Source organism: Pseudanabaena sp. lw0831, from assembly GCF_016584665.1.
Lineage (GTDB): Bacteria > Cyanobacteriota > Cyanobacteriia > Pseudanabaenales > Pseudanabaenaceae > Pseudanabaena.
The window spans coordinates 1-55233 of record NZ_BBJB01000093.1; the positions used below are offsets into that span (position 1 = coordinate 1).

A 55233-nucleotide genomic window follows, 5' to 3' on the forward strand; every position below is an offset into this window, starting at 1 on the left:
AGTCCTTATTTAGCGAGCTTTTGTACTTTTTCAGGAAGCCCTAAGTAATCTTTCTTTATAATATTGAGCCAACTGCTGACCAATCAACATTGCCAGAATTGCTTAGCGCGTTAGTAGCAACTATGCACACCCTAGAGTATTGCCCTTAAGCGACTTCAGTAACGCTGAGAATTTTACCGCCAGTCTTCTGGATGTTCTGGATTTTCTGAGACAGTTGGCTATAACCAATCTCAAAAGTTGTTGCACTCTGGGTTACACGGCTACCAAATTTAGCTTTGGTGATGGAAATGCGGAAGCGCTTGCCATGGCTGCTCGCAGAACCAGAACCACTTGCAGGAGCAACGATCTTAGTGGACAAGTTACCTGCGAGATCGCTAATCAGCTTGGCGGATTTGCCAGTGTCGTTTGCGGCATAGCCACGCATCAAAGCAAAGGTGCGATTGAAGTTAACATTCTTGCTGCCAGCTTGAGTACGATTGCCACGAGCAGAAGGTACAACATTTTCGCCAAAGCTGCTGACATACTCATCGCTATCGATGTATGAGTTGATTTCAGCTTCATAGCCTTGAGTGTTGTAGGTCAAAACATGGGCTGCAATTTCAGCTTGATCTTGAGGTGCGCGACCGAGCAAATGCTTAAAGTTGAGTTCAACAAAGCGATAGGGAGAAGAATTCTCGAAAAATAGAGATTGATATAGCTCTGACTGTGCGATCGCTCTAACAAAACCAGCAATAGAGATGTCACCATTGCGAAGTTGGGACTCAGCAGTGGTTGGCACTGGTTGCTAAAGAAGTGATAAATGGTTGTAAGGCTTATCAAGTAAGGATTTATGGAGATTGATAGCAAAACCGTGAAAAGCTTGACCAGAAATACTTTGAGCGACTCATCCCTCTTTAACAGTCCAGTGCCTGTGCCTCTAAATGGCTAAGGGGACTAGCGTATTAATTTATACGCTTTGTTATAATCGATTTTCGTATAAGTCCGTTACCTTAATTATCAAGATTTGTGAATTTTGATAAGTTTTGCACAAGATTTACACAATCAAATTTATTGCAATCAAAAATTGAGGGTCGGCGCAAAGCGCCGACCCTCAATTTTTGATTGCAAACTCGAACCAAGAAATCATTTAAAAGTGTTGCAAAGCAACACTTTTAAATGATTTCTTGGTTCGAGTTTGAGCGAAAAGCCCTGTAACTATTTGGGTAAGCCTGCTTCTAGGGCAGCCGCGACTACATAGTGGTTTTCGTCTTTTTGGAGCTTGGCGAGTAGGGGCTTTGCTCTGGGATTAGAAGAAATGCTGAGGGTAGTAGCAGCTCGACACCGATCACGCCAAAATTCCGAGTCAGTTAGTTCGGTCAGTAAATCTAAGGCTTCGGATTCATATTTGCTTTTTAGCAGACTGCCTAAAGCTAAAATCGCGGTTTCTTTGACAGTTTGAGTCGGATCAAGCAGAGCTAGATTAATGATGTTTAGCAAAATATCTGGGAGATCGCTCTCCATCAAGATCGCCAGAATCGTTTGACGGGTGAGCCAGTTTTGATTACGTTCAAATAAATTTTGGAGAAATGGTATGGAGCGATCTCCAAATTCAAACAACGTATTTGCAATCTCGGATATCACATTGTCATCCTGCTCTTGCTCTAACATGCTTGTCAAAACTTGAAATGACTGATCGGTGAGATGATTGCCTAAACCCATTACTGCGAAGCGACGACATAAAAAATCGGTGCTAGTGGTTAGTCTTTGTAAAAATGGGACAACTTGGTCAGATGGGGCTTGTGACAACTCGTCAAGCGCTAACTTGCGATCGTAAATCGACTCACTATGAAATAAAAGCTCTAATTGGGCTAGGCGATCGCTATCTATTGTATTCATGAGTTGAAATCCTTTAGTTCCACCTTAAAAATTTCATCAACAGGTTTCGATGAGATCGTCACATCCCAAGAAATGCCTTGCAAAAAGTTAGCCCCCACTAATGGCTCAATAACATCCACACCCCAATCCCCAGTCTGTAAAGCATCTGGTGAGTCACTACTGGGTGGTGTGTTTTTGACACCACCTAAGACTAAAATTTCTGGTAAAGATTTACGATCTATCCCTTGGCTGATGCGTTGATCGGCAAGAGCCTGAGCGCAAAATTCGCCAATTTGCTTGGGCGAAAACTGGTTGAGTTCAAACAAGATTTCGACAGTCCAATGGGGATGATTGATTAGTCGGGTTTGGCAAGATCTGCGATCGCCTAAACCTAACCGAAATACTTCGGCAAACTCTTCACGGCTGAGGGCTGGTGCTACATCAGGCGAAACATCAAAGTTGTGGGAGAGCAGCATTCGCCCCTTAGCTGAATTACTCAAGATATTCCTCAGGATTTCTAGTATAGCTATTGCCTATTTTAGGACACAACCAAAATAGATTTGCGGCGCATCACGCCGCAAATCTATTTTGGTTTTTTTGAGCGCAAAGCGATGTAAATAAGTCAAGGCTTAAGTGTTTTCCATTGGGTTACAGGTCTCATTGGCTTCCAGCCCAAAAAAGAACCGATTGCTTCAGCACGGCTAATCGAAATTTGGATGAGCGTTCCGCCATATTTTTGCTGCCACTGAAATAATTTTTGTTCGCCCTCAAGGGTGACTACGTTGGCAACTAAGCGCCCCTGCGATCGCAAGCTCTCCCAGCAAGTCTCAAATAAATCTGGTATATTCACGCCGCCGCCAATAAAAATCGCGTCAGGAGTGGGTAAACCTTGCAAAACTTCAGGTGCTTTGCCTTCGATAATTTTGAGATTGGGAGTGCCGAGGGAAATTGCATTTTCAGCAATGAAATGAGTACGCGATTTTTCGATCGCGATCGCTTGACAACGAGGATGACTTCGCATCCATTCAATACCAATAGAACCGCAACCAGCGCCAACATCCCAGAGTAATTCTCCCGCATTAGGAGCTAGTGCTGATAGCGTAATGGCTCTTACTTCTCGTTTGGTTAATTGTCCATCGTGATGATAGGCATCATCGGGAAGTCCTGTCATTCGCGATAAAATCTTCGCGTCAGAATTGGGAATACATTCCACTGCGATCGCATTGAGATCGGCAAATTCGGGAAAGTTCTGAGATCGATTGACAACAGTGGAAACAATACGTTCTTTTGTTCCGTTTAAATGTTCTAAGATAGTAATCTTACTGTTGCTGAAATTGCGATCGCATAGCATCTCGGCAACAATCTTAGGAGTTTCTTTGCCAGAACTAAGAATCAGAAGTTTTGCCTTGGGATAGATATAAGTTTGCAATAGTGAAGCAGGACGACCACATAAGCTCAGAGTTTCCACCTCATTCAATGACCATCCTAATCGCGCACAAATCAAGCTAAAAGTGGAAGGTGATGGGATAATCGAAATTTCTTCTATGGGAATTTTTTTTAAGAGAGTAGTACCAATTCCAAACCAGAGCGGATCGCCACTGGCTAGGACACATACTGATTTGCCGCGATAACTAGTAATCTTTTGAATGGTTTCATCAATAGGAGATGTCCAAACTAATCGAGATCGCATATCATCAGGAAGCATAGCTAAATGGCGATCGCCGCCTACTAAAATTTCGGCATTATCAATTAGCGATCGGGCAGCCGAGCTTAGTCCTGATAGACCATCTTCCCCAATACCAATTACTGTAAGCCAATTTTTATTGCAAGTCATGTGAGCCGAGTCAAATCAAACCTGATTATCGCAGCATTAGTCAGGTTTGGTGGTGGAAAGAATTAGGCGATCGCTTTTTGAATTTTTTACTGGGGCATGAACACCTCGTAAAGTAATGTTAAAGTATTGGTGAAAATACTCAAGAAATCCATGACGTTAACTTTTAACCTACCGTCAGAAGTTGAGCAATATCTTTTGCAGGAAACCAATCAAAAGGGAATTTCCATTGAGTCCGTGACATTGGATTTATTAACAAACTTTATTCTGTTAAGGCAAAATCAAGCTAAAGCGGTTAACTTAATTCAGTCTTGGATAGATGATGAAGATATTGAGGAACAGCAAGAAACTCGTGAATATTTGATTCGTGTGTTGGATGAGGATCGCCTTTCTGAGCGTAAATTGTTTCCAGTTAAGATGAAGGGTGTAACTTGGGGCACTGGTTCCGCACTATAAGAAAAAGCTCTGAAACCCTTTTTGTGTCTAGGCTTCGACGATTTGACCTTAAAATGGCTAAAACCCTTGTCAAGCAAGGATTTTAGCCGAACAATCTCATAGTGCGGAACCAGTGCCCAAGTTTGCGGTAGTTTGAAAGTAACTGGATGTTTATACCGCATTTGCTTATGAATTATTAAGTTATGCAGCTTAGTCCTTAGTGGGGGCACAGTCTAAATTTTATCTGTACTTGCCCCAACCTTTTGTGCAATTGCTTTGATTGCGTCGCGTAACCAACGATTGGCTTCATCTTGATCGCTCAAAGTGCTCCACAGCATGGAAACCATCCATGGGTTTGTTTTGATTGGCAGTTCAAACATTGTTAAATTGCAGACAGTTGCTAAACGGATGGCAATGCGTCGGGGAACTGCTGCGACTAGATCACTAGATGCGAGCGCAAACGGCAAAATCATCATATGCGGAGTTGTGAATGCAATCCTTCGCTCTAAATTCTGCTCATTCAACGCTTTGTCAATAGCACCTGTAGTATCTCGACGTAGAGTTGCGAGGGCGTGGGGAAGCTGGGCAAAGGTTTCTAAAATCATGGTTCCTTGCTGAAGAGCCGGATGTTCTTGACGGGCAATCCCCACAAATCGTTCTTCAAATATGGGTTCCCTTTGCGTTTGTCGGGGTGGATTAGGAAAAACACCCAATGCCACATCAATTTCCCCCTTTTCTAGCAGATCTCCAATACTGTCTTTCTCAAATCCCATTATCCGAAAGTTGATGGATGGAGCCGTTTGATGACTCAATTCCAGTAGCGGCGGCACGAGGACAAAACTGGTGTAATCTGAACTGCCGATGGCAAAGGTGCGATCGCTAGAAGTTGGCTCAAATGTTTGACTGACAGTAATGGCTTGGCGAATCTGTTGCAATGCTGCCAGAATGCCTGGGGCGATCGCTTGGGCTTTGAGCGTCGGCTGCATCTGTCTCCCCAACCGTACAAACAATTCATCTTCAAAGAGAATACGCAAACGGCTGAGTGCTGCACTCATTGCAGGCTGCCCAATCTGAAGTTGCTCCGAAGCTTTCGTAACGCTGTGCTGTTCTAGAAGGGCTTCAAAGGCAACCAACAGGTTTAAGTCGATTGCCGCCAAGTTTATCGATTTCATTGATACTATTTATCTAAAATATCGACTTGTTTAATATCTTAGAGGTTGTTAAGTTAACTGTACATACATTTTATTGAGGGAAGTTTGACGATCATGACGCAGAAAGTTGCTGTAATCACGGGCAGTCACAAGGGGCTAGGCTATGCGATCGCTCGCCAGTTAGCACAGCAGGAAAATATTCAAGTTGTGTTGACGAGTCGGCAAGAGCAAGATGGTCTTGCTGCTCAACAGCGCCTATCCAGCGAAAATATTCAAGTGGATTTTCATTCTCTGGATGTCACAAGTGATGCCAGTGTGCAACAGTTTACAACTTGGTTGCAGCAGACTTATGGCAGAGCCGATATCTTGGTCAATAATGCGGGTGTCAACCCCACGATGCAACCAGAAGAATCCAGTCTGCTCACGGTTCAAATGGAAACGATGCTAGCAACCTTGACAACAAATGTTCTAGCCGTTGCCCGAATCACCCAAGCCCTAATGCCCTTGATGAAAGCGCAAAACTACGGACGGATCGTCAATGTGTCTACTGAGATGGCTTCCCTCACGTCTATGGGGAGTGATTACTATCCACTAGCTCCGTCATATCGCCTTTCCAAAGTTGGGCTGAATGCTCTGACAGCACTCTGGGCAAAGGAACTCCAAGGCACCAATATTTTGGTGAATGCCTACTCTCCTGGCTGGATGCAAACCGACATGGGTGGTTCTAATGCACCGTTCACAGCCGATGAGGGTGCCGAAACCGCCGTCTATCTGGCGACGCTTCCAGAGGGTGGCGCACAGGGCAAGTTTTTTGCAGAAATGCGGAAGTTTGGGGGTGCAGTGACACTGGCTTGGTAATTAATTGAACCGAAGAGACAAAACAACTCCAACGAGGAATAACAATGATGACTCCAACTGAACAACAAAAATGTCAATCTCAGTAAAACTGGAAAACCTGGCTATGTGATTTTTAGTCGCCTATTACCCAACGGACAATTCAATTGCTTTTCAGGGATGTATGCAGTATTTAATGAAGGTAGCGATCGCGCACTCCTTAAATGCTACAAAGTGATGAAAAGACGCATCAAGTCAGATCGTGAATCGGTACAACGGTTTGTAGCCTGTTTTAAGATAAACCGAGTCTTAGGGATAGCGTTCATATCTCGGTGAACAGCCAAAAGACCAAATGCTAGACTCAAACCCTCTAGTGCAACAGCAGGATGACACTGTGTTGGATCGGCAGGGCTAGTCTTCGACTAGAAATAGCTGCACATCGCGGTATATTAAGCTAAATATACGTTAGTCCTATGCTAGAACCTTTGCATTATTGGATTGTCAATGTTCGGATTCCTAATTGTTTTATCGATAGTGAAATTATTGGGCAAAATATAGAAGCTCACCTCACGCCGACATTGCAGCGCGATCGCCTATTTCCTTGCCATCTCGAAATCCGTAATGGTCAAATAGCGGAAATTTTACCGAGTTATCGGATTTCAGAAATTCCTACAGAAAGTTTACCAATCATCGATGGCAAACAGGGGATCATGATTCCTTGCTTTGCTGACTTACATACCCATCTTGACAAAGGTCATATTTGGGAACGCAATCCGAATTTAGATGGCACATTTCAAGGTGCACTCACAGGCATTTATCGCGATTGCACAGAGCAAGGCAATTGGAACTATGACGACCTCTATCGCCGCATGGAATTTGGATTGAAGTGCAGTTATGCCCACGGTACAAAAGCAATAAGGACTCATTTAGATTGCCCACCGCATCAAGTGGAGACTACATTTAAAGTATTTAAAGAATTACGGGAAAAATGGAAGGAGAAAATCACCCTTCAAGCTGTGTCACTAGTGCAGCTACCTTATTTCTCAACTCACGAAGGAGAACTATTTGCTGATGCGATCGCTGATTTAGGTGGCATTATTGGCGGCATTGCCCATATGGTCACAGGACTAGATCAATACTTAGATCGGATTTTTATCTTAGCTGCTGAACGCGATCTCAGTGCCGATTTCCATGCAGATGAGAATAATGATCCGCAATCGCGCACATTGCATTATATTGCCGAAGCTAGTTTACGCAATAATTTTAGTTCGCAAGTAGTCTGCGGTCATTGCTGTAGTTTGGCTGTGCAAGATGAAGATATCGCCAATACGACGATCGCTCTCGTTAAAGAGGCAAATATTGGCATCGTTAGTTTACCCATGTGCAATTTATATTTACAAGATCGGGTTGCGGAGCGAACTCCTCGCTGGCGTGGGGTTACCTTAGTTCGTGAGCTGGATGCGGTGGGTGTGAGCGTGGCGCTATCTAGTGACAATTGCCGCGATCCTTTCTATGGATTTGGTGACCATGATTTATTAGAAGTTTTCAGTATGGGGACAAAGATTTCGCATTTAGATACTCCCTATGACAACTGGATCGAGGCTGTGACTTCTCGCCCTGCGAAACTGATGGGCTTACCTAATGTTGGTAAAATTGGGATTGGGCAAGCTGCTGATTTAGTTCTATTTAAGGCGCGTAGCTATAATGAGTTGCTATCAAGACCTCAAAGCGATCGTACCGTGTTTAGAAATGGTATTGCGATCGATACGACTTTGCCCGATTATGCAGAACTTGATGATTTGATATAGTCGGCTCGAAGTACTGACTATGCTAACGATAAATTAAAAAACATGAAAGATCCTACTAGCAGCCAATTTAACTACCGTCTATCGATTCCTGAGCCAGAAAATCATTTGTTGGAGGTCGAACTAGCGATCTCCAACTGGCAAGAGGAATTTATCGACCTGAAGATGCCAGTCTGGACACCTGGCTCCTATTTGGTGCGCGAATATGCCAAACATCTGCAAGACTTTGAGGCAGCAAATGAAACTGGTAAACCTCTGTCATGGCAAAAAATCAGTAAAAATCACTGGCAGATAAAATGTGGAAATAATAGTAGCGATCGCCTCAATAATTCGATCATTAAAATTCGTTATCACATCTTCTGTAATGAATTAACAGTTCGCACTAATCATATCGATCGCACCCATGCTTTTTTGACAGGTGCAGCAGTATTTATGTATGTTCCTGAATATCAGCAGCAGCCTTATACTGTCGAGATTGGCGAAATCAAAGAGAATTGGCAAATAGCTACCGCTTTACCAGCAGTTGCGAATGCTACTAATACTTTCTATGCCAAGGATTTTGATACTTTAGTTGATAGTCCCTTCGAGATTGGAATTCATAATCGCTATGAATTTACCGTTCAGGACAAACCCCATAGCTTTGTAGTGTGGGGTGAACACAATGCGGATATGCAGCGTATTGTCAAGGATACGGCGGAGATCGTCGCCGTGGAAGCGGAAATGTTTGGTGGGTTGCCTTACGATCGCTATGACTTTATTCTCCATGCTAGTAATGGATTTGGAGGATTAGAGCATAAAAACAGCACAGTCCTTCTCTACAACCGTTTAGGGTTTCGCAAAGAAGAGAGCTATCTCCAATTTATGAATCTAGTTGCCCATGAGTTTTTCCATACTTGGAATGTGAAACGAATTCGCCCCAAAGCGCTTGAAAAATTTGATTATGACCAAGAAAATTACACTAGTTCTCTTTGGTTTAGTGAAGGAACCACTAGTTACTATGACCAGATCTTTCCGCTTCGGGCTGGACTCTATGATGCAAAGCACTATCTCAAACTAGTCAGCAAGGCGATCACCCGTCTGCAAAATACTTTTGGTCGCAATGTCCAATCTCTCTATGAGTCTAGTTTTGATACATGGATCAAGCTCTATCGACCCGATCCAAATACCCATAACAACCAGATTTCCTACTATCTCAAAGGGGAAATGGTATCGATGCTGCTAGATTTACTAATTCGTTTTAAAACTAATAACCTGCGATCGCTCGATCGGGTCATGCAGATTATGTGGGAACGTTTTGGTAAAGATGAAATTGGCTTTAGCGAAGCTGAACTGCATGAAGTAATCGAGACTGTGGCAGGTGTTGACCTATCAACATTCTGGAATGATTATCTCTATGGCAATAAAGAACTAGACTATAATTACTATCTCGAACCCTTTGGAATCGAATTACGGACTTCAAGGCAAGATATCCCATTTATCGGAATGACGCTCAAATCTAAAAATGGAATTCCTGAAGTTGAGAAAGTCGAGTTTGGCTCACCTGCTCAAAAAGCTGGCATCAGTACAGGTGACATCGTAATCGCGATCGCAGGAATTCGCGTCACTGCCGAAAACTTTAATGAACGCCTGCGAGATTTTGCGGCTGGCGATGCGATCGCGGTGACCATTTTCCAGCAAGATTTATTACGCACTGCGGAAGTGACTTTACAAGAGCCAATCTGTAATCAATTTGAACTAGTCCAAATTGATAATGCCTCACCAAACCAAGAGCTAAACCTAAGATTGTGGCTCAGCATCTAGCTGAAAGCCCAATAAGTCTTCTAGAACCAGTTTTTTGTGTCGCGGCTTAGCCGCGACACAAAAAAACTGGTTGCTGTGAACCAGCCTAATAAGTGGCGGCGCGGAGCGCCGCCACTTATTAGGCTGGTTCAATTCTATTTGGTCTAGTTATTCCTTGCGCCCTTAATAAAGTCTCAATTTCATCGGCGGGTAGGGCTTTGTAGAAAAAATAACCTTGGATCTGATCGCAGCCCAGCGATCGCAACACATCAACTTGCTCTTGGGTTTCGACACCTTCAGCAATTACATTCAGATCTAGACTGTGAGACAAACTGATAATCGAAGCCACAATTGCGCGATCGTGGGCATTGTGAGCAATATATTCAATAAAAATACGGTCTATTTTGAGCGTATCAATTGGCAAATTCTTTAGATAGCTCAGAGCCGAGTAACCAGTGCCAAAATCATCGATTGACAACTGAATCCCCATCTGACGGAATTCATTTAACAAGACAATCTTCTCTTCAACATTATCCATCATGATTCCTTCAGTAATTTCTAACTCTAGAAAATGAGGATCGAGATTTGTTTCTTCGAGAATTTGCTGTAAACAAGATAGAAAGTCTTTTTGTTGAAGTTGCTTAATCGATAAATTTACACCAATCTGAATCGGTGGCAATCCCATATTTAGCCATGCGATCGCTTGTAAACAGGTTTGCCGTAGTACCCAAGTCCCAATCGCCGTAATTAGTCCTGTTTCTTCGGCGAGGGGAATAAATTGGCTCGGTGGAATTGAACCTAAAGAGACATGCTTCCAGCGTAGTAAAACTTCTAATCCAACAATTTTACCTGTGATTAAATCGATTTGAGGTTGGTAGTATGTCAGCAGTTCGTTGTTCTCTAGCGCTCTTCGCAGATTATTTTCCATAGATAATCGCTGAAAACTCTGCTCCTGCATATTCGGAACATAAAACTGAAAGCTATTTTGTCCTTCAGCTTTAGCCCGATACATTGCCATATCTGCATTCCGAATTAGCCCCTCGACTTCAGTACTATGAGATGGATAAATACTTGCACCAATACAGGTCGTGATGTGTAGTTCATGTCCATCACAATTAAAAGGTAAAGTCAAAGCTTGAATCATGGCTTCAGCAATTTGGACAACGGCATCAGTAGAATTGATCTCCTTGGCTACGATCGCAAACTCATCTGCACCCCAACGCACCATCACATCACCCTGTTTGAGCAAATTCTTCAAGCGATCGCTCACTGCTTTCAGCAATAGATCGCCAATACTATGCCCTAAAGAATCATTAATTAACTTAAATCGATCAATATCCAGAAATAGAACTGCAAATAACTGTTGTTTATGTTCTAGTTTTTCGATTGTCTCAACTAGATGTTCATGTAAATATTTTCGGTTTGGCAGCCCTGTCAGTGCATCGTGATGAATTTGATAGGAGATTATCGCTTCTGCTTGCTTTTGATTTGTAACATCAGATATATGAATCCGAATTATTTCATTCCAAGTCATAAAATGGATGATTTCTTCAAACACCTTGTCATTAATTATTACCTCTCGCATAAAAAATTTGCGAACAGGATTGACTAATGGTAGCAATTGAACTAATAGTTCTTGAAGTAGCGGATGATTGATTCTCATCTCTTCGAGATTAGGAAATTGAGATAGCGCCGCAGGATTAAGGTATAAGATTTTGCCAACGAGATTTAGCTCGATAATTGGTTGTGGATTTAGCTCTGGTGATGCAATGAATTGGTTAACAGTTTTATGGACATGTGTGGATAAATCTTGTTCGGGAATAGCCTGTAAAGGAGAAAATCGAAAAGGCTTAGTCTCATCAAAGGACTGATTATTGAACTGAGGATAGCTGCTTTCAGAAATCTGATTTTGAGAACTATTAGTTTTAGGTATATTGGTAATCGCACTGATCACCTGATATACCGCTTTAGTATCCTTACTAAAGAGGATTTCATCACCGTGGGAAAGTATATGCGAAAATCGCTTTTTGCCGTTAATTAAAATTCCATTTGTACTGCGTTTACCTTCTGCACTTCCATCAATTATTCGGAAAAAGCATGAAGATTTCTTGGAAGCTACTGCTAACAAAGTTGCATGTTGACGAGATACGAGATTAGAACGCAGAATTATCGAATTCTCCAAGCTACGCCCTAGAGAATAAGTCATATTATTCAAGAGAAAATTCCGAAAACCTTGTGCATCTTCAACCGTAAGTACGTGATGAAGCATTTCTTTGATCTCAAGAGTGGATGACTCTTCTGGTCTCACCTGAATAATGTCCCTTTAAAACGAGCTTTAGAAAGATTTTACGACTATATAAACTATTAGATCCTTGTTAAAAGTAGCACTAAGCGATAGCTTTAACAAAAGTTCGTGCTTCCCTTGATCGAAAACCGATGTAAGCATCTAATTTATAATCTAAGGATTTCTTTTGCTTTCGATAATTATTAGCTTTAACTATATAGCAATCGTAATTCATCTGTGAGATTAAACGGGTTGTAAGAGACTGTCCCTTCTGGAGTAGTTTCTCACAGATGCATTGGGATCGCTATATAAATTTAATTATATAAATTTATTAGTGGAAAACAGTCATCTAACCTACGGTTATGCAACTATATCCAGCGTTTGCTCAATAAATACTAGTAAATTATAGATTTTCTGGCATTTATTTTGAGATTTTGGATAAATTATTAGATTTCCGTTAAAAGCCTTGTAAAACAAGGCTTTTAACGGAAATCTAATAATTTGTTTTGATCTTCTAGCTGTCGCCAACCTTACCCAAAAGAGAGTTGTAACTCTCTTTTGGGTTTTACAGCAGTGTTCGATCAAACCCGCCACAAGAAGGGGCGCTGGGCAAAGCCCCACAATGGGTTTTATATTCTTATTTGTGGCGGGTTTGAAAGCAAATTGATGTAAGTCTTTACTAAAGTGGCGATCTCTATACTTCATCGAAAAGTTATAAGCACCTTGGCATAATTAAAAGCCTAGAGCCAAAATCTTTAACGCCCGCTAAGGGGCGTTAAAGATTTTGGGTTTTTACATTTAATTGTGCGTAGCTACTTAATCAATGCCTAAAATGATTGTATTAATGACTCATTAATACAACAAATGTCAGAAACATGTAGAGAATGGACGGCAGTTCAGCAAACATTTCAGAAAATTTGGGGATATGCAGATCTACGTCCTTCTCAGCGAGAGGTAGTTACGAGCTTGTTGCGGGGGCAAGATAGCTTAGCGATTATGGCTACAGGTGGTGGTAAGTCTATTTGCTTTCAGTTGCCAGCAATCCTCAATGAAGGCTTGACATTGGTGGTTTCTCCTTTACTGGCGCTGATGGAAGATCAAGTGCGAGACTGTAAATCTCGGAATCTCCCCGCAGCTTGTTTGCATAGTAATTTATCGCAAATAGAACGCCGTGAAGTCTTACAAAATCTCGGAGGCACAAGATTGCTTTACGTTTCTCCAGAAACCCTCTTGAGTCAACCTATCTGGGAAAAGCTATGCGATCGCCAATTAAAAATTACAGGTTTAATGCTTGATGAAGCCCATTGTCTAGTGCAGTGGGGCGACTCATTCCGTCCCAGCTATCGCCGTTTGGGTGCAGTGCGCTCAGCTTTGATGGCACAAAAGCCCAATCATCATCCACGTATTGCGATCGCTGCATTTACAGCTACTGCCGATCGCGATACAACGGCTGAGCTACAAGCTTGTTTACATTTAGAAAATCCCAGTATTATCAGAACCAGTCCTTATCGTCCACATCTGAGCTTGCAGGTCGCGATCGCATGGACACCCGCAGGACGAAAATCACGCACACTCAAATTTATCCGCGATCGCAAGGGACAATCGGGCTTAATATATGTCCGCAGTCGTCATGATGCGGAGATGCTGGCTACTTGGTTACAAGAAAATTCTTTTAAAACAGCCGCTTATCATGCGGGTTTACCACCTCAAGAGCGTCGGCAGATCGAGCAGCAATGGCTGACTAACCAATATCCCTTTGTGATCTGCACATCTGCGTTTGGTCTCGGTATTAATAAACCCGACACCCGTTGGGTCTTGCATTTTCATCCACCTTTGACGCTCTCAGAATATATCCAAGAAATTGGCAGGGCGGGGCGCGATGACAAACCTGCGGAGGCATTGATGTTAGTCAGTGAACCAACTGGGCTACTTGATGATAGCGATCGCCAAAGAGTAGATTTTTTCTTGCAGCAACAACAAAAAACACAACGGCAAGCATTAGCCCTTTTGCCAAAACTACCACGCCAAGGTAATTTCGCCGAAGTTGCCAAATTACATCCCGATGCGGCGATCGCTTTGGGTTTACTGCATCGTTCAGGCAATCTCACATGGCATACGCCATTTACTTATGAGATTCATCGTTTACCTCACCAAAAACAACTAAAACAACAATTTGGGGATCAGCGTGCGATCGCTCAAATGAAAGCTTTCATCCATACGCGAGGAGATCGCTGGAAATTTTTACTCAATACCTTTGGTTTTGAAGAATAAGCTAAGTCCCTGCTAAGATTTAAGTATTAACTTAATTTTTCTTAACAACAGGGAAATAATACGTGTCGTCTACGACTATTCATCGGATCAATCTAGACAATCCGCTTACCGATACATCTTCGACATCTCAAACCGAGCTTCCGTTTACTTTTCAAGATGTAAAAGCTGCTATTCCTACCAAATGTTTTGCTCCTAACGTATGGCGATCTCTCGCCTATTTTTTTGCCGATGCTGCGATTATCGTGGGTTTATATGCCACTGCTGTCTATTTGGATGCATGGTGGTTTTATCCGATTTTCTGGTTTGCAACGGGGACAATGTTTTGGGCTTTCTTCGTAGTTGGTCATGACTGCGGACATGGGTCTTTTTCGCGGATTAAATGGCTAAATAACTTAATCGGACACCTAACCCATATTCCGATCCTTGTGCCATATCACGGCTGGCGCATCAGTCATCGCACCCATCATCAAAACACAGGTAATATCGATACCGATGAAAGTTGGTTTCCAGTTACCGAGAGTCAATACAGATCAATGGATTGGTTGGGGAAATTCATTCGCTTTGATGCTCTCTTGTTTGCTTATCCGCTTTATCTATTTAAGCGATCGCCTGCACGTCCTACGGCTTCCCATTTCGTTCCCAATAACGATCTATTTCGCGAATCGGAAACTACTGATATTCTCACCAGCAGCATCCTTTTTACCATGATGGTTGGCTTTTTAGGATGGTTGGGTTTTACCTATGGTTTCCTATTTCTATTTAAGTTTTATATCGTTCCTTATCTTATCTTTGTAGTATGGCTTGATCTGGTCACCTATCTACACCATACCGAAGCTGATATTCCTTGGTATCGTGGTAAAGATTGGTATTTCTTGAAGGGAGCGCTCTCCACAATTGATCGTGATTATGGAATCTTCAACGATATCCATCACAATATCGGTACTCACGTTGCGCACCATATCTTTATTGGTATTCCTCACTATCATCTCAAGACTGCTACTGAAGCAATCAAACCAGTTTTAGGCTCATATTACCGAGTCTCAAACGTTCCGATCTGGAAATCCTTTTTCACTTCTCAAAAAGCCTGTCAATTTGTCCCTGACTCAGGCAGTGAAGTCTATTATTGCGATTAGCCTACTTGGTTAAAAAATGATCAAAGAAAGGGGCGCATTGCGCCCCTTTCTTTTTTATGAAAAAGTAGCAATTCTAATTATAAAACCGATTTTTAAGTTTTCTACGCCGCAGACGCAGAAAACTTAAAAATCGGTTTTGATGAAAATCTTCTGTCGATGAACCTGCATCAAAACTGATTTTTATAATGAGAATTGCTAATGGAAAAGCTATCCACTTCACATTTTTTGGGTTCGTACTTATAATGTAAGTTAGCCTTGAGTATTATTACTGGCATATCTATAGCGCAGATCTGTAAGCAATTTGATTTTGCTCAATGCACCAAACTCATACCGCAATTATCTAGCGTCATAAAACTTTTCCTTTATCGCAAACCCTTATTGGAGGCAACTTAATCTATGTCTACCGAAACTATTAAACGTCCTGAAACCATACGCAAAATCGCACCAAGATATCGAGTTTTATTACATAACGACGATTACAACTCAATGGAATATGTCGTGCAAACCTTAATGCAAGTCGTAAATGGTCTTACTCAGCCGCAAGCAGTGGATATTATGATGGCGGCTCATGCTAGTGGCTGTGCGCTCGTAATTACTTGCGTACAAGAACATGCCGAATTTTATTGTGAGGGCTTGCAAAGTAAGGGTTTAACTAGCACGATGGAGCCAGAGTCATAAGTAAAAAGCGATCGCTTTTTACGATCGCATTACTAAGGGCTTGATATAGAGAACAGGTAGGATTGTTATTAGCAAAATCCTACCTGTTTTTTATTGTGAATCTCAATCGCTTAAATTCTTATCCAGCACCAGTACGCATCATTCTTTTTTTAATAACTTTATTGATGCTGTGGCTACCGATCGCTGCACCAATGTATCTAATTTGGGGTGAGGCGGTTGGAGTTGCCCTGACAATTTTGCTGTATTGCGGATTTTTGGGATTAATTTGGTTTTGGGGGCGCAAAATTGCGAAATATTCATATCCCTACCGCTATTACGGGCTGTTATTTACCCGCAAAAATGGACGCGATTTTTTATTAGGTTTGGCGCTTGGCTGTGTAACACTGCTCATCTTTTTTAGCTCACAGGTGAGTCTTGGTTGGCTAGCGGTGCAAACTGTCACTTGGCAGCAACCCTTGCCAGATAACCTACTCCCAGCGATCGGTGTATATTTTGTCGATTGGCAAGGCGCGATATTCCCAGGGCTGCTGACTTCCGTTGGCGTAGGATTTGCGGAGGAAATGTTGTTTCGCGGTTGGATACTCTCAGAGCTAGAGCGCGATTATTCAAAAAACACAGCTTTACTTGGTTGTAGTTTAGTATTTGCAATTTTGCATTTCATCAAGCCCTTAAACGTCATTTTGGCTACATGGAGCCAATTTCTCGGTTTGGTGATGCTCAGCGTTGCCCTAGTACTGGCAAGACGCAGATGTGATGGCAGATTGGGCATATCAATTGGCTTACATGGAGGTTTGGTTTGGTGCTATTACATCGTGAATACAACCCACTGGCTTAAACCAACAGGCGCTGTGCCTGAATGGGTGACAGGTATTAATGGCAATCCGATCGCAGGTGTGATGGGAATTGTTTTTTTAAGTGCGATCGCGATCGGATTTCGTAATTCCAAAAAAATCAAAAGTGCTTAGCACTTTTGATTTTTTTGGAATTACCTATTGCCAGTGGCGCAATAAGTGTATATGATTAGATTCGCTTGGAAAACAGCCAAGTAAAGGGTCGATGCCCGAGTGGTTAATGGGGGCGGACTGTAAATCCGCTGCGTAAGCTACGTTGGTTCAAATCCATCTCGGCCCATCTAAATAAAAAACGGCTGGTATGCTGGTTAATGTTGGTCAATGACCATCAATAATCATGTTTACCGCCGTTTTTTTTTACTGAATTTTAATCGCCAAGATGGATAAAATACATTCAACAGATGGCTAGTCAACTAAGGAGAATAACCTGATGACAATGACTTTTGAACAGATGCAAGAACTGATCGCACAGACCTTAGAAATTACCAATCGCAACTCAACTGCGATCGCTGAAACTAGAGAAATCTCGGCTCAGAATACCAAAGACATCAGAGAAACTAAGGCGATCTCAAACTCAAATGCCCGTGCAGTCGAAGCCATGCTGCAACAGATGTCAATGGATCGGGAAGAACGCAACGCAGTTTTAGAGATGATTGCTAAGCAACAAAAGCAACTAGACCGACATCAACGCATTCTTAAAGGATTGCAAACCGAAAACCGTCGCATTTTGGACTTACTCATAAACAATCAACCTGAACCCGACGACGACGAATAAAAAAGGAGAAGCGGCGCATCGCGCCGCTTCTCCTTTTTTATGGAAAGTTTCTTAAGCAAAAATTTGCCTTAGCGCTGTATCAATATCAGGGTAATTGAACGTAAATTTATTAATCTCGGCTTTGTGTGGCACAACGCGCTGACCGTTTAGCAATACCGTGGCACTTTCACCAAATACCAAAATCAAAGCTGCCGCAGGCACAGGCAAAAAGGCAGGACGTTTAATTGCCTTGGCAAGAGCCGCTGTGAAATCTGCGTTAGTAACTGCTTTAGGAGCCGTAGCATTAAGCGCACCAGTGATCTGATCGTTCTTCAGTGCATAGATGATTAGCTCCACGAGATCATCGCGATGAATCCATGAAAACCATTGCTTTCCATTACCAATTTTGCCGCCGCCACCAACTTGAAAAATTGGTAGCATTTTGGCGATCGCACCACCCATACCTAACACAATTCCCGTTCTCAGTTTGACTAGGCGCACACCTAAGCTCGTAACTGCATCGGCTGCTGCTTCCCAATCTTTGCAGACATTAGCTAAGAAGTCATCGCCAGCATAACTGTACTCGTCAAAGGATTTATCAAGACTCGTGCCGTAATAACCGATCGCGGAGCCGCTAATTAAGATTTGTGGTTTCATATCGGCCTTAGCGATCGCTTCAACCAACACTTTTGTGGTTAAAATACGACTATCGCGGATCTCTTGCTTGCGTTTATCAGTCCAGCGCACACCAGCAAGGGGTTCACCAGCCAGATTAATTACCGCATCACTACCAAATATCGCCTTAGTCCAATCGCCCAATTCAAAAGGTGTATAACTAATTACTTCAACATTGGGAAAAGTATCTTGGGGGAATTGACGGGTTGCTTTTTGGGAATTACGCGCTAAGACGATAATGCGATCGCCCAAAGCATGTAATCTCTCAACTAATTTCTCACCAACAAACCCAGTAGCACCTGTCACTACAATTTTCATAATATATATTTGCTTAAATTACTAGAGACATCAGCACAAGGCTTAAATTGCTTGGCACAATTAAATGCAAAAGCCCAAAACATGTAATGCCCACTGTGCGGACGTTACATGTTTTGGCTCTGGTTTTTAAATTATGCCAAGGTACTTAGTCGCCTATTTTAATGCGAAAACACCTTTGTAACCACATCCATGCATAGCTCACCAGAAAATAAACTCACAAGCAAACCCAAAAGCAAATTATTGATCGTTGATGATGAAGAAGATAACTTAGATCTACTTCAGCGTATTTTCTATCGAAGTTATCTCATTTTGCGAGCTAAAAATGGATTTGAGGCGTTGGCGCTTTTAGCTAAGGAGTCAGATGTTGCGGTGATTGTCTCCGATCAGCGAATGCCCATGATGTCTGGTACAGAGTTTTTGAGCCAAGTGGCTGAAAGTTATCCTGACACGTTGCGAATTATTTTGACCGCCCATACCGATGTGCGCGATTTGGTGGAAGCGATTAATCAATCACAAGTTTTTAAATACATTACGAAGCCCTACAAGGTGGAAGATTTAGTCGAAGTCGTACAACAGGCGACTGAAATTCATAAATTATTGCAATTAAGAACTTCTAAACTTCGCAACGATCTCGAAAGTGCAGAGGCTAAATATAAAGATATTTTTGAGAATGCGATCGAAGGAATTTTTCAAACGACGATTGATGGACGTTATCTAATCGCCAATTCGATGCTAGCCCAGATTTATGGATATCCTTCTGCCGAATCTCTGATTAGTAATGTTACCAATATTGCCAATCAGATTTATGTAAATCCATTACGTCGCCAAGAATTTATTAATGTTTTACTTACCCATGACACGGTTTCTAATTTTGAGTCTCAGGTCTATCGCCGTGATGGCACGAAAATCTGGATTTCGGAAAATGTGCGCGCAGTGCGCGATTTTGACGGAACTCTAATTGGTTTTGAAGGTACTGTACAGGATATTTCCCAACGCAAAAGAGCTGAGGCAGAATCACAATTATTGCAATGTTTGACCTTAGAAATTAGTGCCGCCAATGATTTTCAAACAGCTTTAGAAATAACTCTCACTAAGATTTGTCAATTTACAGGATGGGACTATGGAGAAGCATGGATTCCATCGGGGGACGGACAGATTTTGATATGTAGCCCCGCTTGGTACAGCAGCGTTGAGGGATTAGAAGGGTTTCGTCAATGTAGCGAGAGAATCTCTTTCCCCGCAGGAATTGGTTTCCCCGGGAGAGTTTGGGAAAATCAGCGACCAGAATGGATTTGGGATATTTCTCTCGAAGAAGAATCACATTTCTTACGCAAATATCCTGCCTTAGAATGTGGTTTGCAATCGGGGTTGGCGATTCCTGTCAGTGCCGATACCAATGTGGTCGCGATCATGGCTTTCTTCACCAAATCTCCCAACGATCGCGATCAGCAATTGGTGGGTTTAATCAGCGCGATCGCCATGCAGCTAGGTATATTGATGCGCCGCAAACGAGATGAAGAAACTCTTCGCTTGATGAATGAAGAACTAGCCCTAGCACGCGATCGCGCCTTAGAAGCAAATCGGACTAAAAGTACCTTTGTTGCGAATATGAGTCATGAATTGCGAACACCTCTTAATGCGATTATCGGCTATAGCGAGATGTTGCAGGAAGATGCAGCTTTGCTGGGGTTGGATGATTTTGTAGATGATCTCAAAAAAATTTATCGCTCTGGCAAACATCTACTAGATTTGATTAATGACATTTTAGATATGACCAAAATTGAAGCGGGTAAACTAGAAATTTATTACGATAATTTTGATGTGCCAATGCTGATATGGGAGACAGGTCAAACAATTCAACCATTGTTACTCAAAAACAATAATCATCTGGAAATAGAATGCGATCTGCAACTTGGGGAAATTCGGGCAGATATGACGCGCGTAAGACAAGTTCTCTTAAATGTTTTAAGCAATGCCTGTAAATTCACAAAATCAGGTGTAATTAAAATCCAAGTAAACCGCCAAAATTCGGCTCTAGGAGAAATTTTTTGCTTCACGATTAGCGATACGGGGATAGGGATTAGTCCAGAAAATCTACAAAAACTGTTTCAGCCATTTAACCAAGCCGATAGTTCCACGACGAGACAATATGGTGGAACAGGTTTAGGCTTAGCCATTAGTCATCGTCTTTGCCAAATGATGAGTGGTGATATTACGGTAATCAGCGAATTGGGAATAGGCTCAACTTTTACAATTTGTTTGCCAATTGACTGCGAAAGCATCTCTAAAAAAACGCTAAAAAAAGGACAAAATTCTTCCTCTAATTTATCGACATCGCCTGAACCTTTATCACTGGAAACTGGCAATCCGCAGCAAAACCATCCTTCCGTCTTAGTGATTGCTGGCGATTCGATGCTCCATCAATCTACTCATTCCTATCTCCATCATCTCGGAGTTTCACTCTACTCATCCTCAAATGGAGAAGATGGAATGCAATTAGTCTATCAAATTTTACCCGATGCCATTATCTTAGATATGCAAACACCTGCAATGAGTGGATGGGAAGTACTTAAGGAGTTAAAGTCGCAACCTTTAACTTCTGGAATTCCGATTATTTTGCTGACTATTAACGACGAAAAGCATGAAAGCTATGAGATTGGGGCAAATGACTATTTGTTTAAGCCGATTGATCGCGATCGCTTAATTCCGATCGTTGAAAAATATCGCGTTGAGCAACAGTCAGAGCTTTCAGTGTTAGTGATCGAAGATGATTCCAATATTAGAGCAATGTTGAAACGGATGCTGGAAAAAGAGCATTGTATTGTCTCTGAGGCACAGGACGGACATGAAGCTTTGGAGGTGATGACGCAGAAAATTCCGCAATTAATTTTGCTCGATTTGATGATGCCCAATGTCGATGGCTTTGAATTTATGCATTTGCTGAGGCTGCGACAAGACACCCCATCAATTCCGATTATCATCATTACGGCAAAGGATTTGACGAATGAAGACTGCACCCGTCTCAGTGGCTCGGTACAAAAAATTCTACAAAAGCCTAATTACAGTTACCCGCAACTACTAGAAGAAATTGTGCGGCGACTCTATAAATTAGGTGTCTTGGTAACCAATTTATAGAGTCGCCATGCTTTGTATTGGGAATCGCAGCGTTATAGCTTTTTTAGTTTTTAAATGGGCATATGCTCATTTAAAAACTAAAAAAGCCAACTCAGCAAAGTTTTCAAGTTTTCAGTTTGCCGTAGTCAAACTGAAAACTTGAAAACTTTGCTGATGATTGCGATAAACTATTGGTTGTTTTCTAGCGCCCAGAGACTATAGACCGCTATTTCCATGCCAAATACCAATCCAGATACTAATATCACGATTCATCCCCGCGCCATCGTACATCCCAAGGCAAAGATTGGCGAAGGCACATCTATTGAAGCCGATGCCATTGTTGACGAGTTTGTGGAGATCGGCGATCGCTGCGAGATTCGCGCTAGGGCCATCATCACAGGGCATACCAAGATTGGCAATGATAACCAAATTGGCTATGGGGCAATTGTTGGCTCTGAGCCTCAGGATACTTCCTACAAAGGCGCAATTAGTTTTGTGGAAATCGGCGATCGCAATGTACTGCGAGAGTACGTGACGGTCAATCGCGGCACTAAGGAAGGCTCGGCAACTAAAATCGGTAATGATAATTTGTTTTTTACAGGTGCTCATGTAGCCCATAACTGCACGATCGGCGATCGCGTGATTTTAGTAAATAATGTGTTGCTGGCGGGTTATGTGGAAGTGCATGACCATGCCTTTATGGGTGGGGACGCTGTCGTACATCAATTCACGCGCATTGGTTCCTATGCGATGATTCGCGGACAAACTCGCCTTGGGATGGATGTGCCGCCCTATTGCATGGCTGTTGACACAAATATGGTGTGTGGGCTAAATCGCCTTGGGTTACGTCGCAATGGCTTCGGTCACGAGCGCCGACGGACAATTCTCTCGGCATATGAAGTAGTCTACAATTCCGATCGTAATCGTACTCAGGCGATCAAATTTCTAGAGTCAGATCCCGAATTTGCTAACAATCCCGATATTCAATTGTTCTGCAATTTTATTAAGAACAGTCGTCGCGGTATTTGTAAACTCTATGAAAAAGGTGCAAGTCGCATCGAAGAGGAGCGAGAGTATTAGATTTGCAATCTTCCCAATGCAAAGGTTCTAAGAATTGCCATCAATAATTTCGATCTTAATTTGTGTCATAGGGTTAGACGGTGAAATACATTATTTGGGCAATGTTTAAGCTTTCTAACTCCTCAATTAAGTTTTCCACATCTAGATTTTGAAAATCACCAGCTTTTAACTTTGCGATCGCATTCTCTAACCACAAATTAAGATCGCGATCGCACAGCGTTGTTTTTTGTCCGATAGTCTGTGTCATTCGATTACCTCTAAGCGATCGCCATTCTGCATTTGCTTGATTGCTTCTAAAACTTGAGATTTAATCATAGTTTTATAACTGATTATCTACTGTGTAAAAGGGTGTGCCCATTAAGATTTACTCTATTGGAAAGCTAGGAATGATGAGATCTATTTCTTGCATAATCTCTATTATTTCTTTAAGAGCAACTACTAATCAGTCTTCCATTCACTTTCTGGGATATCAGCACCCTTCATAATGTTGCGTAATGTTCCAATTGGTAAATCACGCTTTTTATGATATGGCACAATTACTTGAAGCTGAAGATCTAGATTTCGCCATTTACGATGACTTCCTTTTTGAGAAGTCAACTCAAACCCATATTTTTCTAAAATACGTTCAACTTCATCCGCATTCATACATCGATTACGAGTCATCCGACCAAGACCTCTCGTAAAACTGTGCCTGATTTTAATTCAATGTGATCAGGCTCTAAATAAAGAGCGATCGCTTCACGAATATTTTCTAAAGCCTCTTCTTCGGTTTCCCCTGCGGAGACACAACCTGATAACTCTGGACACCAAACCGCCCAATCTCGTGTTTCAGGATCAAATTCAAGGATAACACGCCATTTCATACTCATTTTTCCCTAGAACATTTAACCATAATAGCAATAGCCACACCTTGCTGAATATCAAACACATTTTTATCTGGCGAAGCATCGCTGCCTTTTTCAGAGCCTCATCCAAAGTATTTGTGAGATAAATTCCCAAACGCTGCTTCCCTTTAAATTTATAACCAAGTTCCTGAAGTTGTAGACCAAGTTTAAAATGGTTGATCGCCTAAATCCTCAACTAACTTTTTAATCAAAGCGATCGCTATTTGGCATTTGTTTGATTGCTTCTAAAACTTGAGATTTAATCATTATTTTTTGAATAAGCTTATGTTAAAGAGATCGCCTCTTCTAACCACAAATTAAGATCGCGATCGCACAGCGTTGTTTTTTGTCCGATAGTCTGTGTGATTCGATTACCTCCAATAATCGCTATTCGGCATTTGTTGGATCGCTTCTAAAATTTGAGTTTTAATCATAGTTTTTATCTACTTATCTTTTTTAACTGCAATAAAAAAATCTACAATTCTTACTTTATCTATTATCTAGATATCTCTAAAGAAAAGGAGATTTGTTTAATTAGTCCGTCTTGCTCTCGGAGGAATCTTCACTTTAACTGAATTACTCTGTACTTCAAAAATGTAGAACTGTAATAAGCTTTCTACTACGTCTATTACATGATTTAGATCCTCTGGCGAGGGATTATATCCACGATGGGCTGCCGCACTACCTGCATCAAGAACAACCTTCAAAATATCACGTTGCTTGCTTCCTAAGTAGCCACCATCGACTAATTTCTTCAATTTTTCCTCAAATGTGCCAATATCTCCAATTTTATCCAGAATGAACATATCAATCACAGTTCGTGCTCCCATCAAAGCTAATCGACGGCTATTGGAGTGCAATGCTATGTATACTTCAGCTAATAAATCCTGCATCTCAACAGGTAATTTATCTTGCCATTGAGGTAGTCTCCGAGATACTTGTGGTGGATAAAATTCAATCTCTTGTTGATTGCTCTCCCACTCCGAACAAGTATATTGACGGCGCAGAGTTACAGATTCACAACCACAACAAATGAAAAGAGTGTATTTGGTGTTCCACCATATAACAAAATCAAGATATTTATCTTTATCTTCACAGTTATGTTCTTTAAGTATTTCATGCTTTGTTAAATGTAAGCATTTATTACAATGAACCCACTCAATATTTGAAGACACGTTACTAGCTCCAGAAATTAATTAATACCCTTAAAAATAAAAATGTGATTCAACTTGAAATTATTAGAGCATTCGATATTGCGTGATTATATCAACTAAACATTCTTAAATAAATTGATCTTAATTCATTTCCCAGAAGTAAGAATTTAGTATAGCGTCAATATCTCGGCTAAACTGCCATGTTTTAGGAAAATTCACAGATTTATAATCTGGATGAGCCTTTACAACCTTTAAAGCATCATCAAAAGCTTTTTGGAATAACTCAGGACTATTGATATAGCCTTTTAAACTTGGAGACTGTTCGAGAATATCTTGGATATTGTTACGAGTCCTGACAATTGTGACAACCCACCCCGCATAATCATATTCACTCTTGACATAGCAACACTTGAGAATATGCTCAATGAGTGTAGTCAATCTTCGCTTGAGTTCACGCCTATCTCTACCCGCCAAACCTTCTAACTCCTCAATTAAGTTTCCTACATCTAGATTGTGAAAATCGCCTGCTTTTAATTTCGCGATCGCCTCTTCTAACCACAAATTAAGATCGCGATCATACAGGGTTGTTTTTTGTTCGATAGTCTGGGTCATAGGTTTAGGCGATGCGATACAGCATTCATCAAGTATATCCCAAAGAACAAGGGGCTTAAGCCCCTTGTTTTACTTTTCAATTATTCAATCAATTCCATCAAGAGACGAGAAACCTTGACACGTTGATTCAAATCAGAGCATTTACCCATAACCTACTCCTCAATTAAAGCTTCCAACTGCCACCATCGCACATCATAGGAATAGTAAAAGTAGTGAGCATTCCAGAATTAGGATCAAACTTTAGAACGATTTTGGATTCACCGCCACGAATAGCAACTTTATATAAACGTTGTTTAAGAAATTCTTTCTCAAGTAGTGCTACAAGAAGACCAGGAGATAAGGCAGACAAAGATAGGTATCTGTCCTCACCTAGCTTTGCTACGAAAGGTCTAAACTGGCTGTAATCATCAGTTTGATTAGCTTCTTGACTGAGCTTAATGTGTGAATTTAGAATAGAGAAAAACTTATCTTCGCCCATTTCTGAAACAAACTTGTTTAAATCTTGTAGCTTTTGACCGTGGAGATAGCGCCGCATCTGATCTAGATTGTTCTGCTTGGCGGATTCAATGTAATCAAGATAAGCCTTTATCGGTGAAGTGGAAAGTGCTGCTTGACCTGTGAAAACATTAGTTAAAAATGAACGTTGTTGAATAGGAACTTTAAACGAGACTTTGTACTTAAAATTTTGGTTTAAGGTGGCTGAGCCACTTATTTCTCCAGTGATCTGTTGACCCTTGATTTGCAAAGAATTGCCAGACTCTAAACTATCAGTTAATGAGGATAAGCCGAAACCTGAAACGGGAGGATAGAGAAAAATCACACTATACGCGTCATTTCTTGGTGATTCGATGGTAAACCGCATTCCTCTAAGACTATTATCCAAGAGGCTATTTGGAAGAATCACTCTATTCTCAAGAAGATTATGCAAAAGAGTGTCAGGAATCTCCCGTTCTGTAAGGAGCAGAGTAAATCCTTCTCGAAATGTTTTATCACTGGGAAGATATAAGTTGTCTTGCCACTTTTTGTCTGTTGCGATCGCATAGGCATGATTTAAAGGAACTATTTTGTTATCTACTATTAGCTCCCCCTTAGCTGTGCCTTTAGCGAACTGGGTTGATTTGGCTTCCGCTTTGGGCAAGCCACAGGCAAATTGATTGGCTTGCACTTGAGAACAGTTGATCATTGCTAAAGATAAACTGATAGTCAAAGCAGTTGATAATTTGGAGACTATAGTCATAAATAACAAACCCAGATCAAAAAATAGAGTTTTTTTAGAGTTACAGCTGTTCAAAATTGATTGCTAAGTCAACTTAACTTTCTATTCGTAGTCTACGAATAGAAAGACTTGGGATACTTGCTATAAAAGTGGGGGCAAAGCCCCCACTTCTGAGTTTACTCAATTCCATCAAGAGGTGCAAAACCTTGACGTTGAGTATTTTCAGTAATAGACCTTGGCTCTAAGAACTGCAATAGATAATCTCGTCCGCCAGCTTTGGAGCCGATACCGCTTAGTTTAAAACCACCGAAGGGATGGCGATCTACTAATGCGCCCGTGATACCGCGATTGATGTAGAGATTACCCACTTCAAACTCACGATAGGCGCGTTCAATATGGGAAGGTGTGCGCGAATATAAGCCACCCGTGAGCGCGAAGTTTGTACCATTGGCGATCGCTAAAGCCTCATCAAAACTATTTGCCTTGATTACCGCCAGTACGGGGCCAAAAATTTCCTCTTGAGCGATCGCACTTTCAGCATCAACATCACCAAAAATAGTAGGACTGACATAGAAGCCATGATTGGGAACTTCACCTTCATAGGCGAGTGTCGCGGTTTCCTTACCTTTGGCAATGTAGTTTTGGATGTTCTTTTGGGCGGCTCCATCGATGACAGCGCTGAGTTTGGTGTCAGGGAGATGTGCTTCACCGACCTTGAGAGAACGAGTGGCTTCCACTAGACGCTCCATGAAGTTGTCATAGACGGGAGCAAGGACGATCGCTCTCGAACAAGCGGAACATTTTTGACCAGCAAAGCCAAAACTGGAGTTCATTACACCAACAACGGCTTGATCGAGGTCGGCGCTTTCATCGACGATGATGCCATTTTTGCCACCCATTTCCGCGATAACGCGCTTCATGTGTTTTTGTTTAGGACGCAAAATGGAGGCTTCGGTGACGATTTGACAGCCGACTTGTTGGGAACCAGTGAAGGCAATTAGATGCACATCGGGATGTTTGACTAAGTGAGCGCCGACAGTGGAACCCTTAGCAGGAAGATAGGTGAATACGCCTGTGGGTAAGCCTGCGGCTTGAAGAACTTCCGCAATTTTTGCACCGATTACAGAGGACTGTTCGGCGGGTTTGAGAATCACGGTATTACCTGCGGCGATCGCAGCCACACTCATACCTAAGGCGATCGCAAAGGGAAAGTTCCAAGGCGAAATCACGACCACTACACCACGAGGTTGATAGATATAAGTATTATCTTCCCCAGGGATATTGCGTTGTTCGCCGCTTTCGAGACGTTCCATTTCTTTGGCATAGTAGCGACAGAAATCGATCGCTTCTGAAACTTCGCCATCACCTTCGCGGATGGGTTTAGCAACTTCCCAACAAATCCACGCAATTAGTTCTTCGCGTTTCTCTTCCATAATGTCCGCAGCCTTACGCAGAAAATCTCCACGCTGTTTGGCGCTGAGTTTCTTCCATGACGCAAAGGCGGACTTTGCCGACTGCACGGCTTCATCGGCTTGCTCGATGCTGGCTAGCCCGATTTTGCCGACCACTTGTGAGGAGTTGGCAGGATTGACCGATTCTACATAATTATCGGTTTGGACAGCTTGACCATTGATAATTGGTAAATAGGTCTTACCGAGTTGATTGTGAATATGCTGTAAGGCAGTTTGAGCAGCTTGCCGATCTCTATCGATGGCATAGTCGCGATCGCTAGAATTCACAAATCCATCAAAGATATTTTGAGCAGGTGCGCCATTATAATCCAAATCGCGATCGGTTTTAATCGGATTAGCAATCAACTTCTCAACAGAACTACCTTCCCCACTAATTCTTAAGAAAGAACTATTGGCGGTATTTTCTAACAAGCGACGAATCAAATAGGACATCCCAGGGATGAGGTCGCCAAATGGACAATAAACCCGCACTCGGTAGCCCATATCGGCGATCGCTTTAGCAAACTTGTCACCCATGCCATAGAGACATTGGGCTTCAAAGGCGCGACTGGGGATATTTAGGGTCTGGACGATCGCGATCGCTTTTGCCAAAGATCTGGCATTATGACTACCGATCGCCGCATAGAGATATTGATGATTTTCCAGTAAAATCTGAATCAAGCGCTCGTAGTTGGCATCGGTGGAAACCTTGTCCGAGAATACGGGCAAAGCCCAACCCTGTTGATAGGAACGAATGGTTTCACGATCCCAATATGCTCCTTTGACTAAGCGCACGGTGACGGGCTTACCACGTTGCTTTGCCCATTCGACTAGCTCTAATAAATCCTGTTCGCTATCGCGGAGATAGCCTTGGATGGTGATACCAACATCTGTGCGATCGCGAAATTCTGGTTCCGTTAAAACTTGCTTGAGAATTTGCAATGTCAGCGATTTGAACTCATACTGCTCCATGTCAAAATGGATGCCGCAACCTAAAGCTTGCGCCTTACGCAATAGGACTCTAGCAGGTTCGCTGACTTTCTCAGTAGTTTTAATGGGATCGAGGGGATCGAATTGGGAATAGAAAGCACTAAGCTTTACAGAAACCTGAACGCGCTTCAGTTCTTCACTATCAGCTTTGTCAATCTGATCTATCAAGCCCCAGTTCTTCGCCTTATTAGACAAATCCTCCATCATGCCGATGTAGCGATTGAGATAGCCCTCAGCTTCTACTTCACTAATCACGGCTTCGCCGAGTAAATCCATCGTAAAGCCAAAGCGATCGCGCCTTAGTTTCTCAATCGATTTGGTTGCGTCGCCCAAATTTTCACCGCAAATATAGCGTTTTGCCAGAGTTCCCACGGCAGTCGAGAGGGTGGTTGCGGCAGCGATCGCCGTAATCGAGTTGGGATTGTCGGTACTGAAATTTAGCAAAGTGCGTAGGGCGGGAACTTCTACGGCATCACTGGCGAGATATTCTTGCATATGCCTTGCAATCTCGGCTTTGCTCTGCAATGCTGGCAAGCAGTCAATCAATCTAAATAATTGCACCCGCAAGCCTTCATTTTCCATCGTCCAAGCCATGAGCTTGTCATCGAGGCGCAATTCATCTTTTAGTTGCGATAGTTTTGACCAAAGTGAACTTTTTTCAGTTCCACTCAAAATCTTCTTGGCTATCTCCTGCGTTTTCGCTTCATATTTAGAGATATCTAGAGAACTTTCAAACTTGCTATTTGCTTGCTGCGTTTGGCTAACCACGACTTTAACTCATAATCCTTTCCATCATTTAGTATAGCTAGTAACCATCCTCTACTTATTTGCAGCTTTTTGAATTGTATACAAGTCATGACAAAAAATGCCCTGCACTCAAGTGCGGGCTAAAAGCTCAAACCCGTTGAAACGGGTTACGGAGAAGTATTCTTTAGTCTGCTTTAGCAGACTTTAGCTTTTAGCCAAGAACTTGAGTTCTTGTTTTATTTTGCGTAAGCCCTGAAATAATTACGATCGCTTCAAATTAGTGGCTCTAATTAATTTTACTGACGAGGCGATCGCTACCAAATTGTTTCTACATGCGGATAATTCAAAATCTTGGCATCACAGGTCACGAGTGGAATTTGATATCGTCTAGAGATCGCTACCAAGATTCTATCGGCTGGGTCTTTGTGAAATGGTTCTGGCAAAAGACTGCTGGCTATCGCATCGAGCGGATCTAAAGGCTCAATGATGATACCTGAATGGCTTTTGGCTAATTGATACCATTCATCGATAGGGAGGGGAATGTCTAATTTTCCAAGACTAGCTTTAACGGAAACTTCCCATACAGAAATAGCTGAAACTAATAAGCCATCACGATCTTCTTCGGTAGAAATTGCTACTCGTGCTTTTTCTGATAGTTGGCTGGGATTGTGCAGTAACCATAGCCAAACATGCGTATCGAGTAAAATCATTCGCTTAGTGCTTCCCAGAGGTCGGACATTGGTTCGTCAAAGTCAGCAGAAATTGTAATTGGCATTCCTCGAAGCGGGTAATGTTTAATCCGAGGGGTAGCATAGGGAACGATTCTGGCTAGGGGGATTCCATTGCGAGTGATCACAATTTCAGATTGGTTGATTGAAACTTCGTTAACAATTGCAGCAAGGGAAGGGTTAACTTCTTGGACGTTCAGATATTTCATACCTGTTTTGGGGTGAACCCGATTGGGTAGATTTGCTAGGTTGAGGTTTAGTTTAATTTTAGCTTGTCTCTAGTGTTTGATGTTGATGTGATCGCAGGTAATTTCAACCCAGTTATTAAGTAGCTAGGCATAAGAAAACTTAAAACGCACAGGTTAAGATCCCCTACTTTTTTTGTGAATTTGCAAATGGACTTTGCTTGCTTAGAAAAAGTTGGGGATCTGTGCATTTACAGGTTTCTCTTGCTGACCTACTAAACTACTAGCAAATTCTGAAAGTATCACCCTTTATGTGATTTCAGTTTATAGTTGTTTTTAGAAATTATTCTTGGAGTCTGAACGGTGAGCGAGTCCTTGGTCGAAATTACTTTTGCGTTAGACAATCCTGATGACTATGAAAGGCAGGAGTTTGCGAAGAAATTGCTGAAACAGCTAAGGGAGCAGGGTGATGCTGAGTCTGTGGAGCGCACTGAAGATCTAAGCTCTGAGGCGGGTAGCAAGGGTGGACTAGATAAGTTAGTTGGGGTGTTGACGGCTGAGGTGAAGCTAGACAAAGTTGTTAGCTTTTTGGGCTTTGTCGGTAGCAAGTTTGCGGAAAAGCCGATGAAGATCTATGTGAAGGATGGCGATCGCGAAGTAACCATCGACAAAGCCCAAAAAGCTACCTTGATTGGTGAGCAAATTGCGAAGGGGCTATTGGACACGATGAAAAAGGCTGTAGTCAATGGCTAAGAAGGCTCTACTGATTGGGGTAAGTCAGTACGAGGCAGGTTTGCCATCACTTGCGGCTGCGCCGAAGGATGTGGCGGCGATGCAGGGCGTGTTGAAAAGTCCTGAGCTTGGGGCTTTTGATGAGGTCGAGACGCTGATCGATCCTGATTTAGAAAAAATGCAAACAGCGATCGATCTCTTATTTCAAAGCTGTCAAAAGGGTGATTTGGGTTTGCTTTATTTTTCGGGGCATGGGATTACCGATGATAGCGATCGCCTATATCTAGCAACGCGCCGCACGAGCAAGGACACGTTTCGGTCTACGGCGGTATCGGCGAGTTTTATTCAGGGGATCATGCGCGATCATCGCTATGAGAGGCAGCATGTTTTGATTTTGGACTGTTGCTATAGTGGGGCGTTTGCAGAGGGTTGGCAAGCAAAAGGTGCGGATGTGAAGCTAAAAAAACAGCTTGAGGTGGAGGGGAGTGTGGTGTTGACTTCTTCAACTGCGACGCAAAAGTCCTATGAGGATAAGGAGGGGGAACTGTCGCTCTATACGAATTACATCGTGCAGGGGATCGAGTCGGGGGCGGCGGAATCTGATGGGGATGGGATGATCTCGGCGGATGAGTTGCATGAGTATGCTAAGCGTCATGTGCAGTCGGCTAAGCCTGCGATGAAGCCAGAGATTTATGGGATTAGGCAGGGGATTAAGATTCGTCTTGCTAAGGCAAGGGTTGACACAAAGTTAGAGTATCGCCGTTTGGTGGAGAGATATGCTGAGAATGGCGAGATTTCTTTTGTGGGTCAAGATATTTTGGAGGTTAAGCGTGAGAGGTGGGGATTGTCAGATGAGGTGGCTATTGCGATCGAGAATGAGGTTTTAGAACCAGTTCGTAAGCGCTTGAAAAATTTAGAACGGTATGAAAAATCTTTGGAGAGAGCTTGTAAACAGATGTTTCCTCTGACGGAGAAGATCCTCGGTCAGTTTAAAGATTTGCAGGAAGTTTTGGGTTTAAGAGATGAAGATGTTCTGGCTATTCAAGATCGAGTGCTTACGCCTTACGAACAGCAAGAACTCGAAGCAGACAATCTGAGACAGAGGCAACAAAGACAAGCAGAGATACGAAAACAGCAAGAGCTAGATTTAGAACGACAAAGACAAGCAGAATTAGAGCAACAAAGACTTCGGGATGCTGAGCAAGAAAAGCTCAAGGCTGAAGCTAAACGTCAATCTGCGCGTGAAGCAGAGCAACAAAGACAAGAACGACAAATGCTTGTGGATTTCGAGGAACAAAGACTTCGGGATGCTGAGCAAGAAAGGCTAAAAGCTGAAGTCAAACGTCAATTGGAACATGAAGCAGAGCAACGAAGACAAGAACAACAAAATTTACAATCAAAGATAGAAAATCCCAATTCGCTTGAACAGCCTAAATTACCTTTTCGTTTATCCAGACGTAACTTTATGCTGGTTGCAGGCTTTTCTGGAGTGAGTGTAGTGACTTTTGCTGCTATTCGGGGTAGTCAAACACCTACAAATAATTCCACAAATAATTCTACACCAATAACAGTTAATACAAGTCAACCTAAGCCTTTTACAGTTGAGACTGGGAAGCCATTTAAAATTGAATTTGAAAACGGAGTAAATCTGGATATGGTTTATATCCCTAGTGGCAAATTTACGATGGGTTCACCCCCTGAAGAGAAAGGATTTGAAGATGAGCGTCCGCAGATTAAAGATGTCAATATTTCGGATTTTTACATGGGGAAGTACGAAGTCACACAAGCCCAGTGGCAAGCAATTATGGGGAATAATCCTGCTAAATTCAAAAACAACTTACAAAATCCTGTGGAATCAGTATCTTGGGATGATGCTCAAGAGTTTTGTAAAAAGCTATCGCAGAAAACGGGAAAGGAGTTTAGATTGCCTAGCGAAGCAGAATGGGAATATGCCTGTCGCGCAGGAACTACTACCGCTTATTCCTTTGGTGATAATGCTTCATTGTTAGGCGAGTATGCTTGGTATGGTGAAAATTCGGGATCGAAGACTCATCCTGTCGGACAGAAGAAACCTAATCCTTGGGGCTTGTATGATATGTACGGCAATGTCTGGGAATGGTGTCAGGACAGTTACGAAAAATATGGCGGTGAAAGCGACCTGATTCGGAAAACTGGTAAAGCTATCACAAAAGAGAATGATAATCGTTCTCGCCTGCTGCGTGGTGGTTCGTGGTACAACGATGCTGGGAATTGTCGTTCTGCGTATCGTGTCTACAACAATGCGCGTGCTCGGTACTTCCTCAACGGTTTTCGGGTTGTGTGCGTTTTGCGGTGAGGCCTCCCTTCTCTGTTCTTTTGCCTCAGCCCTTTGCCCTTCTTCTCTTTCTTAGCCCTTCTTTATCCCCCCATTCGCCGTCAGGCGATCAATTTTTTTGGGATGCTTGAAGAAGCAATATTGGCAAGAAAAAATTTAGGGGTTTTGCATTTGCGTCACAATCTCCAAACTCCCCACCTCAATCTCAATTCGCAAATACAAAACCCTCTTCGCTTTCACCGATAAATTGTCCCTGCGTTGTGAGATTGAGGGTAAAGCATTCCCTAATCGAGAGGATCTGAGAACTTATAAATTTCTGCGGAAATGCTTGACCCCTAAATTTTGGAATCATGAAAATCCAGCATGATATAACAACTCTCGCGATAGAATTGAACAACTAGGAAGCTAAGAAAAAAGAAAAAGTTTAAAATAGTGATTAACCTAAAAAATTAGGAGATTAACTCATGAATACGACACAACAAGAACTATTCAAAGCCTTCGAGTCATTACCCACCGAAGCCCAGCGCCAAGCCCTAAACTTCATCGCCTTCTTGCAGCAAACATACGCCCCAGTTACAGTCTCTCCCAATATCGCGGTCAAAAGCTCAGATATTAACGCACAGCATCAAAAACTAACCCTTAACGACTTAATATCCACAATTCCTAATAACTTTACATATCCTGACGATGTAATGGAATTTACTGAAAGCGAACCATTAGGGCGCGAACTTCTATGAATATCCAAAGAGGTGAAATTATCAGGATTAATCTTAACCCAACACAAGGCAGAGAACAGTCAGGAAACGCTCGTCCCTGTTTGGTCATCAGTCATACGCAATATAACCAAAAACGTCAAGGAATAGTCATTGTTCATCCCATTACCAGCACGATTAAACCTGAAATCAAAATGATGATTCCTATCCCCGCAGGTTTTAAAGTACAGGGTTCAGTCATAGCAGAGCAAATAAGAACCCTCGATCTAAACCAGCGCTGGTGGAAAACAACAGGAGAAATTTTACCTGAATATTTTGTTAATCTAGTTGTCCAAACTTTTAGCGTTATCATCAGCTAAACAGAAAAAGAGGAGATAGAACAATGGATCGATTAGAAAGTTATCGCCAAATCGTGCGTACCTTTCTCAAAGAATATGCCCAAGAAAGCGTCTCACCTAATGAAAGCGTCACTGCTGAACTGGTATTTGATGAAAAACGCGATCGCTATTTATTAGTTCACTTTGGCTGGCAATTTAAGATTCAGATTTTCTGTTTTATCGAATTAGCCTCTATCCATCACAAAAAAAGTCGGGGATCTAAATCTCTACATTAATTATGAGCAGAATGAGAAACTACTTCTTCTTGCTAAACCAAATCTCCAAATCAGCAAGACTCTGAAAATCCAAAATCGCCTCAGCAAGACTCTCTAAACGAGGGCTGTGTAGTCGTGTAATTCTTGTATGTAGCTTTGGCGGTAAAGTCCCAAACTTGTGGGTAAGCTGCCTCGAAACGATCTCAACCAAACCTTCCTTGCGACCTTCTTGGCGACCTTCTTGGCGACCTTCTTGGCGACCTTCTTGGCGACCTTCTTGGCGACCTTCTTGGCGACCTTCTTGGCGACCTTCTTGGCGACCTTCTTGGCGACCTTCTTGGCGACCTTCTTGGCGACCCTGCTGAAGTCCCAATTGCCGACCCTGCTGAAGTCCCAGTTGGCGACCTTCTTGAAGCCCTTCTTGCAAAATTTCTTGATATGTCACAGACTCACGCATGAGATCTCTCCTCAAAATTTGCTTAATAATATTTTTCTCTAAAACCAGACCAGCCAGCACATAGGTTGCAGCTCCTATAGTTTTACGAGTATTTAGCTCAGGGATTTCATCAATTTTTTGAGCAATATCTCGCAGCAAGCTTTCCTTATTACCATCACCCACAAGTATAGCAAAAGGTAACATTCCCGTAAATTCTAAAAATTTAGCGAGGGGTTGTTCCCATAGCCTGATCACTTCAAATTCGTGGTGAGTTGTCCCATCTTCAAATTTGTGCTGAAAAACTGAATTTGAACTTGTTTCTCTGAGGTAAATAACGACCTGACGGATCTTTTTGTCGGGAAAACGTCTTTTGCCACGTACCCAATAGTCCAACATCCGAAACGGAATTTGCAGGTCGGCTTTGGTTTGAAATTCTAAGTGTAGTAGTAGTCCTTCAGCTTCCAGCAAGATTAAACTATCAGCACGAATCGGCTCTACCGCCAACTCTTGCGGCTGTACTTGAGTAAGAAGAATAGGCTCGCCAAATAGCCACGAGGCAATATCAGTAGAATAGGTTTCGGCAAGAAATTTGCAAATATTGTCAAACATTATCCGATTTTATCGTTTATAGCGCTTTGCGCTCAAACCCGAACCCAAAATAATTGAAAGTGTCGCGAAGCGACACTTTCAATTATTTTGGGTTCGGGTGATCGGAAATTGTTTTAAATGGATGTGCTGATCGCAGACTAGACAAAATTGGCAGATTTAGGAGCAAAGAGATAGAATAGGATATATGTTTACCATGTCTTAACCTAAATGTCAGACACACTCACAGTGGAAGCATTGCCGATTTTAGCGATCGCACCAGCACATCTCTTAAGGGGAAACGGGATTTTATCGAAACTCCCACAATACTTATTGCACTATGGGAATAAAGCTCTCGTAATTTCTGGGAAGACAGCAAAGCAAGTCACAGCCAGTTATTTGCGCAATCCTGACCTAGAAATTATTAACACGCCTGCGATCGCCGATTGCAGTGATGAAAATCTGGCGATGTTGCACCAAATTGTTCAACAAGAAAAGCCGAACGTCATCGTTGGGATTGGTGGCGGCAAGGTTTTAGATACTGCCAAACTCATCGCGCATCAGAGCAAGTTAGCGATTGTCACCGTTCCCACGACGGGAGCAACCTGTGCGGCATGGACAGCCCTAACCAATGTCTATGATGGGGATGGCGCATTTAGCTATGACGTGACTCTCGATCGCTGTCCTGAGATGATGGTCGTCGATTATGACGTAATCGCCAGCGCTCCAAAACGTACGCTTGTTTCAGGAATTGGGGATGCGATCGCTAAGTGGTACGAATCCTCCGTTAGCAGTGGCAGTAGCAATAAAACGATGGTGATTGCCGCCGTCCAAGAAGCTAGAATCTTGCGCGATATTTTGTTTCAAAAATCGGCTGAGGCGATCGCAAATCCCAATAGCCCCGTATGGCGTGAAGTAGTGGATGCCACTGTATGTCTAGCGGGTGCAATCGGTGGTATCGGCGGCGCAAGTTGTCGCACGGTCGCAGCTCATGCAGTTCACAATGCTCTGACGCATTTACATCAGACTCACGACACGCTTCATGGAGAGAAAGTTGCTTATGGAATTCTGGTACAACTGCGTTTAGAAGAATTTCAAGGCAATCAGCTAGCTGCCTCATCACGCCATCAATTACTCAAGTTTTATCAAGAAATTGGTTTGCCGACCTCTCTTGCTGCCCTTGGCTTAAGTCAAGTCACTCTCTCAGAATTAGAGCATATTGCGGAAATAGCCTGTCAGCCCAATTCCGATATCCATCGTTTACCCTTTATCGTTTCACCGAGTCAAGTTCTCGCGGCGATGGTCTCTACGACTAGCCCAATTCTTGCCACTGTCTAAATAAAAAAGCCTCGCGATGCGAGGCTTTTTTTGTTGTAAAAGATAGCAACGCTATCTTTTACAAGATTGTTAACGAACGCTGGGCAATTCAATTTCGATCGCTTGCTGTTGCATTTTCTTAAATACGTTATAAAAACCATTTGCCCTTGAAGGCGTAAGACTAGCCACCAAACCTGTGTCCTTAATAAAATCAGGCGTGAGCAACTCAATCTCTTTTTGAGTCAAACCACCCATACAGATTGATAATAAACCGACAAAACCCTTACTAATCAAAGCATCAGAGTCACCAGCAAACACAACATGCTCATTCTCATCTAACTCTGCTACGACAAACACCTGTGAGACACATCCCATCACTTTGTTCTCAGGTGTTTTGAGCGCTTCAGGAAACTCTGCTAGCTTCTTACCGTACAAAATCAATTGCTCGTAACGTTGTTTTGGATCGGTGAGCCTTTGAAATCGCTGGACAATGCGATCAATGGCTTCGGGTAAATGGGTCGAACTTGGCATTAGCTTTGAAAATATTTGAAGAACAGACAGAAAATCTTACAGTTATTCCAGTCTAAAGGATCTTAGAACATCTTGTAGAGCGATCTCTTTAGCGTTTGAATACTGCGGAGACAACTGTAATATAGCTAAAACCCAAAAGATAAAGGCGGTGCGAAGCACCGCCTTTATCTTTTGGGTTTGGGTTGAACCTTTTGACCACAGGTGAATGTCTAAACCAGCGTTAGTCGTTAAGCGATTAATTCAACACCAGTAGTTAAAGGGATCATCATGAAAAGCCTAATTTTGCCTATTCTCGCCACTACTTCTCTCCTCAGCGCGATCGCAATTCTAAATCCAAACTCAGCATCGGCTGGTCCAATTCACGAACGCCAAGTCAATCAGCAAGAGCGCATCTATAAAGGGGTGCAGCAAGGCACAATCAGCCAGCAAGAATACAAAAAACTGGAAGCACGAGAAGCAAAAATTGCCGCCCAACGTCGCGTCTATCTCAGTGATGGTGATTTAAATCGTAAAGAAGCAGCCCGTTTGACCAATGCCCAAAATCGCACTTCTAGAGCAATCTATCGCGATCGGCATGACTAAATAACAGTGCTTTGCGCTGAAATAAGAAGCAATAAAATTTTTGTAAGCGTTGCGAAGCAACGCTTACAAAAATTTTATTGCTTCGATTGGTTCCAAAGTGCCATAGTTGCGGGGTGAAATCCGAATATAGACAAAGGTTAGCTGTGAGTACATATCAGTACAATAGACTGAGAGTAAACCGTAAAAATAAATTATGATCCCCACCGTAATCGAACAGTCTGGTCGTGGCGAAAGAGCCTTTGACATTTTTTCGCGTCTACTGCGGGAGCGGATCGTATTTTTAGGGCAACAGGTTGATGACAGTATTGCTAGCATCATCGTTGCTCAGTTGCTTTTCCTAGAGGCAGACGATCCAGAAAAAGATATTTTCTTGTATATCAATTCCCCTGGTGGATCTGTGACCGCAGGAATGGCAATTTACGACACGATGCAGCATATTCGTCCTGATGTTTCCACAATTTGTGTGGGCTTAGCAGCAAGTATGGGGGCTTTTTTGCTCACAGGTGGCGCAAAGGGGAAGAGGCTTTCTTTGCCCCATACACGCATCATGATTCACCAACCTCTTGGTGGTGCACAGGGACAGGCTACGGATATTGAAATTCAAGCAAAGGAAATTCTTTATCACAAGAGTCGCCTCAATCAGTTGATGGCTTTCCATACTGGGCAGCCAATCGATCGCATTGCCGAGGATACGGATCGCGATTTCTTCATGGCTCCCGATGAAGCTAAGAATTATGGGTTAATCGATGAGGTTGTAGCCCAACGCCCTAAATTTGCAGTCGCAGCATAATGTTTTAATAAGAAGGCTCACGCAGTGAGCCTTCTTATTTATTTAAGGTGTGTGGAGTTTGATTTATGAAATTGTTTGGTACAGATGGTATTCGCGGTCATGTTGGGAGTTTTTTAACAGCCCCATTGGCGTTAGAGGTTGGGATTAGTGCAGGAAAAATTTTAAAAGAGCGAGTTGCGCTTGATTTGGCAAATAGAGCCAATGTAATTGCGATTGGGCAAGATTCTCGGACATCGGGTGATATGCTCTCGTCAGCTATTTCCGCAGGTTTGACTGCGGCAGGTTGGGATGTTTGGCATATTGGGTTATGTCCTACGCCTGCGATCGCTTACCTGACAGCGAATTCCTCTGAAATCTTTGGTGGTGTGATGATTTCCGCTAGCCATAATCCCCCTGAAGACAATGGTATTAAGTTCTTCGGAGCCAATGGCGTAAAACTTTGTGGTGAAACTCAGCAGGCGATCGAGAAACTTTTGGAATCGCGCCTCCATGCTGATCTGGTCAACTCCTCTACGGATTGGGGTAAATATCACGAAAAATCGCATTTAATCGCTGATTATCAAGAGTCTTTACAATCCTCGATCGCTACAGATTTAAGCGGTTTAAAAGTAGTTTTGGATCTCGCATGGGGTTCGGCTACCCGTGTATCGCTAGAAGTATTTCGCAACTTGGGCGCAGAAGTAATCTGCTTACACCAAGAGGCTGATGGCGATCGCATTAATGTTAATTGTGGCTCCACTCACCTCGAACCATTACGAGCAGCAGTGAAAGAACATGAGGCAGATATCGGCTTTGCCTTTGATGGTGATGCCGATCGCGTGTTGGCGGTCGATAGTAATGGACGCGTGGTCGATGGTGACTACATCCTGTACCTGTGGGGACAGGAGTTAATGGAAAATAATCAACTGCCCGATAGTGCGATCGTGACAACTGTAATGGCAAATCTTGGCTTTGAACGCGCATGGCAAAAGCTTGGTGGCAATTTGGTACGCACCGATGTGGGCGATCAATATGTTCATGCGGAAATGGTGCGATCGGGCGCAATGCTCGGTGGTGAGCAGTCAGGACATGTTCTCTGTCGTCACTATGCGGTTAGTGGTGATGGGCTATTGGCGGCGCTACATCTCGCGGCTCTTGCTAAGCAAAAAGCTCCTTTATCCGAATTGATGGATCAAAGCTTTCATCCTTATCCACAGTTGCTCAAGAACGTGCGGGTGGAAGATCGGGAATTGCGCCGCAATTGGCAAACCTGTGATGTTCTCGTTCAAGCGATCGCTCTAGCCGAACAAGATTTGGGCGATCGGGGTCGGATTTTGGTGCGTGCATCGGGTACGGAGCCATTGATGCGGGTAATGGTAGAAGCGGAAACCCTTGATTTGGCTCAACATTGGACTGATAGTTTGACGGGATTAATTGAGAAACAATTTGTCAAGATCTAAAAAAAGATGTGGCGTTTTACGCCGCATCTTTTTTTTAGCTATGCTACATATATGACTCAGCCAGCTTGCATGGTCTAAACATGGATAATCTCGATGAAACCAAACTCAACGAAGCAATTCTGAGATTGTTCTACGATTTGCCCTTTATTGGCATGGCGATCACTTCGCCTGAGACTAAACGTTGGGTAAAGTTTAACGATCGCCTCTGCGAAATTTTAGGCTATTCGCGAGAAGAATTACCTCAAATCACTTGGACAGAAATAACTCATCCTGAAGATCTAGATCTCGATGTTACCGAATTTGAAAGGGTAATGCGGGGAGAGACTGAAGGCTATGTCATGGATAAGCGCTTTATTCGTAAAGATGGCAGCGTCATCGATGCTTCCATTGATGTCAAATGTTTGCGCAAAGAAGATCGTACCATTGATTTTTTTATCGCAACTGTACAAGATATTAGCGATCGCAGGCGTGCTGAAGCAAAACAAAAACAAGTCGAACAAGCTTTGGCTGAAAGTGAAAATCGCTATCGTCAAGTCGTACAAACTCAAATAGATTTTGTGCTGCGATCGCAGCCTGACACCACGATCACTTTTGCCAATGAGTCCTTATGCCGCGCCTTGGGAATGCCCCTCGATCAGGTCATCGGTCTAAAATGGATCGACTTCGCTCCTCCCGATGAGCTGCAAAGTACATTACAAAAAATATCGGCACTAAGCCCAGTTAATCCCAGCTTTTTAGCTGAAAACCACGACCAACGGGCGGATGGGCAGATTGGCTGTACGCAATGGATTAATCAGGGGATTTTTGATAATCGAGGACAACTCATTGAAATCCAGTCGGCTGGAAGAGATGTCACGGCGCTAAAAAATGCTGAAACTGCTCTCCAGAAACTGAATGACGAATTAGAAATAAGAATTGAGCAACGAACTGCTGATTTACAACAGAGTAAAGCCAGCAACCTATCTATTATCAAAGCTCTTCCAGATCTGCTACTTCTCTTAAAGCCTGATGGTACTTGTATCCAGTGCATTATCCCTTCAACCCATGACAAGTCAAAATACATCCCCATCCAACATCATATTTCTGAAGTTTTATCGCCAGAAGATCTGGCTGCACAATTACAACTATATAAGAAAGCGATCGCGACAGGAGAGGTGCAGATCTATGCACAGCAGCTATCTAAGTTTGGTAAAACTGTATACGAAGAGGTAAGAATTACGCCCTACGGCAAAGATGAGCTGTTAGTAATTGTGCGTGATATCACCAATCACAAATTAGCCGAAGAACAGCTACTCAAGAGTGATGCTCACTTAAAAGTAGCCCAGCGCATTAGCAGACTCGGTAGTTGGGAATTTGATCTCCGAACAGGGGACGTGATCTGGTCAGAAGAGGTATTTCGCATTTTTAGCCGTGACCCCGCATTCGGTACACCGACTTATCCAGAACTACAAAAATCTGTGCATTCCGATGACTGGGAATATTTTGATCGAGTCGTCCAGAATGCGATCGCCACTTGTGAACCTTACGAGGTTGAATATCGCATTTGCTGGGCTGATGGCACATTAATTTATGTTTTAGCCAAAGGCGAAATTATTTGCGATCTGATGGGGAAAGCAATCCAAATTGTTGGCACATTATTAGACATCACCGATCGTAAAGAAACTGAGCAGCAACTCCAAAATCTCACCGATCGCCTGACTCTAGCCATAAAATCAGCAGCAATCGGCATTTGGGAATGGGATATTGCACACAATTGTCTTGTCTGGGATGAGCGCACCTACGAGCTTTATGGCATTAACCCCGATCAATCTGCCGATGCTTATTTAGCTTGGGCAAGTCGTGTTCATCCTAGCGATCGCGCGAGTGCAGAAACCGCAGTACAGCTAGCTCTCAACGGTGAGAAAGAATACGAACCCGAATTTCGGATCGTCCTGCCCGATGGTAACATTCGCTATCTTAAAGCATATGCTTTGGTGCAACGTAATACTGATGGCGAACCTCAACGCTTGATCGGTATTAACTTTGATATTACCGATCGCAAACAAGCTGAAGAACTGCTTCTGAAAAGTGATACCCATCTCAAAGTCGCACAGCGTATTGGTAAGGTCGGTAGTTGGGAATTTGAAATGAATACTGGCAAACTCACATGGTCAGATGAAATTTTTCATATTTATGGGCTTGAGCCTAGCCCAGAGCCGCCAAGCTATGACGAATTGAAACTATATATCCATCCAGAAGATTGGGAGCTTTTTAACCAAACCGTACAAAATGCAATTAGCTTGGCTCAATCCTACGATCTTGAACATCGCGTGTTACAACCAGATGGCAAATTGATCTATGTGATGGCTCGCGGTGAAATGATCTATGACTTATCAGGGCAGTTAACGCACATTATTGGTACGGCGATGGATATTAGCGATCGCAAACTCGCTGAAGCCAAAATTTTGCATACAGCAAATCAGTTAGCCAATACCAATCGTGAATTGGAATCATTTAGTTACTCTGTCTCCCATGATTTGCGTGCACCATTGCGTCATATGAATGGCTTTGTGAATGCTTTACACCAACGACTGAAAACCCATGAAGCTCTGAACGATCCTAAAGTGAATCACTATTTGCAGGTGATTGAGAAGAGCAGCCAAAAGATGGGGCATCTAATCGATGGGCTGCTCACGCTCTCCCGTTACGGACGGCGACCATTAGACTCCAAACAGATATCAATTCGAGATTTGGTCGATGAGGCGATCGAAATCATTCGTACTGACCCAAGCCATAACCCGTTAGTTAAATTTGCGATCGGTGACTTACCAACTACAGTTGGTGATCCCACCCTTTTGCAACAAGTTTTTCGTAACCTGATTGGCAATGCTGTTAAATTTAGCCGCAACCAGCCCCAACCCTACATCGAAATTGATAGTTTGCCAGATCAAACCATTAGAATTAGAGATAATGGCGTGGGCTTTCAAATGGAATATGCAGATAAACTCTTTGGTGCTTTTCAAAGATTGCATAATGACAAGGAATTTGAGGGGACTGGTATTGGTTTAGCGATCGTCCAACGTATTATTCAGCGTCATGGTGGATCTATCTGGGCAGAGGGATATCCCGATCAAGGCGCAACTTTCTTTATAAAACTATAGAACTAAGCTGCATTTCGCGCTGCATAGTTCTATAAATTATTATGGTCTAAATAAATGGAACCAACCCAAATCCTGCTTATTGAGGATGATCCAAATGATGTTGAGTTAATCCAAATTGCCTTGGATAGCTATAACTTTGTCAATAAAATAGACGTAGTGTCAGACGGAGAACAGGCGGTTCATTACCTATTTGGGCGCGATGGTCAACCACCGACCCACCCACTACCGCGCCTAGTGCTTTTAGACTTAAAATTACCCAAAATAGATGGTATTCGAGTTTTAGAGATGATTCGTAGTTCTCCTCTTACTTGTAATCTTGTCGTTGTCGTGATGACTTCATCGGCTGAAAATCGAGATTTAAAAGCTTGTTATGATTTAGGTGTAAATAGTTATATTGTTAAGCCTTTAGATTTTCAGCAGTTTGTGGAAATAGCTCAACATGTAGGCTTTTACTGGATGATGCTAAATCAGCTGCCACTAATTGATTAACGTCCATAGCTATAGTTTATGTATTTTTTTAGATATACTTTAGTAAATAGACTGCATTGACTCGCTAAGTGATTAATTTCAGGTAGATGGCAATGATTGTAAGTAAGAACTCTAAACCTATATCTTTGCATCTATAACCCATGGGAAAATTGATACCAGAGCTAAGAGAATCTGAAAAGCCAGAGACGCAGCGATCGCTGCGTATTTTGATTATTGAAGATGTTGATGCCGATGTAGAGCTGACACTATTGGCGCTGGAATCAGCAGGCTTAGATTTTACCTACGACATTGCTAGCACAGCGATCGAGTGCCAAGAACACTTACAAGATGAGATTTATGATGTAGTTTTGTCAGACTATCGGCTGCCTAGTTTTAATGGGTTGCAAGCTTTTAACTTTCTTAAACAATCAGGGCAAGATATTCCATTTATCTTGATTACGGGGAGTTTAGGAGAAGAAGCTGCTGTTGAATGTATCAAAGCGGGAATGACCGATTATGTTTTAAAAGATCGTTTGTTTCGGTTGCCTAGTGTTTTGCAACGCGCTCTGCAAGAGTTTGCATTACGCCAACAACAGAAAAACGCGATCGCGCAAATTGAGCAGCAAGCATGGCGAGAGACAATTATTAATCGCATTGTCCAAGCCATGAGAGAAACTCTAGTTTTAGAAGATGTCCTGCAAACAACTGCGGATCTATTGCAAGAAGCTTTACATGTGAGTCATTGTTTAATCTTTCAGCCAGATACTTTGAAGAGGATGCGAGTTTGCTATGCCAGTAAAAACAACGTCGATCATAGCGAATCAGTAATTGGGCTATCTTGTGGTTTTTATGAGCATTATCATGATGATTTAGTTCAAGGAAAGCAAATCTCTATTCATCCGATTGGCGACTCTCTTCCAGAAGGGCTAAGACAGTTAGGAGAAAAATATAGTATCTATTCTCTTTTGATAACTTCTCTTGTTTATCAACAAACTTATTTAGGCGGGATTAGCCTATATCAGTGCGATCGCGAGCGCATATGGTCTGAGGACGAACTATCGCTAGTTAAGGCGATCGCCGATCAATGTGCGATCGCGATCCATCAGTCAGATCTCTATCAAAATGCGCAATCCCAACTGATGGAGCGTAAAAAAATGGAAGCCCAACTACGTCATGATGCATTTCATGATGCGCTCACAGGCTTACCAAATCGTGCTTTGTTCTCAGATCGACTTAGCCATGCTCTACAACTATCCCAGAGGCGTTCGCACCTAAACGCAGGAAATCTGTCTGAAAAATTTGCAGTGCTATTTTTAGATTTAGATCGATTTAAAGTAATCAATGACAGCCTTGGACATTTAGCAGGCGATCAACTATTAAAGGTTGTGGCGGATCGTCTCACTGCTTGTCTGCGCGGAGGCGATACAGTTGCTCGTTTGGGTGGCGATGAATTTGTGATGCTAATCGAGGAAATTCAAGATGTTAATGACGTGATTGACGTTGTCCAGAGGATTCAAGGCGCATTAAAAGTTCCCATCTTAATCGATGGCAATGAAATATTTGTCACGGCAAGTATTGGAATTGCCTTCAACTCCGCCGATCATAACAACCCAGAGCAATTGCTTCGCGACGCTGATCTAGCCATGTATCGAGCTAAGGATCTAGGTCGAGAGAGATATGAGACATTTAATCCTGATATGCATACAGAAGCTCTTAGGAAATTACGCCTAGAGAGCGAACTGCGTCGAGCTATTGATCGCCAAGAGCTACGAGTGCATTACCAGCCAATTGTCTGTCTAAAGACGAGGCAAATACTTGGCTTTGAGGCACTTGTGCGTTGGCAGCATCCCGAACAAGGCTTAGTTTCTCCTGCCGAATTTATCCCAATCGCGGAAGATATCGGATTGATTGGGGCGATCGACTTTTGGGTATTGCAAGAAGCTTGCTCGCAGTTGCGGGCATGGCAAGATCAGTTCCCAATGGCGAAAGCTCTAACCATGAATGTGAATCTATCTGGACGACAGTTTGCGAAACCAGATTTGACAAGCCAAATCGAAAAAGTACTCAGTAGAACAAATCTCAATCATGCTAGTTTAAAAATAGAAGTTACGGAAAGCATATTAATCGAGAAAACTTCTTTATCAACTAAAATCTTAAGTGAACTACAAGAACAAAACATTCAAATTTGTATTGATGATTTTGGTACAGGCTATTCTTCATTGAGCTATCTCCATCGGTTTCCAATTCATACGCTCAAGATCGATCAATCCTTTGTTTCACGAATTGATAGCAACTCTAAAGACGGTGAAATTGTCAAAGCAATTATTATTTTAGGAATAAATCTTGGCTTAAATGTAGTTGCTGAAGGCGTAGAAACTGCTGAGCAGTTATGCTTTTTGGAAGCTAATAATTGCCATGCAGGTCAGGGATATTATCTGTTTAAGCCTTTGGAAGCTGATACTATCACGAAGTTACTGGGTGATATGCCAGACAGAAGGAAATAGATAGAAAGCGCGTACGAATCTCGCGCTTTCTATGCTTAAAAAGCTATCGCTTGTTCCAATGTACTAACATTCACGAGCGCCAGACTTGGGGCTGATTTCCTAACTAGCCCAGTTAAAACTTTGCCTGAACCAACTTCGATCGCTTTCTCATATCCTTGAGCCGCCAGATATAAACAGATTTCACGCCAACGTACTGGAGAAGTCATTTGTTGAGAAAGATGCTCTCGGATAACTTGCCCTGATGTTGTAGCGTCGTCTGGAGCAACATTAGAAATAACAGGAATCTCAGCATCATTAAAGATTATCTTTTCCAGCGTTACCGCAAATTGTGTAGCCGCTTCTGCCATCAGTGGGGAATGGAAAGCTCCACTCACTTTCAAAGGGATTGCTCTCCTTGACTTAACTTGCTCACAGATCGACTTGATTGCGGCTTCCGTACCTGAAATTACCACCTGATCGTTACTATTATCATTAGCCAGAATTACATCTGCGGTTTGGGCGATCGCTGCTTCTAATTGATGGCGATCAAATCCAAGTAAAGCCGTCATCGCGCCACCACTTGCTTCAGACATCAAGAGCGATCGATGCCTCACTAGCTCTAGTCCTGTGGCAAAATCCACGACACCTGCACAATAAAGCGCACTGTATTCTCCCAAGCTATGCCCTGTCACCGCATCAGGTTTTGCACCTTTAGCTTTTAAAACATCAGCGAGAATTGCTGAAATCACATACAGGCAAGGCTGAGTAAATTCGGTTTTGGCCAGTTCTGTGGCATCAGTCTGTGATTTATCTAAAATCGACCAACCTAAAATTTTCTCCGCCTTGTCAAACTTATCCTTGCCTATTTCCGCAAGGTCTAAGCCCATACCCACAGCCTGAGAGCCTTGCCCAGGAAATATCCATACATTTTTGGTCATTATTTATAAAATGTTATTCAAGTAACTTTATATTTTCTAAAGTTTACAGCGCTTTGGACTGCAACAAAAAACAAAAGACTAGTCCCAAAGGCATACAAATCAAGCTTTTATAGCTATAACCAACAAGAGAGTAGCGGCGCGAAGCGCCGCTACTCTCTTGTTGGTTTTGGTTTTCTAATTAATAATATATTTCTGCCATTCGTCATGATTTCCCGATCTCAGATATTTTGTCACCTCGAAATGCAAGCCACTGTGGGGGCGGCGTGGTTGCTTCTTTAATGGCATAGATGCTTCTTTAGGTGTGCGGTTGCCTTTTTTGACATTGCAGCGCACACAGGCGGTAATAATATTGTCCCAACTGTCACCACCACCACGCGATCGCGGCATGACATGATCTAACGTCAGATCGTCGCCAGTATGTCCACAATACTGGCAGGAATGGGAATCGCGATGGAGAATATTACGACGAGTGAGGGGAATTTCTTTGTAGGGAATGCTGATATATTGCAACATTCGGATCACTGTAGGCAGTGGCATTCCAGGATAAATCATCCTGCCGTTATGTTCGACTTGTTCAGCTTTACCTTTTATGACCAACACAATAGCTCGCTGCCAATTTGTGATGTTCAGCGGCTCATAGGATGCGTTTAGTACAAGGACTTTTGCCATTACTGTCGAGCGAACTTATCAGATGCTACCACAGCTAGCCAAAATCAGCTAGATGGTTATGTGTTGAAATCGCAGGCGATCTCTCTATTCTCCATTAGATTTCCATGCGATCTCCTTACTTGGCTCAGGATCAGGCAACTTGCGCGTAATCACGGCGGCGGCGAGAACTAGAGCCGTTGATACCCAGAGACAACCAATTAAACCTGCAAATTGATACACCAAACCCGATAGCACTGTTCCTACTAAGCGTCCACCCGAATTAGCCATGTAGTAAAAGCCTACATTCAGCGCTACTTTGTCATCATCGGTGAATGCGAGAACTAGATAGGAATGTACGGATGAGTTAAAGGCAAAGACGACTCCGAAGATAAGTAATCCACCGATAATTACCAAGTTTGCTGGGAGATTTAATTGCAAGGCGATCGCAATGAGCGCAGGAACCGTTATTAGGGCAGTAGTCCAAAATCTCACGGTTTGCGATCGCGGTGGCTGACCTGAACCAAATCGCTTAATTAATGTTGGTGCAAGGGATTGAATGATGCCATAGCCGATTACCCAACAGGCTAAAAATCCACCAACTTGATAAAATGACCAGCCTAAAATACTTCGCAAGAATACAGGTAATCCCACCACAAACCAAACATCTCTAGAACCAAACAAGAAAAATCTGGCTGCGGAAAGTAGATTGATTTCGGGACTTTTGGAAAAGAGTTGTTTAAACTTAACTTTCGCCTTAATTTTACCCATACCTTTAGGCAAGAATAAGCCTGTAAACAAGAGCAAGAATAGACCTCCAGCCATAACCCACAGGGAATTCGCAAATCCAAATAGTCCTAACAAAGCACTACCGATAAAAAAACCCACGCCTTTGAGGGCATTCTTAGAACCTGTCAGAATTGCGACCCATTTAAATAGTGCTGACTGAGCATCTTGCGGCACGACTAATCGAATTGCGCTCTTGGTACTCATTTTGGTTAGGTCTTTTGCAATACCAGAAAAAGCTTGAGCAATCATCACATAGAGAACTGATAACCACTGCGTCCATTCAGGATTGAGAAAGGATAATAGCATTAAGGAGAAAATCTGCAATCCTATCCCTGTATAGAGCGTAATTTTCAGCCCTAATTGCGAACCAATCCATCCGCCTAAAAAGTTGGTAACGACTCCAAAGACTTCGTAGAATAGAAATAGAGAAGCGATCTGAATTGGGGTATAGCCAATGTTATTGAAATATAGCAATACTAATAATCGTAAAGCACCATCGGTAATCGTGAATCCCCAATAGGTGAGGGTGACAAGCGCGTAGTTCTTGAAGTTTGCTTGGGATGCGGTGGAAGAGTTCATAGGTTTTCTTAAAGAATATTTGCAGCAAAATTGAGCGTGCTTCGCACCCTCAATTTTGCTTTTAGAGAGCGATCGCTACTTTTCTCGCCAATTCCGCCATGCGGCAGGAATAACCCCATTCGTTGTCATACCAAGCCAATATCTTGACTTGAGTTCCATCCACAACCATTGTCGAAAGGGCATCAATGATTGCCGATCGCGAATCATCTTTGTAGTCAATGGAAACTAAGGGACGCTCTTCATAACCTAAAATCCCGTTGAGTTCTCCGTCGGCGGCTGTTTTTAATAATTGATTGACTTCCTCAATTGTGGTTTTTCTTTCTACTTCAAATACACAATCTGTAAGCGAAGCATTGAGTAAGGGCACTCGCACCGCTAATCCATTTAACTTGCCCTTGAGGTCGGGATAGATCATCGCGATCGCAGTTGCTGATCCTGTTGTTGTCGGAATTAAAGATAAAGCCGAAGCCCTAGCACGGCGCAGATCTTTATGGGGCGCATCAACGAGGGTTTGCGTATTTGTGTTGTCATGAATCGTGGTAATTACACCATGCTTAATTCCTAAACCTTCATGGATAACTTTCACCACAGGCGCGAGGCAATTGGTGGTACAAGAGGCGGCGGTAAGAAGATGATGCTGTGCAGGATCGTAAAGATAATCGTTAATTCCCATTACGATATTGAGCGCTTCTTCTTTGACAGGAGCCGCTACGATTACTTTCTTTACGCCCTTGGTGAAATAGGGATTTAGGGTTTCTGGGGTGCGAAATTTGCCAGAACATTCCAATACGATATCAACTCCTAATTCTTGCCAGTTGACTAATTCAGGTTTCGCATATTCGCTAAAGCTGAGCTTTTGAATTGATTTTTGATCATCGATGGCAATGCGATCGCCTATGACTTGCACATCAGGCAACCAGCGTCCATGTACTGAGTCAAATGTGAGTAAATGCGCCGCCGCTTCTATTCCGCCTTTAACTTCATTAATATGTACAAATTCCAATTCAGGAAAGCCCCAAGCAGCACGGAGAGCTAATCGACCAATTCTGCCAAAACCATTAATGCCAGCGCGCACAGCCATAGAGCAACCTCAGATATAGATTATCATCAATATTGATGGTAGTCTATATTTTGACGGCTTTCAGGTCGATATGTCAAGATGGATTTTATGAAAACTGCTCAAAAAAACTTTGCAAGTGCCAATACAACTAAGCCTGAAGTTGAGGCGATCGCCCGTTGTTGTCCCCCATTGCTCAATGGTCGCATCACGTCTGAAGATACTAACTATCTTGCGGCGATTTTTCGCGTGTTGGGAGAACCAGCAAGATTACAGATTTTAAGCTTGATTTCCGCTCAACCAAGCCAAGAAGTCTGCGCTTGTGAATTGGTGGAGGCTTTAGGTTTAGCACAACCAACGGTGAGCCATCATCTCAAAGTCTTATATGAAGCAGGATTACTCACCAAAGAGCGGCGTGGAACTTGGATTTACTATCGCATCTTGCCTGAAAAATTAGCGATGTTACGGGATGCTCTTTCCTAAACAAAGGGGACGAGAATCGTCCCCTTTGTTTAGGAAAGAGCAATTATCCATCTTGAGCTTCTTAAGGTTGTGTGTTCGCAAGGTTATCATCAAAGATCAATGCCATGAATTCATAAGAGTCGATCGCAAAATGACCACATCAATGACCACCATTCTCGATATTGTACAATCTGATTACGCAAAATTCCCTGAAGCGCAAACCTATAGCATCTATAGCGAGGATGTCTATTTTAAAGATCCTGTCTATAACTTTCGTGGCATCAAACAATATCAAAAGATGATCGGCTTTATTACATTTTGGTTTAAAAATCTCAAGCTTGATCTCCACGCAATTAGTCGTACAGATAATCTGATCAAAACTCGCTGGACGATGAGTTGGGATGCGCCTTTACCTTGGAAGCCGAGAATCGCGGTTACTGGCTGGAGCGATCTCACTCTTGATGAAAAGGGTGAATTAATTATTTCCCATATTGACTATTGGGAATGCACCAAACTTGATGTCATCAAGCAGCATTTTATCAAAAAAGCCAAAAGATGAGAGACTGCGCTTCGAGCAGTCTCTCATCTTTTGGCTTTTTGATCTGTGCATAAATTTTGTACACTGAAGCTAGTGATCAGCAATCAAGATCTAAAATAGCGAGAAAATCAATGTTTGCAGAAACGAGAGAATTTTCGGCTACGCAGTTTGTCAAAACCAGATGTACAACTGATGGCACACTGTCATTTTGGGCTTGGAGTGGTTATCTCTATTCGTTTATGCCCAATGAGCCAAAGCGCAAACTGTTCCAAATTGTCGGTATAAGTGTGGGGCGATGTATCGACAAAGGTGATGGGGGTTGGGACTTTACCTCTCGCGAAGTGCTGCTATATCTCGATCCTGAAACTGGTGAGATGATCCGTCATTGGCAAAATCCTTGGACTGGTGAAATGTTGCCTGTAGTCCATGTGGCTAATAGCCCTATTCAAGGTACATTTCGCCACAATATTCCTGCCGAAGTGGAGGGCGATACGGCAACTTTTATTTTCGACCTATTTGGTCACTATCCTAATCCTCTAGCTGATGATCCTAAGTTCGCAGAATATTGCGATCGCCCAATGTACAACTCCGTAGAATTATTTAAGCTCGCGGTTCCCATTGCCGATCTTGAAGACCCTAAAGCCACAACTGTATCGAAATTAGTTCTCTCTTGGAATCGCGTGGGGCCATGGTTGCCTTGGATGAAAATGGGACAGCGAGAAGGTAATCTGATTTACAGTGCCGCTGGTAAAAAAGTCAAAGATTTTAATGCGCTACCAGAAATTCTCAAAAAAGAAATCGAAACTCGTGTGCCTATGTTTAAAGACGCACCATCAGAAAAGATTGAAGGTGAGGAAATGACTTCGTGGCAATATTTCAAGCTACATTTTGACGCTTATCAGCAAGGTGCTACATTCCCTATTCCCACATTAAGCAAGTAAAGTCTAGAAATAACTTTTTTGGCGATGCTTTGCCGTGCAAAAAAAGTTAGTCTTTTCTCGCATAACTAGAGCGTGAGCGTTTCTGAGTTGGTGACGTAACAAATAAGGTTTTTAATTTTTGCGATCCGCATGGGGAATGAATAATTACGAATTATCAATTACGAATTACGAATGAAGAAATTTTAATTCGTAATTGATAATTCGTAATTATTCATTCCCCTTCGCACTTTTCTGTATGCTCCCAATAATCCGACATAGTTCTTCTACATCGGGATGTATGCTTTCAAATTCTTTTTCGGTTAGATAATCAGTGTCTTTTAGGAGCCTTAGCCAGTAGCTTGTTTCGCGGGCTTCTTTATACGCTATTGATAGTTTGGAGATAAAGTCTGCTTTTGATTGCCCACCAATAGCTTCTTCAACATTTGCACCGATACTGGTTCCCGATCGCAATATTTGTTTAGACAGGACATATTCTTTTTTTGTGCTTGTCAAATACTGATAAAGCTTCACGATCCGCACAGCGAAGGCGTAACTTTTTTGTTGGACTACGTTTTCGGGTTTCATTTTTTAAATTACGAATTACGAATTACGAGTTTTTTAATTACGAATTACGAATTACGAATTACGAACTGATGTTACGTGGAAATCTTGAAGACTTTACAGAGACAAAAATCGTGGACTTTAAAGTGTTGATTGCCTGTAACCCTATAGATTCGTACATCTAGCCAAATCGTTCCACGTAAAATCAGTTACGAATCATGAAATTTTAACTCGTAACTCGTAATTCGTAATTCGTAATTAATCAATTCTCGTAATTCATAATTAAAAAAAACTCGTAATTCGTAATTCGTAATTAATCAATTCTCGTAATCAAAGCAGAGGCATCGACCCGTCCCCAGAAATATCCCATCTCCTCGCTGGCGCGTTTGGCTCTGTCTGCTTCACGTCTGGCGGTAATGAGATCGCCTTCGCGCCAATGCAGCCATGCTAGGGCAATGCGAAGATCTGTTTCATAAATGCGATAACCGCTTGTAGTGGCATAGGTCAGCGCTTCGTCAAGATATTGTCGCGCTAGTACAAGATCGTTCTCATCTTTAGGATTCTCATTCGTGCGGAGGGAAAGCATATAGCATTGTTCTGTTTGGGAATGGGAAATTGCTTGCTTCACTTCTTGAGAAATTGGGATTAGTCCTAGACCCACCAACCAGCGACCATAACCTAGCAATGCTGTAATGAGAACGGCACGGAAAGAAATACTACGTGCAATTTTGAGGGCTTCAGCATAATGCACTTGAGAATTGATGCCAAGATCACCGAGAACGCGATGACATTGGCTAAAAGATTTTACAAAGTGATTGTGATTGCAAATTTCAAAATTTGTCTGTGTAATATGCTGTGCATAATCTAATTCACCAAATCGGATTAAGTATTCTGCGTGAAAAATGCCTAAATCGCTATATAGATATTGTGTGTGAGGTTCTATCATACGCTGTAATATCTCAGCTTGCTGAAATGTCCTATTGGCTTTAGCATCTCCTTGCAAAAATAATATGTAAGCAAGTTTAGCAATTGAATTGCATTTGAATTCTTTGTTCTTGGCAGAATCACTCATTCTAATCGCTTCACTAGCAGAGTGAACACTTCTTCCTAGATCACCAAGAAAGATATATAAATCTGCTAGATTCCGATAGCTTACGCTAGAGTTGAGGTTGTCAGATTGAATGTAACTAATACTTCGCTCGTAAAAAGAAGGTGCTTCTCGCAAGTGTCCTAAAGCCATGAGACAGACAGCGATTGTGTTTAGAAGATAGCCTTTATTTATTGGTTGACCTACCTGTGGCTCTTGATATAGATCGCCATAGAGAAAAAATTCTTTAGTGATAGAAAGATTGGTCTCATAAGCACCGAGTACATGAGTAAGGATATAACGATATTGTTGATCAATCTTTTTCCAAGCAATATTGCTTGCCTCGTCATATACGCCTGCTTGACAAGCATGATGTACCGCTTCAATCAACGGTGCAAGTTGATCGAGCGTTGGCACTTCGGGCATTGCTCCTGCAATGTCGAGATACCAACCCTTAACTCGATTGTGAAGTTCCTGCACTGCCTCAATGGGCTTCTCTTGCATCCGTTCCAAATAGTAAGACCTAATCAATGGATGCGTCGTATAGTGTTGCAATCGGCTATCGTAGCGCAACATCCGATACTTCGCTAACTGATGCAAAATGCCACTCGATCCCCCTAAATACACCAACGCCGACTCTTTCACTGGCAAACGGAATGCACTAAAACATTCCATCACCTCCCGTTCTGCCTCAGACAAATGCTCATCATAGCGCCGCAAC

General features: G+C 42.5%; 50 protein-coding genes, 1 tRNA gene and 1 pseudogene. 27 read left to right on the forward strand and 25 right to left on the reverse strand.

All coding sequences use genetic code 11. From position 1 onward, the window contains the following. Positions 1-145 precede the first annotated feature (145 nt). From APA_RS19600 to cbiE, 4 genes are all read right to left on the reverse strand, one after another. Positions 146-778, reverse strand: coding sequence for a phycobilisome rod-core linker polypeptide (locus tag APA_RS19600; RefSeq protein ID WP_201323929.1), 633 nt, complete (start codon positions 776-778; stop codon positions 146-148). 416 nt (positions 779-1194) lie between these two features. Beyond that, the gene (locus tag APA_RS19605; protein ID WP_201323930.1) at positions 1195-1875 is read right to left on the reverse strand and encodes a HEAT repeat domain-containing protein; all 681 of its coding nucleotides are present in this window, start codon (positions 1873-1875) and stop codon (positions 1195-1197) included. Next, positions 1872-2354: a DUF2656 domain-containing protein gene (locus APA_RS19610; protein WP_236579890.1), complete on the reverse strand. Its 483-nt coding sequence runs from the start codon at positions 2352-2354 to the stop codon at positions 1872-1874. The genes APA_RS19605 and APA_RS19610 overlap by 4 nt, the downstream gene beginning before the upstream one ends. 122 nt (positions 2355-2476) lie before the next feature. Then, on the reverse strand, positions 2477-3688 hold the full coding sequence (gene cbiE / locus APA_RS19615) for a precorrin-6y C5,15-methyltransferase (decarboxylating) subunit CbiE (protein ID WP_201323931.1): 1212 nt from the start codon (positions 3686-3688) through the stop codon (positions 2477-2479). Positions 3689-3838: 150 nt separating this feature from the next. Here cbiE and APA_RS19620 point away from each other — a divergent pair, with 150 nt between their 5' ends. Then, on the forward strand, positions 3839-4141 hold the full coding sequence (locus tag APA_RS19620; RefSeq protein ID WP_201323932.1) for a hypothetical protein: 303 nt from the start codon (positions 3839-3841) through the stop codon (positions 4139-4141). A 212-nt stretch (positions 4142-4353) separates the two neighbouring features. Here the strand turns inward: APA_RS19620 and APA_RS19625 are convergent, their stop codons facing one another. Then, entirely contained in the window at positions 4354-5292 is a 939-nt protein-coding gene (locus APA_RS19625; protein WP_201323933.1) for a LysR family transcriptional regulator, read from the reverse strand. Between the two features lie 93 nt (positions 5293-5385). On the opposite strand from APA_RS19625, the gene APA_RS19630 reads away from it, so the two are divergent. The 3 genes from APA_RS19630 (at position 5386) to APA_RS19640 (ending at position 9710) form a co-directional block, all read left to right on the forward strand. Beyond that, complete coding sequence (locus APA_RS19630) at positions 5386-6129, forward strand: SDR family oxidoreductase (protein WP_201323934.1); 744 nt, start codon at positions 5386-5388, stop codon at positions 6127-6129. Positions 6130-6578: 449 nt separating this feature from the next. Continuing rightward, positions 6579-7913: a cytosine deaminase gene (locus APA_RS19635; protein WP_201323935.1), complete on the forward strand. Its 1335-nt coding sequence runs from the start codon at positions 6579-6581 to the stop codon at positions 7911-7913. A gap of 42 nt (positions 7914-7955) precedes the next feature. Next, the gene (locus APA_RS19640; RefSeq protein WP_201323936.1) at positions 7956-9710 is read left to right on the forward strand and encodes a M61 family metallopeptidase; all 1755 of its coding nucleotides are present in this window, start codon (positions 7956-7958) and stop codon (positions 9708-9710) included. A 118-nt stretch (positions 9711-9828) separates the two neighbouring features. On the opposite strand, the gene APA_RS19645 is transcribed toward APA_RS19640, so the two are convergent. Continuing rightward, a complete protein-coding gene (locus APA_RS19645) occupies positions 9829-11958 on the reverse strand; it encodes an EAL domain-containing protein (RefSeq protein WP_201323937.1) in 2130 nt (709 codons plus the stop codon). A 375-nt stretch (positions 11959-12333) separates the two neighbouring features. Next, positions 12334-12678, reverse strand: a complete 345-nt coding sequence (locus tag APA_RS19650; RefSeq protein WP_201323938.1) for a hypothetical protein — start codon at positions 12676-12678, stop codon at positions 12334-12336. 159 nt (positions 12679-12837) lie between these two features. Between APA_RS19650 and APA_RS19655 the strand changes: the two genes are divergently transcribed. The 6 genes from APA_RS19655 to APA_RS19680 all read left to right on the forward strand — a co-directional run bounded on the left by APA_RS19655 (position 12838) and on the right by APA_RS19680 (position 17681). Beyond that, on the forward strand, positions 12838-14244 hold the full coding sequence (locus tag APA_RS19655; protein WP_201323939.1) for an ATP-dependent DNA helicase RecQ: 1407 nt from the start codon (positions 12838-12840) through the stop codon (positions 14242-14244). 62 nt (positions 14245-14306) lie between these two features. Continuing rightward, positions 14307-15377 (forward strand): DUF3474 domain-containing protein, encoded by a 1071-nt coding sequence (locus tag APA_RS19660; protein WP_236579892.1) that lies wholly within the window; start codon positions 14307-14309, stop codon positions 15375-15377. A gap of 396 nt (positions 15378-15773) precedes the next feature. After that, complete coding sequence (gene clpS / locus APA_RS19665) at positions 15774-16055, forward strand: ATP-dependent Clp protease adapter ClpS (RefSeq protein WP_201323940.1); 282 nt, start codon at positions 15774-15776, stop codon at positions 16053-16055. Between the two features lie 95 nt (positions 16056-16150). After that, entirely contained in the window at positions 16151-17020 is an 870-nt protein-coding gene (locus tag APA_RS19670; protein ID WP_236579894.1) for a CPBP family intramembrane glutamic endopeptidase, read from the forward strand. A gap of 85 nt (positions 17021-17105) precedes the next feature. Further along, positions 17106-17186, forward strand: a tRNA-Tyr gene (locus tag APA_RS19675). Between the two features lie 150 nt (positions 17187-17336). Continuing rightward, positions 17337-17681, forward strand: coding sequence for a hypothetical protein (locus APA_RS19680; protein WP_201323941.1), 345 nt, complete (start codon positions 17337-17339; stop codon positions 17679-17681). Between the two features lie 51 nt (positions 17682-17732). Here APA_RS19680 and APA_RS19685 read toward each other — a convergent pair whose 3' ends face one another. Next, positions 17733-18653 (reverse strand): TIGR01777 family oxidoreductase, encoded by a 921-nt coding sequence (locus APA_RS19685; protein WP_201323942.1) that lies wholly within the window; start codon positions 18651-18653, stop codon positions 17733-17735. A gap of 189 nt (positions 18654-18842) precedes the next feature. On the opposite strand from APA_RS19685, the gene APA_RS19690 reads away from it, so the two are divergent. Beyond that, entirely contained in the window at positions 18843-21788 is a 2946-nt protein-coding gene (locus APA_RS19690; protein WP_201323943.1) for a response regulator, read from the forward strand. Positions 21789-22001: 213 nt separating this feature from the next. Next, on the forward strand, positions 22002-22847 hold the full coding sequence (lpxA, locus tag APA_RS19695; RefSeq protein ID WP_236579896.1) for an acyl-ACP--UDP-N-acetylglucosamine O-acyltransferase: 846 nt from the start codon (positions 22002-22004) through the stop codon (positions 22845-22847). Between the two features lie 73 nt (positions 22848-22920). Here the strand turns inward: lpxA and APA_RS19700 are convergent, their stop codons facing one another. The 9 genes from APA_RS19700 to APA_RS19740 form a co-directional block, all read right to left on the reverse strand. Next, complete coding sequence (locus APA_RS19700; protein ID WP_236579898.1) at positions 22921-23094, reverse strand: DUF29 family protein; 174 nt, start codon at positions 23092-23094, stop codon at positions 22921-22923. Positions 23095-23285: 191 nt separating this feature from the next. Continuing rightward, positions 23286-23510: a type II toxin-antitoxin system HicA family toxin gene (locus APA_RS19705; RefSeq protein WP_201323944.1), complete on the reverse strand. Its 225-nt coding sequence runs from the start codon at positions 23508-23510 to the stop codon at positions 23286-23288. Beyond that, the gene (locus APA_RS19710) at positions 23507-23710 is read right to left on the reverse strand and encodes a type II toxin-antitoxin system HicB family antitoxin (RefSeq protein WP_201323945.1); all 204 of its coding nucleotides are present in this window, start codon (positions 23708-23710) and stop codon (positions 23507-23509) included. The genes APA_RS19705 and APA_RS19710 overlap by 4 nt, the downstream gene beginning before the upstream one ends. A 551-nt stretch (positions 23711-24261) precedes the next feature. After that, on the reverse strand, positions 24262-24906 hold the full coding sequence (locus APA_RS19715; protein WP_201323946.1) for a DUF4145 domain-containing protein: 645 nt from the start codon (positions 24904-24906) through the stop codon (positions 24262-24264). 120 nt (positions 24907-25026) lie between these two features. Further along, positions 25027-25497, reverse strand: a complete 471-nt coding sequence (locus APA_RS19720; protein WP_201323947.1) for a DUF29 domain-containing protein — start codon at positions 25495-25497, stop codon at positions 25027-25029. Between the two features lie 163 nt (positions 25498-25660). Beyond that, positions 25661-26734 (reverse strand): hypothetical protein, encoded by a 1074-nt coding sequence (locus APA_RS19725; RefSeq protein WP_201323948.1) that lies wholly within the window; start codon positions 26732-26734, stop codon positions 25661-25663. A gap of 155 nt (positions 26735-26889) precedes the next feature. Beyond that, on the reverse strand, positions 26890-29922 hold the full coding sequence (gene pruA / locus APA_RS19730) for an L-glutamate gamma-semialdehyde dehydrogenase (RefSeq protein ID WP_201323949.1): 3033 nt from the start codon (positions 29920-29922) through the stop codon (positions 26890-26892). Between the two features lie 293 nt (positions 29923-30215). Beyond that, entirely contained in the window at positions 30216-30611 is a 396-nt protein-coding gene (locus APA_RS19735; protein ID WP_201323950.1) for a type II toxin-antitoxin system VapC family toxin, read from the reverse strand. Continuing rightward, a complete protein-coding gene (locus tag APA_RS19740; protein ID WP_201323951.1) occupies positions 30608-30838 on the reverse strand; it encodes a type II toxin-antitoxin system Phd/YefM family antitoxin in 231 nt (76 codons plus the stop codon). Before APA_RS19740 ends, APA_RS19735 begins: the two co-directional genes overlap by 4 nt. 339 nt (positions 30839-31177) lie before the next feature. Here APA_RS19740 and APA_RS19745 point away from each other — a divergent pair, with 339 nt between their 5' ends. The 5 genes from APA_RS19745 (at position 31178) to APA_RS19770 (ending at position 35186) form a co-directional block, all read left to right on the forward strand. Continuing rightward, positions 31178-31567 carry a hypothetical protein gene (locus APA_RS19745; protein WP_201323952.1) on the forward strand — a complete coding sequence of 130 codons (390 nt, stop codon included), beginning with the start codon at positions 31178-31180 and terminating at the stop codon, positions 31565-31567. Further along, positions 31560-33881, forward strand: coding sequence for an SUMF1/EgtB/PvdO family nonheme iron enzyme (locus tag APA_RS25295; protein WP_236579900.1), 2322 nt, complete (start codon positions 31560-31562; stop codon positions 33879-33881). The genes APA_RS19745 and APA_RS25295 overlap by 8 nt, the downstream gene beginning before the upstream one ends. 443 nt (positions 33882-34324) lie before the next feature. Beyond that, complete coding sequence (locus APA_RS19760; protein WP_201323953.1) at positions 34325-34597, forward strand: hypothetical protein; 273 nt, start codon at positions 34325-34327, stop codon at positions 34595-34597. Then, entirely contained in the window at positions 34594-34932 is a 339-nt protein-coding gene (locus APA_RS19765) for a type II toxin-antitoxin system PemK/MazF family toxin (RefSeq protein WP_201323954.1), read from the forward strand. The genes APA_RS19760 and APA_RS19765 overlap by 4 nt, the downstream gene beginning before the upstream one ends. Before the next feature lie 23 nt (positions 34933-34955). Next, positions 34956-35186, forward strand: a complete 231-nt coding sequence (locus tag APA_RS19770; protein ID WP_201323955.1) for an element excision factor XisI family protein — start codon at positions 34956-34958, stop codon at positions 35184-35186. Between the two features lie 19 nt (positions 35187-35205). Here the strand turns inward: APA_RS19770 and APA_RS19775 are convergent, their stop codons facing one another. Continuing rightward, complete coding sequence (locus APA_RS19775) at positions 35206-36210, reverse strand: DUF4351 domain-containing protein (protein ID WP_201323956.1); 1005 nt, start codon at positions 36208-36210, stop codon at positions 35206-35208. Positions 36211-36417: 207 nt separating this feature from the next. Here APA_RS19775 and APA_RS19780 point away from each other — a divergent pair, with 207 nt between their 5' ends. Then, positions 36418-37524, forward strand: coding sequence for an iron-containing alcohol dehydrogenase family protein (locus APA_RS19780; protein ID WP_201323957.1), 1107 nt, complete (start codon positions 36418-36420; stop codon positions 37522-37524). Positions 37525-37593: 69 nt separating this feature from the next. Here APA_RS19780 and APA_RS19785 read toward each other — a convergent pair whose 3' ends face one another. Then, positions 37594-38034 carry a SufE family protein gene (locus APA_RS19785; protein ID WP_236579901.1) on the reverse strand — a complete coding sequence of 147 codons (441 nt, stop codon included), beginning with the start codon at positions 38032-38034 and terminating at the stop codon, positions 37594-37596. Positions 38035-38301: 267 nt separating this feature from the next. Here APA_RS19785 and APA_RS19790 point away from each other — a divergent pair, with 267 nt between their 5' ends. The 6 genes from APA_RS19790 to APA_RS19815 all read left to right on the forward strand — a co-directional run bounded on the left by APA_RS19790 (position 38302) and on the right by APA_RS19815 (position 46957). Next, positions 38302-38616: a hypothetical protein gene (locus tag APA_RS19790; RefSeq protein ID WP_201323958.1), complete on the forward strand. Its 315-nt coding sequence runs from the start codon at positions 38302-38304 to the stop codon at positions 38614-38616. Positions 38617-38809: 193 nt separating this feature from the next. Further along, positions 38810-39406 carry an ATP-dependent Clp endopeptidase proteolytic subunit ClpP gene (gene clpP / locus APA_RS19795; RefSeq protein WP_201323959.1) on the forward strand — a complete coding sequence of 199 codons (597 nt, stop codon included), beginning with the start codon at positions 38810-38812 and terminating at the stop codon, positions 39404-39406. Positions 39407-39471: 65 nt separating this feature from the next. Further along, on the forward strand, positions 39472-40845 hold the full coding sequence (gene glmM, locus APA_RS19800; protein ID WP_201323960.1) for a phosphoglucosamine mutase: 1374 nt from the start codon (positions 39472-39474) through the stop codon (positions 40843-40845). 80 nt (positions 40846-40925) lie between these two features. Beyond that, a complete protein-coding gene (locus APA_RS19805; protein ID WP_201323961.1) occupies positions 40926-43985 on the forward strand; it encodes a PAS domain-containing sensor histidine kinase in 3060 nt (1019 codons plus the stop codon). Positions 43986-44039: 54 nt separating this feature from the next. Continuing rightward, a complete protein-coding gene (locus tag APA_RS19810) occupies positions 44040-44474 on the forward strand; it encodes a response regulator (protein WP_201323962.1) in 435 nt (144 codons plus the stop codon). Positions 44475-44614: 140 nt separating this feature from the next. After that, the gene (locus tag APA_RS19815; protein WP_201323963.1) at positions 44615-46957 is read left to right on the forward strand and encodes an EAL domain-containing protein; all 2343 of its coding nucleotides are present in this window, start codon (positions 44615-44617) and stop codon (positions 46955-46957) included. 35 nt (positions 46958-46992) lie between these two features. Here APA_RS19815 and fabD read toward each other — a convergent pair whose 3' ends face one another. The 4 genes from fabD to APA_RS19835 form a co-directional block, all read right to left on the reverse strand. Further along, positions 46993-47874, reverse strand: a complete 882-nt coding sequence (gene fabD, locus APA_RS19820) for an ACP S-malonyltransferase (RefSeq protein ID WP_201323964.1) — start codon at positions 47872-47874, stop codon at positions 46993-46995. 174 nt (positions 47875-48048) lie between these two features. Beyond that, the gene (locus APA_RS19825) at positions 48049-48543 is read right to left on the reverse strand and encodes an HNH endonuclease (protein WP_103670021.1); all 495 of its coding nucleotides are present in this window, start codon (positions 48541-48543) and stop codon (positions 48049-48051) included. Positions 48544-48627: 84 nt separating this feature from the next. After that, on the reverse strand, positions 48628-49887 hold the full coding sequence (gene arsJ / locus APA_RS19830) for an organoarsenical effux MFS transporter ArsJ (RefSeq protein ID WP_201323965.1): 1260 nt from the start codon (positions 49885-49887) through the stop codon (positions 48628-48630). Between the two features lie 61 nt (positions 49888-49948). Next, a complete protein-coding gene (locus tag APA_RS19835; protein ID WP_201323966.1) occupies positions 49949-50968 on the reverse strand; it encodes an ArsJ-associated glyceraldehyde-3-phosphate dehydrogenase in 1020 nt (339 codons plus the stop codon). A gap of 87 nt (positions 50969-51055) precedes the next feature. Between APA_RS19835 and APA_RS19840 the strand changes: the two genes are divergently transcribed. From APA_RS19840 to APA_RS19850, 3 genes are all read left to right on the forward strand, one after another. Next, positions 51056-51427: a helix-turn-helix transcriptional regulator gene (locus tag APA_RS19840; protein ID WP_201323967.1), complete on the forward strand. Its 372-nt coding sequence runs from the start codon at positions 51056-51058 to the stop codon at positions 51425-51427. A 130-nt stretch (positions 51428-51557) separates the two neighbouring features. Then, a complete protein-coding gene (locus APA_RS19845; protein ID WP_236579904.1) occupies positions 51558-51965 on the forward strand; it encodes a DUF2358 domain-containing protein in 408 nt (135 codons plus the stop codon). 110 nt (positions 51966-52075) lie between these two features. Beyond that, positions 52076-52885, forward strand: a complete 810-nt coding sequence (locus APA_RS19850; protein ID WP_201323968.1) for a DUF1838 domain-containing protein — start codon at positions 52076-52078, stop codon at positions 52883-52885. Between the two features lie 207 nt (positions 52886-53092). Here APA_RS19850 and APA_RS19855 read toward each other — a convergent pair whose 3' ends face one another. Both APA_RS19855 and APA_RS19860 read right to left on the reverse strand, forming a co-directional pair. Further along, entirely contained in the window at positions 53093-53449 is a 357-nt protein-coding gene (locus tag APA_RS19855; RefSeq protein WP_201323969.1) for a four helix bundle protein, read from the reverse strand. A 289-nt stretch (positions 53450-53738) separates the two neighbouring features. After that, positions 53739-55233, reverse strand: a pseudogene (locus tag APA_RS19860) (serine protease); the annotation flags it as partial.

Coding starts and splice junctions, on each gene's coding strand:
- APA_RS19605 (WP_201323930.1), bottom strand. CDS start 1,875: ATGAATACAATAGATAGCGATCGCCTAGCCCAATTAGAGCTTTTATTT.
- cbiE (WP_201323931.1), bottom strand. CDS start 3,688: ATGACTTGCAATAAAAATTGGCTTACAGTAATTGGTATTGGGGAAGAT.
- APA_RS19620 (WP_201323932.1), top strand. CDS start 3,839: ATGACGTTAACTTTTAACCTACCGTCAGAAGTTGAGCAATATCTTTTG.
- APA_RS19625 (WP_201323933.1), bottom strand. CDS start 5,292: ATGAAATCGATAAACTTGGCGGCAATCGACTTAAACCTGTTGGTTGCC.
- APA_RS19630 (WP_201323934.1), top strand. CDS start 5,386: ATGACGCAGAAAGTTGCTGTAATCACGGGCAGTCACAAGGGGCTAGGC.
- APA_RS19635 (WP_201323935.1), top strand. CDS start 6,579: ATGCTAGAACCTTTGCATTATTGGATTGTCAATGTTCGGATTCCTAAT.
- APA_RS19640 (WP_201323936.1), top strand. CDS start 7,956: ATGAAAGATCCTACTAGCAGCCAATTTAACTACCGTCTATCGATTCCT.
- APA_RS19645 (WP_201323937.1), bottom strand. CDS start 11,958: ATGCTTCATCACGTACTTACGGTTGAAGATGCACAAGGTTTTCGGAAT.
- APA_RS19650 (WP_201323938.1), bottom strand. CDS start 12,678: ATGAAGTATAGAGATCGCCACTTTAGTAAAGACTTACATCAATTTGCT.
- APA_RS19655 (WP_201323939.1), top strand. CDS start 12,838: ATGTCAGAAACATGTAGAGAATGGACGGCAGTTCAGCAAACATTTCAG.
- clpS (WP_201323940.1), top strand. CDS start 15,774: ATGTCTACCGAAACTATTAAACGTCCTGAAACCATACGCAAAATCGCA.
- APA_RS19680 (WP_201323941.1), top strand. CDS start 17,337: ATGACAATGACTTTTGAACAGATGCAAGAACTGATCGCACAGACCTTA.
- APA_RS19685 (WP_201323942.1), bottom strand. CDS start 18,653: ATGAAAATTGTAGTGACAGGTGCTACTGGGTTTGTTGGTGAGAAATTA.
- APA_RS19690 (WP_201323943.1), top strand. CDS start 18,843: ATGCATAGCTCACCAGAAAATAAACTCACAAGCAAACCCAAAAGCAAA.
- lpxA (WP_236579896.1), top strand. CDS start 22,002: ATGCCAAATACCAATCCAGATACTAATATCACGATTCATCCCCGCGCC.
- APA_RS19700 (WP_236579898.1), bottom strand. CDS start 23,094: ATGACACAGACTATCGGACAAAAAACAACGCTGTGCGATCGCGATCTT.
- APA_RS19705 (WP_201323944.1), bottom strand. CDS start 23,510: ATGACTCGTAATCGATGTATGAATGCGGATGAAGTTGAACGTATTTTA.
- APA_RS19710 (WP_201323945.1), bottom strand. CDS start 23,710: ATGAAATGGCGTGTTATCCTTGAATTTGATCCTGAAACACGAGATTGG.
- APA_RS19720 (WP_201323947.1), bottom strand. CDS start 25,497: ATGACCCAGACTATCGAACAAAAAACAACCCTGTATGATCGCGATCTT.
- APA_RS19725 (WP_201323948.1), bottom strand. CDS start 26,734: ATGACTATAGTCTCCAAATTATCAACTGCTTTGACTATCAGTTTATCT.
- APA_RS19735 (WP_201323950.1), bottom strand. CDS start 30,611: ATGATTTTACTCGATACGCATGTTTGGCTATGGTTACTGCACAATCCC.
- APA_RS19740 (WP_201323951.1), bottom strand. CDS start 30,838: ATGAAATATCTGAACGTCCAAGAAGTTAACCCTTCCCTTGCTGCAATT.
- APA_RS25295 (WP_236579900.1), top strand. CDS start 31,560: ATGGCTAAGAAGGCTCTACTGATTGGGGTAAGTCAGTACGAGGCAGGT.
- APA_RS19760 (WP_201323953.1), top strand. CDS start 34,325: ATGAATACGACACAACAAGAACTATTCAAAGCCTTCGAGTCATTACCC.
- APA_RS19765 (WP_201323954.1), top strand. CDS start 34,594: ATGAATATCCAAAGAGGTGAAATTATCAGGATTAATCTTAACCCAACA.
- APA_RS19770 (WP_201323955.1), top strand. CDS start 34,956: ATGGATCGATTAGAAAGTTATCGCCAAATCGTGCGTACCTTTCTCAAA.
- APA_RS19775 (WP_201323956.1), bottom strand. CDS start 36,210: ATGTTTGACAATATTTGCAAATTTCTTGCCGAAACCTATTCTACTGAT.
- APA_RS19780 (WP_201323957.1), top strand. CDS start 36,418: ATGTCAGACACACTCACAGTGGAAGCATTGCCGATTTTAGCGATCGCA.
- APA_RS19785 (WP_236579901.1), bottom strand. CDS start 38,034: ATGCCAAGTTCGACCCATTTACCCGAAGCCATTGATCGCATTGTCCAG.
- APA_RS19790 (WP_201323958.1), top strand. CDS start 38,302: ATGAAAAGCCTAATTTTGCCTATTCTCGCCACTACTTCTCTCCTCAGC.
- clpP (WP_201323959.1), top strand. CDS start 38,810: ATGATCCCCACCGTAATCGAACAGTCTGGTCGTGGCGAAAGAGCCTTT.
- glmM (WP_201323960.1), top strand. CDS start 39,472: ATGAAATTGTTTGGTACAGATGGTATTCGCGGTCATGTTGGGAGTTTT.
- APA_RS19805 (WP_201323961.1), top strand. CDS start 40,926: ATGGATAATCTCGATGAAACCAAACTCAACGAAGCAATTCTGAGATTG.
- APA_RS19810 (WP_201323962.1), top strand. CDS start 44,040: ATGGAACCAACCCAAATCCTGCTTATTGAGGATGATCCAAATGATGTT.
- APA_RS19815 (WP_201323963.1), top strand. CDS start 44,615: ATGGGAAAATTGATACCAGAGCTAAGAGAATCTGAAAAGCCAGAGACG.
- fabD (WP_201323964.1), bottom strand. CDS start 47,874: ATGACCAAAAATGTATGGATATTTCCTGGGCAAGGCTCTCAGGCTGTG.
- APA_RS19825 (WP_103670021.1), bottom strand. CDS start 48,543: ATGGCAAAAGTCCTTGTACTAAACGCATCCTATGAGCCGCTGAACATC.
- arsJ (WP_201323965.1), bottom strand. CDS start 49,887: ATGAACTCTTCCACCGCATCCCAAGCAAACTTCAAGAACTACGCGCTT.
- APA_RS19835 (WP_201323966.1), bottom strand. CDS start 50,968: ATGGCTGTGCGCGCTGGCATTAATGGTTTTGGCAGAATTGGTCGATTA.
- APA_RS19840 (WP_201323967.1), top strand. CDS start 51,056: ATGAAAACTGCTCAAAAAAACTTTGCAAGTGCCAATACAACTAAGCCT.
- APA_RS19845 (WP_236579904.1), top strand. CDS start 51,558: ATGACCACATCAATGACCACCATTCTCGATATTGTACAATCTGATTAC.
- APA_RS19850 (WP_201323968.1), top strand. CDS start 52,076: ATGTTTGCAGAAACGAGAGAATTTTCGGCTACGCAGTTTGTCAAAACC.
- APA_RS19855 (WP_201323969.1), bottom strand. CDS start 53,449: ATGAAACCCGAAAACGTAGTCCAACAAAAAAGTTACGCCTTCGCTGTG.